Raw genomic sequence first — 48,351 nt, 5'->3', positions numbered from 1 at the left:
ATTCGGGATTGTGTCCGAGTACCGAGCATCTGTCGGGTTCGGCGTTTGATGGCCCGATGGTCCTGCTCCACGATGTTGTTCAAGTACTTGATCTGACGAACCCTGATGGGCATCTCGCGCTCGGCATTCACCGCGTGAAGCGCGGCCAGATTGGAGCCGCTTTTGTCGATGGTTACCGTCTCGGGGGAACCGTTCTGAGCGATTGCTTTTTCAAAGAAGCGCCGCGCAGCAGCCTTGTCCCGCTTGGCTCGGAACAGAAAATCGATGGTGTTGCCCGCCTTATCCACTGCCCGGATAGTGCAGTCGCTTCAGCACCTTGGCAATTCCCGGAGCAAGCGTCGTTCGTGGCGTTGGAGTCTTTTTCATCGAGTGGCCAAAGCGTTTTCCTGAGCCTCGAATTTTACCTCTCCCGCGTTAATGCGACAGAGCCGGGAAAGGTACTCCTCGGACCTCAGCTTGGCCTTTTCGATCCATGCAGCGGCCGCAACGCGAGCAGGCTCTGAAACCTCCAACTGCACGGGTCGTTTGGTCTTGCGCTGCATTATCATTTCGAGGTGGCAGTATCTGAGTGCCGTGCGTTACGTCGCGGACATGCAGATTGACAAGGTCGCACCCGCGCAGCTTACTGTCGATCGCAAGATTGAAGACATTGGGGCGGGCTGGGTTCTACGTCAGCAATGTGGCGGATTGCTGACGGTGGCGGCATCGAGCAGACGGACGCAGTTTCCTGCATCAGCGAACCTACACTCGACCTATTGCAGTCATTCAGTGTAACGGCAACAGTTGTCGACCTTATCGAGTCATCCGCATTTGCGCCGAAGGCGAGGGACAATTTTACGTTGTCAACTACGCATAGCTATCCTATGTTAGTACCGTCTACAGCGATGCAGATGATTTAGCGGCGCACCGTCAATCCTCGAGACAACTCGCTCACAAATCGACCGATCAAGCAACCGCAAATGGTGCGATAGAAAGCGCTCGTACTCCGGAGCATCAACATGGCATGCTTTTCATCTGCTTCCAGATTGCGCACGCGTGTGGTCGCAACGTCGGTCCTCACTGCGGCCGGCGCCATGCAGGCACGAGCGGAAGATGACGCGCAACTCGCAAAACAATTGAGCAACCCCGTCGCCGCGCTGATCAGTGTCCCGATCCAGGCAAACTATGATCGCGGCATGGGCAGCGATTCTGGCGGTCACAAATGGACGATCAACGTTCAACCCGTCGTGCCGATGACGCTCAACAGCGACTGGAATATCATTAGCCGAACTATCGTGCCAATTGTGTCGCAGACCGGCGTCGTGCAAGGGTCGGGAAGTCAGGCTGGTCTCGGGGATACAGTGCAAAGCCTTTTCCTTTCGCCCAAGCGCCCAACTGCAAATGGCATCATCTGGGGAGCCGGTCCGGTTTTTCTCTTCCCTACCGGAACAGATCCGTTGCTGTCGGCACGTAAATGGGCCGCCGGACCGACGGCGGTCGGCCTGGCCCAGGTCGGGCCATGGACTGTAGGCATGTTGGGCAACCATATCTGGTCATTCGCCGGTAGCGGTTCAAATAATGTGAACTCGACTTTTCTGCAACCATTCGTCAGTTACACGACGGACGACGCATGGACGTTTTCGCTCAACACGGAGTCGACATACGATTGGGAGCGACATCGCTGGTCTATTCCGTTGAATGCCGTAATGACCAAGCTGGTCAAAGTTGGCTCGCAACCAGTGAGCTTTGGGGCTGGCCTGCGATATTGGGCTGCGAGCGCACCCAGCGGGCCGAGCGGTTGGGGCGCGCGCGCAGTGGTGACATTTCTCTTTCCGCGGGGACCGTAGCTGGTTGCCGAGCCGCACTGCATGAATGTAGTCCTCGTATTCATTTGGTGCGTATTTTTTACGGCGCGGGGCTGTGCTCCCTAAGTGGACCGACAGGATTTCAATATTGTCCAGACAGCTACCCTGACGTTGCTGGCGCTGCTGATCGGATTCAGCCTTTCCATGGCAGTCAGCCACTATGACGAGCGCAAGAATCTGGAGGAAAGCGAAGCTAACGCGATAGGTACGGAATACGCGCGCGCAGATCTGACCGACGCCACCGTCGGTGCGAAGATGAAAGATGGATTGATCCGTTACACGAAGCTGAGAGTCGCTGATTTCCGGACCCGAGATTCACACGAGCGTGGACGCCTGAGACGCGATACGGCGGATGTTCAATCGGAGCTATGGCGGCTCGCTTCTCAGGTGGCGCGGGATCAGCCAACATCAGTCGGGGCCCTCGTCGTCGCGGGAATGAACGACGTGCTCAACTCCCAAGATTATTTCGAGGCCTTGCGGATCAATCACATTCCCCTTGGCGCGTGGTATCTCATGATTGTCATTGCACTACTTGGTTGTGTCGTGCAGGGCGACGGCACAAATGGGACACTGCGAAGCGGCCTCATTACAATTCTGCCCGTGACAGTCGCGCTATCGCTGGCTCTAATCGCAGTTATTGATAGCCCAGCCGGCGGAATCATCCGCGTACAGCCTCAGAATTCTCGAGGCTTCTTCAATCGCTGGAGAAATGAAGGATGTCCTCATGGCGTATGTGCCCTTGGCGCGATAACTTCAGCCGATTGCGCCGTGGAGCTCCTCCACTGAATATGAGGCCGTGGTGTAAACCCGAGCCCTTAAGTACGGCGCGTCGGACTATGCTTGTTTCAAACCCGATCGGGACGACAAGATTTTCGCCTTGTCTGCCAGCCGCGAACAAGACTGCATGTCGCTGAAGTCCCGTACCGTTTTGCCCCGAAAGATTCCACCGATCCCGGCTTCCAGCAGGAGGAGGCCGACGTCGCCCCGAACTGGATTCGCGAGGAGCATCTTCATGGACCGTGCAAAACTCCCGGTGATCGTGTCTGCCTTCATTGCTGCGGCGCCCGTGTTGTCCAATGCTCAAACGTCTCGCGACGCCTGGCAGTTCGAGGCTACACCGTACCTCTGGGCCGCCGGTTTCAGCGGGTGGGGACGCGTCGGAGCTAGAACTCCGACCGCGAACCTGGACGCGAGTTTCTCCAATGTGTGGCGAAACCTTGACTTCGGAGCGATGGGTTCCTTCGAAGCGCGCAAAGGGCGGTGGGCAATAATTTTCGATACGATCTATGTAAAGCTTTCGAAGACGTCCGATCCGCTGCTTGGTGGAGCGCTGGGCACAGCCAAACTGAAGGGAGACCAAACCATCGCGCAGTTGGCGGGCGCTTATCGTCTGGTCGACAGCCGGATAACGCCGGTAGATGCGCTGGTAGGCGTTCGATATACCAATCTCTACTCCCAGATCTCATTTTCACCGAGTCGGTTACTACCGGGAGGCGTTAGTCGGAGCGATAGCGTCGACTGGACCGACGGTTTCGTCGGTGCACGTGCCGCGTACCTCTTTACAGACCGGTGGTCGGTGGTTGGCTATGCCGACGTGGGTGCCGGTGGCTCGCGCCTGTCCTGGCAACTTCTCGCTGGCGCGGAATACAGGTTCTCAAAAACGATCAGCGCGAAAGCCGGTTACCGCGTACTTAGCATGAACTATGAGAAGCCGGACTTCCTTTACGACGTGAGGACAGCCGGCTTCTACATGGGCTTGGGAATACGGTTCTGAGCAGCCGAATCCAATGTCCGCGTGAGGCATCCGGAACACGGACAAGTCAGTGCTCCTGAGCGCGGGCGCAACCCCAGTTCGACTCTATTGCCGTCGAGAGGCCACTGCACTTCGAGCGGTAAGGCTGCGCGCACCCCGGCGTTCGCAGAGCCCGGAACCTGCAGCTTCTGTGGGCGCCGCTTCTTGGTCTCCTTTATTCGCGGTCAATGCCCGGCGCTGCCGCTTGCGTCCTCGAGTTGTCGTAACACGGCATCGAGATTGAACGAAGCTGGCTTCTGGCGCGGAGGATAAGCCTTGAACTGGCCAATTTCGCCCGCTACGATTGCCTGCATCGCGTAAAGCAGGTAGGCGTGAGAGATCATCCAGTCCCAGTATGTGTTCGAGTTCTCGTCGGCTCTCTCAAACGGGTCGCGCCTCAGATGGAACATTTTGGGGATGCGCAATGGGACAAATGGTTCCGCCCAGCATTGCAGTCTGGTTGCCCGCTGCTCCTGAAGGACCATCTTCCAGTCCTTCATGCGGATTGCGAGGATGTCGCCGTCATCGCTGATGTAGAAAAAGGACTGGCGGGGACTCTCACTGACTTCACCCCGCAGATAGGGAAGCATGTTGAAGCCGTCGAGGTGTACCTTGTAGGTTTTTGGCCCGGCCTCATATCCCTCGAGAAGCTTCTCCTTCACGTCCGGCACGCCCGCAGCGGCCAGAAATGTCGCCAGCCAGTCCTGGTGAGTGACGATCCCATTGAGCACTGTGCCAGACGGAATCTGGGCCGGCCAGCGAACGAAAGCAGGCACGCGCCAGCCGCCTTCCCAGTTGGTGTTCTTCTCGGAGCGGAACGGTGTGATGCCGGCGTCCGGCCAGCTATTGAAGTGCGGGCCGTTGTCGGTCGAATACATGACGATGGTGTCGTCGGCGATACCGAGTTCATCCAGCTTGCCGAGCATCCTGCCGACGTTTTCGTCGTGGGCGACCATTACGTCGTTGTAGTCTCCCTGTCCGCTTTTGCCCTTGTGCTTTTCGGCGCAGTGGGTCCTGAAGTGCATCGCCGTGGTGTTGTACCAGACAAAGAACGGCTTGCGTTCCTGGTGAGCCTTGTCAATGAACGCGAGGGCATGCTCGGTGGTTTCGTCGTCGACGGTCTCCATGCGTTTGCGGGTGAGCGCGCCCGTGTCATCGATCTTCTGTCCGCCCTTGCCGTCCGACCAGCAGTGAAGTACACCGCGGGGGCCGAATCGTTTCCTGAATTCGGGGTCCTTCGGATAGTCGGGATCCTCGGGTTCTTCCTCGGCATTCAGGTGATAGAGGTTTCCAAAGAATTCGTCGAAACCATGCATCGTAGGCAGGAACTCATCCTTGTCGCCCAAGTGGTTCTTGCCGAACTGCCCCGTGGTGTAACCCAAGGGTTTCAGCAGTTCGGCAATCGTCGGGTCCTCGGTCGACAGGCCAAGATCCGCCCCGGGCATGCCAACTTTGGTTAAGCCCGTGCGGATCGGGTTTTGGCCTGTAATGAACGCAGCGCGTCCGGCCGTGCAACTCTGTTGCGCATAGTAATCGGTGAACGCAACTCCCTCGTTCGCAATCCGGTCGATGTTTGGTGTCCGGTAGCCCATCTGTCCGCGACTGTTGAAGCTGATATTCCACCATCCGACATCATCGCCCCAGAGGATCAGGATATTGGGTTGCTTGGCTGCCATGATTGCTCCTTTCCGTTCAGATAGAAACAGGCCACTTGCGGAACCCCGGCTAGAGAACGTATCAGCCGTGGGGATGCACCGGAAATCCGTAATCCGCCACGTCAAGCGCTAGATGGCTGAAAAGCAGTCAACCTCAAAGGTTTGAGCTGCCCGTCACCCCGATGCGTTTTCCTTCACTGCCTCCCTCCCTCGCAAGAGGGGAGCGACGCGTTGTTGCCGTGACAGAAGCGGAATTTCCGGCCACTTCCACATGGGCAGGACGCATAGGGTCCGCGCCGTTTGTCATCGGCTGCGGTGATCGCCATCACGTCGGAGGGCGGTCGGCCATCACGAAGAAGCCGGGCCATCGTCCGCATTGCGTGGCCCGACTCGGTAAAAAACAGCTTCAGGCCGGGGCAGAGATAGTTGTGACCAGGTTCGCCATCGGATGAAAAGGCGAAGCGGTCCTTCGGGCAACCGCCGTTGCATAACGCCTTAACCTCGCAATCCCGGCACTGTGCGGTCAGCGAATCTCGTTTGGCCTGTCCGAACTGGCGCTGCTCGGGCAACGCCATCAGTTCGAGCATGTGTGTCTCGTGAATATTGCCAAGCCGATAACCAGGCTCGACGAAATGATCGCAAGAATAGAGGTCGCCGTTGTATTCGAGCGCGGGACCAAGGCCGCAGGTCGGTGCGTGAAGGCACAACAGATAGCGGCCAAAATAAGCCTCGAGCGTCACATCGAACAGCTGCACGTAGACGCGACCTACATCGTGGCGCACCCATTCTTCGAAGACGTCCATCAGGAACCGGCCGTACTGCTCCGAACCCACCGAGCGTTTAGTAACCAGATTGCCGGTTTGTGTATAAAGCACGCGCTTGCGGTCAGGCCGTTCACTCCAGCCGTGGTTCGCGACCTCGATGGTCTGTTCGGTCGCGCGCTCGATAATCGGGATGAACTGCACCCACTTTGCCCCGAGTTCGTCACGAAAGAAGCGATAGACCGAGCGGCCGTGATGTTCGTTGGCAGCGTTGACCGTACAGAGAATGTTGAACTCGACCCCGTGTCTCTGTAATTGCCTCCAGCCCTGCATGACGAGATCGAACGTTCCCCCGCCACGGCGATCCACGCGGTAAGCATCGTGGAGCCCACGCGGACCATCGACACTCAGGCCGACAAGAAAGTGATGTTTCTTGAAGAAGGCGCACCATTCATCGTCGAGAAGGATGCCGTTAGTCTGGAAGGTATGCCTCACAACCTGTCCGGGCTTGCGGTACCTTTCGACGAGTTCGACGGCGCTTCTAAAAAAGTCGACCTTCATCAGCGTGGGTTCGCCACCCTGCCACGCCACCGTGACCTCTGGTGTGCGATGTGACTCCAGCAACTGACGGATGTAGGTTTCGAGCGTCGCTTCCGACATCCGGTGTTTCCCGCTCGGGTATAGCGCTTCCTTGGACAGAAAAAAGCAGTACTTGCAGTCAATATTGCAAGTGGATCCGCTCGGCTTTGCCAGCAGATGAAAGCGCGGCGGTGCCTCTCCCGGTGGGGCTTCGGTCGTGGCAGTAGCGCTAGTGCCCGACAACGACGTCGATTCCATCGAGGTGATCTCCCGGCGTCTTTGAAGATGTCTGCCTGAAGCTGCTATTGGACGGGCCGAGCCTGAAATCGAAATGTCATTCGGCTTTCCCGGAAAAGAGGCGCCTCGGCTCTGAGGAAAATCCCAGACTGTTGCCGATCTCTCAGACACGTAAGCTGCATCGCTCTTAAATCTAGCTCTATATGCGAGGAAAGCAAACGCGATTTGATTTTATCGAGCCTGGAGTGATGAGGGGCGGCCCGTGGGGCGGGTCCGCTACGCCAAACGTGAATTGGTTTGCTCCTGTAGAAGAGACGGATCATCCGGCGTCATCAAACCGCCATTGAACTCACGATCTGCTACTCAAGCGCCCGGAAATCTGTTTCTTTGGGGCCTTCTCGTCATACAACCGGCCGTCGTGAAGCGGCTGTTCGCACAAACGCAACGGTCACAGAGCGCACCGTACGATATGCTCGCACCAAGGAACACGGCTCAAAAGACCGCTTTGCCGCGCTGCATCATGGAGGATGAGGGAATCCGACCCGCTGATCATTCAACGTGAACATCTTCATCGCCGGAACCCGACGCGCCACGCCCTCGCCCGGAGACATCGCTCTACATGTGTCCAGGCGAGTGGTGATCTTCGTATCATGGATTACACTCGGCGCCGGCGCGCTGAGCGGCTGCGCACTGCCGTCGCTCGCGAATCGCACGCAATCGGTCGCGATAACGGCTGCTGATGCGCAGACCACGAAGCTCGGAGAATCAAGTGCGCAGGAGGATGCTGGTCGTCTCGGCATGGCCGGAATCTATCCCCTCGCGAACCCGCTTGCAGCGTTCGCGGCGCGGATGGAGTTGGCCCGGGCGGCGGAACGCACGTTGGACGTACAGTACTACGTCTGGAAGGACGACCTGACGGGGACACTCCTGCTCGAAGCTCTCCATCAGGCGGCTGATCGCGGGGTGCGCGTGCGCTTGCTGCTTGACGATGACGGAATACCGTCGTCGCTTGATGACACGCTTGCCTCGCTGCAGGCCCGTCCGAACATCGAGGTCCGGCTGTTCAACCCGTTCGTCATTCGCAAGCCCAAATTCATCGGCTTTCTGACGGACTTTGCTCGACTCAACCGTCGCATGCACAACAAGTCGTTCACCGCCGACGGCGCCGTGACGATTGTGGGCGGCCGCAACATCGGCGATGAGTACTTTGGCGCCACCGACGGCATTGTTTTCGCCGACCTTGATATCCTCGCCGTGGGTCCAATCGCGACGGATGTCGCGGAAGACTTCGATCGCTATTGGGCAAGCGGGTCGTCCTATCCGGTCGACCTGATCGTGCACCGGGCTGAGGCCGGGCAACTCGATGACATCGAGCGCAAGGCACAGAAGATCGAACATGACCCCGAGGCGATCGCTTACACGCAGGCAATCCGCGATGCGCCTGTCGTGCCGCAATTGCTCGACGGCACGTTGCCGCTGGAATGGGCCACAATCCGAATGGTCAGTGACGACCCGGCAAAGGGTTTGGGTACGGCGCCTCAGCAAGCATTTGTCCTGCATCAGTTCCGGGAGATCCTGGGCGACCCGGCGCGCGAGCTGGACCTTGTTTCGCCCTATTTCGTGCCGGCCACCACCGGTACCCAGTACTTCGCCCAGCTCGCGCGAAGCGGGGTAACCGTGCGCGTGCTGACCAATGCACTCGAAGCCACCGACGTCGCGGTGGTGCACTCGGGGTACGCCAAGCGACGCGTTGAACTGTTGGACTCGGGCGTGCAACTGTACGAATTGCGACGGTTGCCTGGCGTGACGGACAAGAACGCGGAGCACGCCCGCATATTCGGTGGCTCAGGATCGAGCCTGCATGCGAAGACCTTCGCTGTGGATGGCAATCGCGTCTTTGTCGGATCGTTCAATTTCGATCCGCGATCCGCGAATGTCAACACAGAACTCGGCTTCGTCATAGACAGTGCCCCACTGGCGAGCCGGATCGAATCCATTTTCCTGTCGCTCGTACCGCAGGTCGCGTATTCGGTACACCTCGATACCAACGGGGCGCTGTACTGGCTGAAACAGAACGGCGACGCGCAGGTGCGATATGACACCGAGCCCAACACCACCTGGTGGAGTCGACTGGGCGTCTGGTTTCTGTCGATACTGCCGATCGAACATCTCCTGTAGGAAAAGCGCCGCATAGGCTTACGTCGCGCCCGGTCGCGATTTTGGCTGCTTTAAACTCGGGCGCCCGGTGGGAATGTACTGATGGTTCTCCTAAACTACTGACGACGATACTGCGATGTTCCGTGCAGTGCGGGGGATTCGGCCAGCCTTCGTCGAGATCCAATCGACACTGCTGCTTCGAGCAACGCATTGCAATCGTGAGTAGTGGCGCCGCGTGGAGCAACTGAAACGCGGGGTGCTGCGCCGAAGGGCAAGTACAAATTCTTCTGCCGGCTCTGGTGTCTGAATGATGCGACTCGGCGCATCTGGCCACGGGCGATCCCATTGGGGGAATCCATGTCGACCCACCTGTCGCAAGCGCTTGTTTCGGCTATCGCTGTCGCGACCACGTCGCGTGCACGTCCGCGTCGGGCGGTTGTAACCTGGCTCGGCGCCTTGATGCTCGCGGGGTGTGCTCAGCCATGGCAAGGCTCAGCCTGGCGAGGACCAGTCGGCGGTCGTAGCCCGGCTTGGACCAGCGCGCGAAACCTACGATCTGCCGAACGGCGGCAGGCGACTGATGTGGCCGACCCAGCCGATGGGCACCGCCACGACCGCTGCCGACGTCGATGCGTCCGGCAAGATTGTGCGCATGCGCCAAGTGCTGCAGGCGAACGAATTCTATCGGGCGGAGATCGGCGAATGGACCCGCAACGACGTGCTGATCAATTTCGGCCGCCCGTTCGAAACCTCGTATTTCTCGCGGATGCAACGTGAGGTGTGGTCGTACCGATACGTGGAGAACAATGTCACTTATCTACTCTACAACTTCTACTTCGACGACCAGGGCACCCTGCGTCAAACACAGAAATCGCCTGATCCCCTACGCGACCGGGATTTCCGCAAACTGTTCTGACGCTTTCCATGCCATGGTGCGGCTGACCGTCCAGCGTACCGGACGAAGTCGGTCCAACGCGGTGCGGGAGCGCCGGTTAACGCGATACTGCGGTGCCAGCCGCCCGCGGACCTCGCGAAAATTACCCCGACTCGCGACGCTAAACTTCAAATTTTCCACGCCTACAAAGGATGCGGGTCATCGACTGTGATGAGTTCGCGTTAAGTACAGTACGTACCTACTGGAGCGTGGCGGGTACGTGCGCCTGCTCAAATGCGGCGGGCGGTTTGCGTCGGGAGAACGCGTAAGCGGCGTGTACGTAGCGATCGTCCCTCGTTCGTGCAACCGTCTGGAAACCCGGGAGGAGAAGCGAACATTTAGCCCAAAAATTCTCGTAATCGCGCCTTCATTGCACTAGATTGATGTAGGCGCTGCACGTGCCTGACGCTGGAAAGCACGGTTTGGGCGTTTCTATCCTCGTCGTCGACCGGCCTGCCGGAGCGCGCTGGCATGAGCGCGATTTGAATCATCGTGCCGAGGATTATTCAAGAGCTTGCACTTGAACCGGGTGGCCAGGGGCGGTTATGCGGGCCCCGTACAGGCACTAGTGGTTCGATTAAAGAATGAGGGGCCTGACGTGGAGACTACAGACACGAGGTCGACAAACGAACTGGCCGTCGACCGAACGGACCTCGCGGCGAAACGCACGCTGATGGCCACTGATCGCACGTTGATGGCATGGGTACGAACCGCGCTTTCAATGATCAGTTTCGGCTTTACGATTTACAAGGTTCTTCAGAGTTTCGAGGAGGCGGGCGTCCACCTGGCTCATCCGAACACGCCGCGGCGCGTCGGGCTATTCCTCACGGGAATGGGCACTGTGTCTATGGTGATGGGCACCATCGAGTACTGGCGAACACTTCCAGAACTGCAGCAGTATCAACGCTTCAGTCCTTGGCGGCCGACTTTTATCATTGCGCTGGTCATGGCTGTTACCGGTTCATTTGCGTTCGTGAGCATAGTGATCCGGTTACTGTGAGTTGTCGCGTGGAACAGGTCCTGATAGTCGAAACAGGTGCAACAGCGTTCCTGTTTGCGGCTATCTTCGTGATAGGCGACCGCATTCGCCCGTTTCGCATTCTGGCGGTCAATCGTCGCAGCATCAATTCATTCAGTGCCGGTATGTCGGTTGCCTATGTATTCGTTCATCTGATGCCGGAATTGCACGGAGCCCGTACAAGTTTTGCCTCATCCGCATCGGCCGCACTGCGGTACGAAGGTATGGCCGTCTACTTAATGGCGCTTGTTGGCTTTCTTGTCTCGTACGGCTTCCTTCATCTGCCTGCACGCCTCGGGACCTCCACGGCAACAGGGTACGAGCGTTTGGTGTTCAGACTCCATCTCGGCGGTTTCGCCGTCTACGCGTGGCTGGTGGCCTATCTTCTGGTGCGCAACCTGGAAGAAACAGAGGTGTCGACCGCGCTCTATGCGATTGCCATGGCATGCCACTTCCTGGCGGTAAGCGACGGTCTTCGCCGTGAACACGGACCTGCTTACGAACGCGTTGGACGCTTCGTGCTCGCCGGTATGTCCATTGCCGGCTGGTCAGCGGGGATAGCGTTCCCATTACCCGTCCCGATGCTTGCCATGTTGATCGCTCTCGTTTCGGGTGCCGTCATCATGACCAGCACCATCATGGAATTGCCATCCGGGAAAGACGGACGGTTCCTTCCGTTCGTCAGTGGTGGTTTGACGTACGGCCTCATTCTGTTGCCGCTGGCGGGATAACAAAAAGGTGGTCGACGTGAGCGATTTCTGGATACGCGTCATGGAAAATATGTCGGACCGGGTCTCGGGTCCGCTCAGCTTCCGCCTTCTTCTTCAGCCGGTCATGGCATCGTTCCTCGCGATCCGGTCAGGATTAGTGGACGCCAGACTCGGCAAACCGCCGTATTTCTGGACGCTCGCGTCGGACCCCGGCCAACGTGCCGATATGCTCAGGGATGGTTGGAAAAGCATCGGCAAGGTATTCATTCTTGCGCTGGTTCTGGACGTCGTGTTTCAGATCATCGTCTTGCACACGGTGTATCCCGGCGGAGCGATCTTCGTTGCGGTTGTTCTTGCCATCGTCCCCTACCTCGTCCTTCGAGGCCTCGTCACGCGCCTCGCCCGGAAACACTGATTTGTGGTCAATCAGCTTTGGAAGCCTCCGTCGGGCCGGCCCACGAACTGCTCCCATTCCTACAAAACGAAACCCTGAGGCCACGCTGATCATGAAAACACACTCGGGGCTTCAAGATCTGTCCTTGCTTGGCGGTCCGCTTCACCGCCTGGGATGCCGCTTGCACCTCGTCCACGGGAGGAGCAACACAACGGCACTAGGGGTGGCGCTTGGCCTGCTATTGTGGGGCATCCTGATGGCGCTTGCGTTCATAGAAGGCATGGACTACTGGATGTCGTCGCCTCTCGTGGTTGGCGTCCATGTCCGCCTGCTTGTTGCCATCCCGTTGCTGTTCGTTTGTGAATCATTGTTCGATCCTTGCGTCACATCGTTTGTCCGCTCGCTGACTCGCTCGGGACTGGTCCCTACGAATTCGCTGCAGGAGTTCGAGGGCAAGATCTCGCAGCTCACCCGATGGAAGGACGCCTGGCTTCCCGAAGTGATCTGCGCACTTTTGGCGGCTATCCTTTGGTGGTATGGCACGCAGCTGACACGCTTTGGAACGACCGCAGACTACATGACAGGTCGCCCTGCAACCGGAGCGACCATGACTGGCCAATGGTACTGGACCGTGTGCCTGACGGTGTTCCGCTTCCTGATACTTCGATGGGTCTGGCGCCTGGCACTATGGTGGTACTTCCTCGCGACTCTGTCACTGCTGCCTCTTCGTCTGATACCTGTGCATCCGGACGGCGCGGCGGGACTCGGATATCTGGGCGTCGTCCATGCACATTTCGCTCCGCTGGTTCTCGCAATATCGGCGAGTCAGACAGCGTCGTTCGTGGAGGGATTTTCCGCAGGCACCATGCCGATCACAGCCATCTATCCTGCCGTGTCGGTGACGCTGCTGGTCGACGCTTTGCTGTTTGTCGTTCCGCTGCTGGTCTTCTCTCCGAAGCTCTGGGCTTGCCGGTTGAAAGGACTGGACGACTACATGCGCCTAGCAGCGCGGTACGCAAACCTATTTGATAAAAAATGGGCTGGAACGCGTGTCGCAGCTGACGACCAGCTGCTGGCAACGCCAGACTTTGGGACCTTGGTCGCACTAAGGCTTGTTGTTGCCGCTGCAGGCGACGTGCGGTGGATTCCGGCCAGCCCACGACTGCTCGCGCAACTGACACTCGCCGCGCTGCTTCCGATGGCCCCGCTGCTTCTGCTCAAGTATCCGGTCGCGGAACTGTTGCAAAAATTCATTGAAAGACTGTCCGGCATTTAAAAAACTCTCTCGGCGTTGTTTGCTCGTGTTCGATAGCTGTGCATCAGGCGTCACTTGCGATCGCGCTCATGCACCGCTCGAGCTCGCCGAAATCGGCGCAAGACGCGAGATATGCATCGCGCCGGCCGTGCTCTGCACGATTCAGGACTATCCCGACGCGCTTACTTACGGGGCGGGCTGGCCTTGAGACGCGCGTACAGCGAGCGCTTGGCCTGCGTGGCATCAGTGATTTGCTCGGTATCACTTCACCATTGCTGTAAGTCGTTCCAGCGCAGTCCGTCGTTGCCGATGGGGCTGTCATAGACGAGCACCTTATCGGCATTGGTGACGATCTCGACGTCGTTGTCCAGTGCGTCGCGGAAACGCAGGTCAGGCTTGTCGGATGAGGCGAAGATAAGATTCTTCGGCCGACCTTTGATCGCCGCGTGCAACGAGACCATAGAGAAGACCGGGTAGCCTCCCTCCGAATCCGTCTCGCGCAGCTCGACGCCCCGATTGCGCAGCGACTCGTTGACGCAAGCGACGAAGTCGCGTTGCGCTGCCTCGTCGGGTCGCACGTCAGCCGAAGCCTGCCCCTCCAGAAACAGCGCAAAGCGCCGATCGGAAGCGTCGTAGGCACGCAACTGGTCGAACAGTGTTTCAGCCGGCCAGTCCTCCGGATTTCGATGGACGTGCTGCTGAATCTCCGCGCACAATCCCCTGGGCTTGCCGCCCGGCAAGTTCATCCAGTCATCGGCGTCCAAAATCCACAGCCGCTCCAGAAGGTCATCGAAACCGCGAGCATCCCCATACAGATCTTCGCTGTTGGGTCTTCGAGCGACATGCCGCCGATACCGCTTCCGGATCGGTGGGCATCCACTGTAGCTCCAGAGAATGTCCTGAATCTGGTTGCGTGTAGTGGAATTGGGCGGGTGATGCACCAGAAGATTGCGTGCAACCGCAGGCAGGTCAGTGTCAACTACCGCCTCGATGCTGGAGGTCATGCGCTCACGCTTGGAGCCTTCAGTGGCGGGCGTGGGTAATCCCAATTCTTCGCAAAGCATCGGCAGCAAGGTATGTGTGCCGGCGTCTTTTAAACCCGTGATGAGCGGTTCCAACAGCGAGCGAAGTTGCGTAGTCCATCTGGTACGACCCAACCTCGCAGCGCCATGGCGCGCAGCAACGCGTCGATCTGACCGATCACCGACAGACCGCCCAAACTCTTAAGAGACCTGTTCATGCGCTAAACGCCCATGCATGAAAACGCGCCTCACTTTGCCCTTCACGCCCGCCGCTTCGACTTTCCCCGATGCCGACGAGCTCGCCGTGCTGCGCGCGTGTTACCTGCGCCAAGAGCCCGTGCTGGAATGGGGTACACCTCCCCGCAAACCCGCTCTTCCACCGGGTATGAGCCGCGGCACTTCAGCGGACGGCTAGCTGAGCAGTCGGGTATCCGGCGGAAATCCGCGAGGACGGCAAATCGGCCTTTGCTGCCGTTGGCGCCCCGTCCGATCGCAGCCTGTCGAATGGCTGCTCTCGACAACCCAGAGGACTGAAATCGAACTATTTCGACGGTTCAAGACTATCGTGACCGGGGCTCATTTCTCGATACCTGACATACACTCGTTCAGCGATAGGTCACGATTCGTCGCGCACCTCCACGTAAGCCGCCTCCCTGACTGTCGGCCACACGCGCTCCTCGAATTGATCAGACGGAACCGGCTCGGAATACAAAAAGCCTTGCGCAAAGTCACAACCCACGGCCGCAAGAAAATCACGTTGATCCGTCGTCTCGACCCCCTCGGCAATAACCTGCAATCCCAACTTGTGACCGAGCATGACCATTGCCTCGCAGAGCGCCTGATTGCCGCCGTCGACGCCGAGGTTCTGTACGAATGAACGGTCGATCTTGAGATAATCGATGTCGAAGCGCTTCAGATAGGCTAAGGACGAATAACCGGTCCCAAAATCGTCGATCGAAATCCCGATTCCTGCCTCGCGGAAACTCAGCAACTTCTCGTTCAATTCGGCGTCCAGTAACAGCCCTTCGGTTATTTCAATTGCCATGCTCTGTCTAGGCATGCCTTGCCGAACGAGGTATTCCGACCATTGGATACACACCAGATTGTCCTGGCGAATCTGCACCGGTGAAATGTTGACACTGATCTGAAAGGATGGATGGAATCGTCGGCGCCATTGATGCGCCTGGCGCACGGCCTGTTTGAACACCCAATCGCCAATAGGAACGATGAGTCCCGTGTCTTCGGCCAATGCAATGAAATCCAACGGGCTTATCGTGCCGCGTTCAGGGTGCAGCCAGCGAATTAGCGCTTCAGCTTTGTAAATTTCGCCAGTCGCCAGGTCGACGATAGGCTGGTAATAGACGCGGAACTGCTCGGCTTGCAGGGCGGTACGTAGATCGCTGGTGAGACGCCGGCGCTTTTCTGCCGCCACTTGCAGCTCGGGCGTAAAGTAGTGGAAACGGTTGCGCCCGGCGGCTTTCGCCGCATACATGGCCTGGTCGGCATTCTTGAAGAGAACATCCAGTTCTGTCCCGTCGTTAGGGTAACGCGTGACACCGACACTCGCAGAAATGAAAGCCTCGTCCGGACCAAGCTTGAACGGTTCGGCCAGCGTGGCGATGATCGCCTTCGCGATCCGTTCGATGCTCCCGGTGTCGTCCAACTCGGGCAGAATCACTGTGAACTCGTCACCGCCAAGTCGAGCGACCGTGTCGAATTCGCGCGCACACGAGGTAATGCGCCTCGCGGCCTCGATCAGCAGGATGTCGCCCATATCGTGTCCGAGCGAGTCGTTGACCTCCTTGAAGCGGTCGAGATCGATCAGCATCAAGGCCATCGGCCGCCCCGAGCGATGAGCAACGCCGGCTTCATACTCCAGACGGGCATGAAACTTCTGGCGGTTCGGGAGATGGGTCAGCGCATCGTAATTGGCCTGTTTCCATATCGTTGCCTCGAATGCCATCCGGTCCGACAAATCACGACCGACCGCCAACACGGAGTTCACCTCTCCCGACGCGTCGGTCTCTGGAGTGAGCCTGATATGGCTGCACTGTTCCTGTCCGTCTTTACTGAGCCATCTCAGTTCGAATTGGCGACTTTTCCCAGTCGTAATGGTTTCGCTGATCTTCTTCTCGTAAGCGAGCGCGTTAGCACCGCCCGGTATCTCTGAGGGCCGTTTGCCGAGCGATTCGTGAAGGCTGCGGCCCGCGGAGACACAGAAAGCCGGATTGGCATAGGTGCGGCGCAGTTCCCGGTCGTAGCGCGTGATCGTGTCAGGTGAATTCTCGATCAACGTGCGCGACTCCTGCTCTTTGGCGACGAGCTCTGCCGTTCGCTCGATGACCGTCTGCTCCAGGGAAGCGTTGATCTCGTTAATCTTCTGGATCTTCTGGCCGATCGCCGCACTCATTCGTTCGAACCTATGCGCCAATCTGCCCAATTCATCGCTTACGCCAATCTCACAGCCCGCGTCCACCGAACCCTCCGCCTCTGTGCCTGCATCGCTACCAGTGTCGTCCATCCTTCGCACCAGATCTTTGAGAGGTGCAGAGATGCTGTGGGAAATGAAGTTGGCGAGGAAGATCGAGAGCAGAAACCCCGAAATGCCGACCAGTATGATCTGGTTGCGTACGGACTGTGCCTCGGCCGTCAGCTTCTTCTCCGGGATCGTACTGACCACAAACCATTTCGTGCCGGCGATACCCGTGTATGCAGCAAGATATCGGCCGCCATTCTTGCCATGGAAGTCGACGAAGTCATTTGGCTCGTGCGGATCGGCGTTTGTGATCCTTGCGAGCAGACCCGGTTCAGCCTTTCCGTCAGTGCTCATTGAAGAGCCGTCGGCACGAATAATCAGCTTGTCGCTGCTGGCGTCAAGTACATAGATCTCCGTTCCACTGTCCACGGCGACGTCATTGAAAATCGCCGAAAAATACTCCGGGCGAATCACTAGAACCAGATTACCGATCTGCCGATTGTCGCTCTTGCCGATGATGGCGCGCACCATCCCGAGATCTTGCTGACCGGCCCCGTTGTCATAGCTACCCCAGTAAGGCCGGCCATTTCGATCGGGAGCCTGCTGAACCAGACGGACCACACCCCGCGTCAATTGCGCGAATGCCTGCGTGTCCGTGATCCGGTTGTCGTTGTCGAGCAAATATTTCTGGTTGATGAAATCACCCGAGCCATAGTGCTCCAGCAGGAGTCGGGTCAGATCTTGCCGAGCTTCGCTCTGCTCCTTTTCATTGCCGTGCGCGACGCGGGTCAGCGCGTCTTGAACCTGATCGGAGAGCACCAGAAGGCTGCTCTCCGCCTCGATCTGTTCCATCCGCAACGTGATGTTTTTGGATACCTGTTTGACTACCTCTTTGGAAAATATCTCCGCTTTTTGCCTGAACGCTGCTGTTGATTCCACGTAGGATATGTAGCTGGAGACCAGTATCGGTATGAGCGAAAGCAGGATGAACGCAGTTATCAGCCGGTAGCGAATTTCGACACGGCGTAGCAGATCCAACGAGAAGTAGGCGAATGCGCTTCGCAGCCAGACGATCAGTGGACTCATTTGTAATGCATCTTCGCTTCGTTCTTAACGGACTCGTCCAGCAGTTTTGCAGCCTGCTTTGGCGTGATCTTTCCGAACAGGACATCCTGCATCAATCGATGCAAGCGCTCGATGGAATTGGAGGGTAGAAATGAATAGTACGGGCTGCCGGTCACCGCATAGCGACTGACCATGTTCGTGTAGTCAACAATCTTCTGATCGCTCACCACCGTCCCCGGGACGTGCTTGAATGGGGGAATGTTCTGGCGCTTAATCTGGAGGATGGAAAACCCCGGTCCCGCGATGAACTCGAGAAAACGCATTGCGGCAGCCTTGTTGGGCGTCTCAGACACCGCAAAGCCGGTTTCACTGCCGATTACCGGCACTACCTGCTCACCTGGCGAGTTCCAGGGCGGCATGAACGCGCCAACCTCAAACGGATTGCCGTGCAGCAAGAGACCGGCTGCCCAACTACCGTGAAAAGCCATCGCTACCTTGCCCGCCTTGAATAGCCGTATGCCATCGTCGTAGCCTGTTGCCATGAACGATTCCTGTACGAAACGCCGTTCCGGGATCAGCCTGATCTTGGCAAAAACATCCGCTACCTGGGCGGTGTTCAAATCCAGCGTGCCGTCGCTGATTTTGTCCTTCCAGCCTGGCTCGCGCGCAACCACATTGTTAGCAAAGCCTGAACTGAAGGGGCCGTTGCCGAGCATATTTGGGAAGCCGCCGTTCCACATTATTGGCGTATAGCCCGCACGTTTGAGCTGTCCGCAAACCGCCAGGAATTTGTTGAAATCGGTCGGCAGTTCCCTGATCCCCGCCTTCGCGAACATGTCCTGGTTGTAATAGAGCAAAGTCGTAGCCATTCCCCCCGCTATTCCAAAGTGCCTGGATTGGCGACTGCTCCAGTCCTTTTTGAGAGGATCGAGCATGTTGTTCCAGGCGGATGTCTTGCTAACGTCGGCGAGGAGCCCTTGATCGGCCAGGTCTGCCGCGTAGGCATTCGGGTTGATGCTTACCAGATCGGGCAAGTTGCCGGAGGCGATCCGCGGCTTGATATTTTCTTCGACCGAATTGCCATCATGAACTGCACATCCACGTGCACGTCCGGATTCAGCTTGCTGAATTCGGCAGCAATCTGAAGCATTTCTTCCGGCCAGTCAGGAGCCCAGACCAGGGCGGTGATGGTGGTACTGGTCGGCCCGCTCTTGCTCGAAGAATCGTGGTCCCGCTGATGGCAACCGCACAACGAGAAAAGAATGAAACAGGCCAAAACTGACAGCAAGGAGTCAAACTCAGTTTGTCGCACGTGCGGTTCACTTTTCAGGTTCGGCATGGATCGGGCGGCCCTCGGCAGAGGCTATGGGCGCATTCGATGGCAAACCGGTGAAGCTTTCATCGCGGTCGAATCACTTGCATAACCATGGCGCGTCCCTGCAGCTGTAAATTGTGACGAAGCCCGGCATGCCGCTGCGCATTTCATCACAATCTTTCGCGCTGCCGGCCGATCTTTTGTCATCGACGACGCCTATTGATCGGCACTCATACGGCATATCGGCAACAGACGCAGATACTTTAACTGAAGGGGGCCCGAATCTCGCCGGCATGACGGGAAGTCGCCGATACGAGGGGCGCGACTCAGACGTCACCTCGTCGATGACGCGATTATTCCGGCTACCTTGCCCGGTGTTCCGCTCAGGCCGATGTCGCGACGGAATGTCTCTCATCAAGGTGCAAGGGACGTTCGGGCGTCTATTACAACGCGATGGCGAATGGCAGTAGATGGCCGACTGCTGGCAAATGCGTCTTGCACAAGACGAAGCCGAGCTTGATCTCCTCGCCGACATGCTGTTGTTAAATGAACCGAGGACGGGAATCTGGTTAACGATCGCCATCGCGGTAAGCGACGTGGTCCATACCACGTGCTACGTCGCTGCGATCGACCAATGGCTTGCGCCATTTTATTTGGCCCGGATCGGATTCCCTGTGGTTTCATTGATTCCACTTGACGCCAAGGATAAGCGAACCTGTAACAACGTTCTGTTATTCTCCGCCTATCCTTCCGGCCGCTCGGGAGAATCGCCATGCGCTGGTTAGCATCCCTTATAGTGACCGTCCTGTGTACATGTTCCGTGCAGGCTGAACCAGAGACTTTTAATGCAGGGGTCATTCGCCTGACTGTGGCGGACGAGGCTGCTACTCCGGACACTGTGGTTTTCTACCCGACGCATGAGCGTGAGACCCCGTGGCAAGCCGGGCCGTTTGTTATCGACGCGACGCGCGATGCTTCGCCTATAGCTGATAGGCGCTTCCCCGTCGTGTTGATTTCGCACGGACGAGGCCGGGGGGCCGCTCAGTCATCGTGAACTGGCTACTGCTCTGGCTCGAGCGGGATTTATCGTCGTCTTACCAACGCATGTTGGAGACGCTTCGGGCTACCCTTGCGCGCCGTCCCAAGCCCAAATCCTGAAGGATCGTACCCAGCAGGCAGAGGCCGCGCTGAATGCCGTTCTCGCAGATCCGCGGTTTTTACCGGTCGCTGATGTGCGGCGTGTTGGCATGATTGGATATTCAGCCGGCGGCTACACTGCTCTGATCTTCGCCGGAGCGAAACCGGACTTTGCCTATGCCGACACTTATTGCGCGAACCACGATGATCCAGGATCGTGTCCACGCTCTACAGGCGGGAATGGCGCACACGGCACGCGAGGTAAAGCGGCACTGTCCGCTGACCTGCTTGCGTGGCAGCCGCCCGTTGATCACTGACTGAAGGCTCTGGTGCTGATGGACCCACTGGCGATGATGTTCCAGGCATCGTGGTTGTCGGCTGTGCGTGTACCAACGTTGCTTTATCGACCGCAAGACGACAGCTATCTGGGGTCTGCCAGAAACTCTCTTTCCGTCCTCTCGGGCCTGGCTACTGCGCCTGCACTCCATATCGTGCCGGGCAATCACTTCATTTTTATTGATCCTTGTCCGCCCTCGTTGGTAACCAGTGCGGCGCTGGTCTGTATGGATGCACCGGGGGTCGACCGCGCGACGATTCATCGGCAGATCGACGATGAGGTGGTGGAGTTCCTGCAGACAAATTTATAACTCGCCCGGTCGGTCAGCTCCGCCCCAAGGGGGCACCGCAGCAGACTCGCCCAGTGGCGCTGGTTTGCGGGCCGGCGACCGTGTCTGCGAACAGTCAGGGATCGCAACCGCAGACGAGCGGCCAGTCCGCAGGCCCGAGCGCAGCAATTCTGCCGCTTCCTCGCCATGCCCGGCGTCCGCAGCAAAGGGACTGTGCTCCTTGTTAAGCCAAGGGTTGGGCGCGAATTTCGACGAGATCACTGCCTTCTCACCTTGGGCGGAATCACTGGGGGTGACATGCGGTCTAACCGGGCATATGGCCGATTAGACTATGCAAAGGACGCTCGCGAAATTCGATGGCAGCCGTTGTGCATCACAACCGCTGGTCGAGCGAATCACGACGTTCAACCAATCTTTTGCACCTGCAACTGCGTCCACAGCGTCTGCGCGACGGGTCCGTGGGCGGCGTGTCGCCGGCGCGCCGCGTAGTGCTTGAGCGCGGCGCCGCGCAGATTCCGCCCCTCCAGTGACACCAGTCGATGCTCCATCAGGTCGTCCGCAACCAGGTGAGACGGCATGTGACCCCACGCGAGCGCGGGACCCCGGAATTCCCATTGTCGGACGTGCCTATGCAGCAGACCGTGGACTTCGCGGCAATCAATCAGTATCGAGGCCGCCCCGACACGTGTATTCAGTCTGAGCGATGTACCGATGGCTCACCAACTGATGGAGCGCAATGAGGCGAAAGGCAAGTTCGTCGTAGTAATCTAGCCGGTAGACGATAACGAACCGACCGGGGGGACTTGACCCACAAGCGACCTTCGGCGCAAGGGATCGGCGACGACTTGTGCTGCGGCGACTTCGGACATTCGGCATGTAGTCCGGCAACATCAACCACGCCGTCGGGCAATAAGTCGATGCACCCGTCTGCCGGAAGAGAGGTTCACCGCTTCGTCGTCGAACAGCAATTCTGCATCGCCAAGACCTGCCATGACCGGCGCGGCGTCGAACTCCGCGTAGAGTCGGCCAGCGGCATCGCGAGTGGACGCCGTTTCTGCGACCCGCCAGCTCAGATACAGCGTTCCTGCCGGCCTGAGAATTTCGAACAGACGTGCACAGGCTGGGGTGATCTCATCCGGTGGCAAATGCATGATGACGGTTTCGCACAGGACGTTGTCATACGTTTCCCTGCCGATCGCGTCCAGCGCGGGAAGTGCCGCGCGCTTGAAAACCAGCGAGGGAAAATCGGTCGCGGCTTGCTCAAGTAGTCCTTCGGTCGCGTCGTAGCCAACGGTGGGAAAGCCGTGATCGTTTAGCCATGCAACGTCGCGGCCCGCGCCGCAACCGATGTCTGCAGTTTTTCCGCCTGGGGTGAAGTAGCGTTGCAACAGCGCGTACATGTCAGTCGGCGGGGGCTGGTTGCGCCACTCAGCCGCAAATTGACGCGCGCCTGTCGTGTAGGCTTCGATGGTCTGTTTGTCCATGACTGATGCCGCTGATCAACTGGTGACGATTTCGGCCGGACGAATGGCTACCGGCTTGCCGAGCGTCCGCGCAAAGGGTGATGTTTTCACTGCCTTACGAGCCAGCGCGTGATGCGCCGGGGACGGTGCTGTCGCGAAGTGCCGTGACACGTCAAACCCAGTTTGGCGATTTTGCCGGTCAATGGCCATTTTGCACTGTGACGGTCGCGAGTGTGGTACCCGCACGTTCGGCAGCGATGTCACTGGACATGCGTATGCATGCCGCAAGCGCGCTTTCCAGCAGTTCGTGCGGTCGCATGCCCGCGCGGGAGCACAAGACTGTGCGCGTTACTCGGTCGGACGTAATGTGGTTCGCCCATTCGCGTTGCCGTGATCATGATGGTCTCCACGTTGAGAAATACTGATAGTTTCGGCGCACCCAGTGTGCCGGGAAGGCGCGTCAATATTTCCCAGTATGGCTCTTGGGAGGCTTCGCCGCACTCAACAATCAGGGTTAGCACTGACGGCGCGTTCCTGGAGCGAAGTGGTAGGTCGGGAGTCGTCGCTGACGAAGGATAATATGGACTGCAGTAGTCCGCGGCATCTTCAAACCTCAGAATTTTCACGAATGCGGAAAACCGCTACCAGTTCCCGCAGCGTGCTCGATTGTGAAGCCATCGATTGCGTGGCAGCCGACGCTTCCTCGACCAAGGCCGCGTTCTGCTGTGTGACTTCATCCATCTGTCCGATCGCCCGGTTCACCTGTTCGATGCCCGTATGCTGTTCACCGGAAGCCGCACTTTATCTCACCCATGAGATCAGTTACGCGTCTGACGGATGCACTACGTCGTCCATCGTGCGGCCCGCTTCTTCGACCAGTCTGGAACCGCTCGACACGTGCTCTACCGAAGCGCCAATGAGATCCTTGATCTCTTTCGCCGCCGCCGCGCTGCGTTGTGCGAGCGTGCGGACTTCGCCTGCCACGACCGCAAATCCGCGGCCCTGTTCTCCTGCCCGCGCTGCTTCGACAGCCGCATTCAGAGCCAGAATGTTCGTCTGAAACGCGATCCCTTCGATCACCGTGATGATCTGCGCAACCTGTTCCGAACTACGCGAAATCTCGCCCATTGTTTGCACCACACGGTGGACCACCTGGCCACCGCGTGCTGCGACTTCCGACGCGTTTGCAGCGAGTGAATTACCTTGCATGGCGTTCTCAGCATTCTGCTTAACCGTTGCCGTAAGCTGTTCCATGCTGGCAGCGGTTTGTTCCAGCGACGCTGCCTGTTCCTCGGTTCGTTGGCTCAAATCGGTATTGCCTGCTGCGATCTGCGCGGAACCCGTTGCAATGCTTTCGCTGCTGTTGCGAACTCTGCCTACGACGTCGACGAGACGATCGTTCATTTCGCCCATCGCTCGCAGCAGTTGACTGGTTTCGTCGTTCCCCGTCACCCGAATGACTGTGCGTAAATCGCCCTCCGCGACAGTCTGGGCGAGCGTGACTGCACGCGCGATCGGCTCGGTGATGGATCGTGTGATGACGACACCAATACTCACGCCGGCGATCATCGCAATCACGATGAGGAAACTCGAAGAGAGGATTGCACTGTGGTAACTCGCAGCAGCGCGGCCGACTTCGTTCTCGCTACCTTTGCGATTCGCCTCGATATCGTCTTCGATAAGTTTTCATCAACGATGACGAATTCGGTCCTGGCTTCTCCGTTCGATAGATCGTGCGCCGCCTTGATGCCATCGTCCCCTCAGGAAGTCGAAGATTTGTATCCGTTCCGCTGTAGGCGCCCCAAGCGCTTTTGACTTGTTCGTAAATCTGCTGCTCCTTCGGCGCAGAAACCAGCTTCTGATAATCGGCCAGTTCGGCGGCAAGCTTCGTGATCGCTTCGTTATGTGCGGCGCGCTGAGCCTGAAACTCCTGCGGACCGTTCGCGAGCAGCGCCAGCAAAGTCGTCCGGCGCACGCTATTGACGTATGCCTGCATGTTGCCGGCCGCCTGCACGCTCGGCAGCCAGTTGTTCCCCAGTTCGAGCGTGCCCTCGTAGACGCGGGACATCGGCCACAACGCGGCAGCGCCCAACGCAAACAGCAAAACGAGTAGCGTGGCGAAGCCGATTGCGAGCCGGGTGCCGATCTTGATGTTGGTGAGAGTCATGCCTGCAGTCCTGAGAGTTGATCCTTCGCACATAACTACGGCAGCGAATCGCGATACTGAAATCACCTTTCAGAATCGGCCGGCTCCGTTGGCTTAGTGTAATGAGCCCAGTTCGGCCGGCAGAACCATGGGCAGCGGCCGCGCAGTTTGCCGATACATCGATAACGGTAGGTGCTGACAAGAACCACGACACGACCGGCTTCGTAGTAACCTGCCGCGCACACGGCGTGACGCCACATGTCGCGCAAAACAATGGCCGCGCGGGCGGCTCGGCCATCGACGGGCGCACAACGCGCTGGCCCGGCTATGCCGTCAGTCAGCGCAAGCGCAAATGCATTGAGTAGGCCTTTGCTGTAGCAGGACGGTTGGCGCGATTCGGCAGGTGATGTTTCGGGGGCTGCAACGAGTTGACCGGGTCTTCCTGTTGACGCGGCCTACAACCTGACTCGCATGCGCACGCTCGCCGCGAAAGCGGAAGAGGCGCAACAGGCGGCGAGGACATGGCGTTTTGTCCATCTGAATGACATAGCGTCTGTCTTGTCAATCAAATCGGTCGTTTCAGATAGCGAGTCGACTTATCGCGACACAGCCGCCAGGTCAATTACCTTGATAGATATCGCACGACAGGCCCACCACGCATGGTTGACCGTCTCGGGTTTTACCGTCAGCACTTCGTCCGCCCGGTTGGGCTCCATAGTCCCACTGACTGTCGCCGGCCATCGGCATCGCCCGCTGCGATGAATTTATTGGTTGCTGACTGGATGAGTGGCTATCAACGTCTGACGGTTGCATTTCCTGCGAGTCGGCAGCGCCGGCCGCGGTGACCAGGAACAGCAAGATGGTTACAGCCGAGGGTTGCACTTTCATTTCTTCACCTTCTCGTCATCAACGGATTGCGTTAGCGACGCCGACCCCGCGGCCGACACGTCGTTTTAGGTAAGCGGTCCCGCGAGGGCTTAGTTGACGCGAAGAAGGGTTGGTCTGGCCCGCACCAGCGTTAACGCCCTGCCAGTTGCTACTGGCGCGGCGATCTCGAATTCAAGCTTCGCGACCGCCCGGATGCTCGTTATGACGCCCCTTCCCTCGTTCCCAAGCCGTCGCGCCTCTCGCGTGTCGTGGCGCCTCCCTCTCAGGAGGCGCCACCTTAAAGAGTGACGGCGAACTCGGTAAGCCGAACCAAGAATTTCGTGCCCTTCTCGATACGGGCATCGGGCACTTTCCAGTCAGGGCTCGCGCGCCGTCAGATCTTTGCTAGCTTCCTCCGAAAAAAACGTTGCATTGTGGATCCATCCGGCACGGTCTGGCCTGTTTTGCACCGGCTTGTACCCGTGCGTCGGGCGTACCGCCATATGCTTCCATCCCCGTACTCGGGTCAGTGGCTTGTGTCGCGGCGTTTTCTTGCGGGGCGAGCTCAGAGGCTTGCGGTGCGTCTTGCGAATGCGCAACACCTGCCCCGACAAAGAGCACGACAGCGGATGCGACTATCAGTGGTGATTTCATGTTGCTTCCTTTGTCTGCGTTGAGTTTCCATTCATGCGATCCGTTATTCACGTGCCCCGACCTCGAAATCCTCGCGCATCCAGCGTGTCGCGCACGAGCCCCAATATAGGTGTTTATAGAGTGACAAGTTTTCGTGAGAGGGCTCGTTTGGAGCTAGAGCAACAGCCTGCTCGCTTCATGTCGACCTACACCAGTCCACGCACGAGCCACCACCGGTTCAGCTCATCACGATGAACCGTTCCGGGGGTTCGCTCGACGAATGCCTCCTCAGCGTTGCTGTCCTACTATTCTTGGTCAGGCGCAACGCCGTCGCAACGCACATGCGTAGGTGAAGGCCCCGCAACGCCGACGAAAGATGTATGCACTCCCGGTAGCCGATCGTGGTGATGTATCAGCCAGTCGCCTTCAATGATGGCGGACCGCCTTGCTGGACCTTCCGGTGCAACCTGGAACACGTCGCATTTGTTGATACATCTGTGGCTCATGGGAGAAACGGTGACCTGCTATCCTTCTCACATGGGTTCACATACGAAGGTGTTGCGCACCGTTGACCACCAGCGCCGCTTTCACTGGGCATGTGCTGTCGCACCCCGTACCCACGCTCGCTGGGGCTAACACACGCGGTGTGCCGATACAGCCTCCCGACGTCGTGCTGTCTCCGCATACGGCGCTTTCCTGATTAAGCGGCCTTATGAGATTCTCAGGCTTCCTGGTACGCAAGTTTGGCTCGGCGGCTGTGGAGCGTGCGTTCCGTACCGACTATGCGCGACGCTATGCGAGCCAACGCAGACTGGCTGGCGCCGGCCTCATACTGATATGGACCGCGGTTGCTAGCCGTGACTGGTTACTGCTGAACACGCTTGATTCCCGCATCCTCTTCGACATTGGCTTTGTGCGAGTTGCAGGTGCCGCGGGTATGGCCCTGCCGGTCTGGCTGCTGTGCGGAGCACGCGCCTTTGACGAACGCTGGGCCGTCAGATTGCTTTGCGTAGTGACGTTAAGCTGCTGGTTCGCTCTATTGGGGTTGGTGAACATTTACCCGCCGGCCCGGGTCGGACAGGAGATTTTCCCCGGCTTTTTCGTTGTCCTTTTCCTGATATTCACCCTGTTCCGACTTCGTACCATCACGGCAGCATGGTTAGTCGGACTATGCGTTGCAACTTACAATCTTATAGAACTATTCCAATACATCTGGGATATTCCCACCCCGTGGTCGCACTGGTTTACCACCGGGGCTATGGTGTTCATGATGTATTTCGTCGGTCTTGGCGTCTGCATTCAGTTTGAACTCGCTGCCCGGCGCGAATTTGTGTTCCGGCGGTCGTTGCATGGAGCCAAGACACGCGTTGAAGCCGCGTCCCGCGTAGTCAAGCAACAAAATGAACGCATGAGAGAAGTCGTCAGAGAGAAAGAGCGCTTCTTTTCATCGGCCTACCACGACATCCAGCAGCCCCTCGCCGCGATCAACCTCTTCATCCGTAGCGCGCGGATAAGCCTCGACGATGAACACGCCGCAAGCCATGATCTCAACGTCATTGAGGAAACGGCACGCGACATCCTCGACATGTTCAAGCACATCCAGGACTATAGCGAGCTGGGTTACTACGTCCCGCATCTAACGCCAGTCGATACTCAGACTGTGCTTACGGAGGTCTTCGAGCAATATCTTGACCCGGCGAGATCACGGGGCATCGAGTTGAGACTAACCCTGCGCCGGCGCTCCCCGCCGCCTATTGAAAGTGATCACGCTCTGCTCAAACGAGCACTGTCCAATTTGATATCGAATGCGATCAAATACACGTCCGTGGGGGGCATCGTTGTCGGCTGGGTGGAGATAGGCGAACGGCTTCGCATAGACGTGTCGGACACAGGGGTCGGCATCTCGCCCGCGCATCGGGATGCGATATTCGCCGAGTACTATCAGATTGACAACCCTGGCCGCGACCGGTCGAAAGGCCTCGGACTTGGGTTGTCTATCGTCAATCGGATTATCGCGATTCTGCCGGAGCACAGCATGCGTTTCTGGTCGGTCAAAGGGCGCGGGTCACGTTTTTCCCTGTACGCTCCGATATCGCGATTGGCACACGTCATTGAGACCAAAGATCAAGCGAACGCCGCATGCACGTCGATCCTTCGCGGCAAATACATCCTGCTTTGCGACGACGAACCGACCGTTCTTGAGGGCCTGCGCAGGTTGTTCCTCAATGCTGGCGCACTGGTGGATTGTGCCGGGTCAATGAAGGGATTCGAAGCGATTCTCGCCGACGATGGCCGCGCACCCGACGTTATAGTCACAGATATCCGGCTACGGGACGGGCCGGACGGTATCGAGGTCGCCGAACGGATCAGGCAGCATTTCGCCTGGGCAGGCGTGCTTCCCGTTGCGTTCATCACGGGCGAACTGGTGTCTCCGAACGCACTTCGCGATTTCGCCGAGCCGTTCGTGCTACTACGGAAGTCTTCCGCGCCGGAAAGCACGCTCGCTGAAGTCAGTCGGCTCGTTGCTGACCGACTGCCGACAAGCTTCGGTCACGTGCGGGATCCGTGACGAGGGGACCTGTCTAACCCGCGGTGCGCCGATAAAGCCGCTCGATGTCGCGCACTATCCGCCCACGGTGGCTTTCCGGATCCAGGCAGGCTATGAGATCGTCAGGCTTCGTAGTACGCAAGTTCAGGTCGGCGGCGATGGAGCGTGCGTTCCGTATGGACTATGCGCGTCGCTACGCGGGCCAACGCAGGCTGGCTAGCGCCAGCCTCATACTCATATGGATCGCGTTTGTCTGGCGTGACTGGTGGCTGCTGAACACGCTTGATCCCAGCATTCTCCTCCACGTTGGGTATGTGCGACTCGCAGGTGCCGTGGGTATGGCCCTGCCGTTATGGTTGATGTGGGGACAACGCGCCTTTGACGAGCGCCGGTCCGTCAGATTACTTTGCGTAGTAATACTGAGTTGCTGGTTTGCGCAATTGGCGTTGATGAACGTTTATCCGGCGAGATGGGTCTTCGAGGAAACTTTCCCCGAATATTTTCTCATCATTTTCCTGATATTCACATCGTTCCGACTCCGCACAATCACGGCAGCATGGTTGGTCGGCCTTTGCGTTGTAACCTTCCGTCTTGCTATTTACCTCTGGCTACGGAGTACTGTTTCCACGCCGAGGTTTCACTGGGTTTCCTGGATTTCCCGTGGGAATACGGTGTCTCTCATGTATCTCGCCGGCATTGTCGTCTGCATTCAGTTTGAACTCGCCGCCCGGCGCGAATTTGTGTTCCGGCGGACGTTGCGCGCAGCCAAGGCAAGAGTCGACGCCGCTTCCCGCGTGATCAAGCAACAAAATGAACGCATGCGAGACGTCGTCAGAGAAAAGGAGCGGTTCTTTTCCTCGGCCTATCACGACATCCAGCAGCCTCTCGCCGCGATCAATCTTTTTATCCGCAGCGCGAGGATAAAACTCGAAGGCGGACACGCCGCAAGCCATGATTTCGACGTCATCGAGGAAACGGCCCGTGACCTCCTCGACATGTTCAAGGACATTCAGGACTATAGCGAGCTCGGCTCATACGTCCCGCACCTGGCGCCAGTCGATACGCAGACCGTGCTTATGGAGGTCTTCGAGCAATACCTTGAACCGGCAAGGTCCCGAGGCATCGCGTTCAGAATGAGCGAGCGTCGGCGTCACGCTCCAACCATTGAAAGCGACCGCTCCCTGTTCAAGCGGGCATTGTCCAATTTCGTATCGAATGCGATCAAGAACACTTCAGCGGGGGCAGTCGTAATCGGCTGGGTGCTGATCGGGGAACGCCTACGCATAGACGTTTGGGACACAGGCGTCGGCATCTCGCCCGCGCACCGCGATGCGATATTCGCCGAGTACTATCAGATTGACAATCCTGGCCGCGACCGTTCGAAGGGCCTTGGACTTGGGTTGTCCATCGTCAATCGGATTATCGGGATTCTGCCGAAGCACAGCATGCGTTTCCGGTCGGTCGAAGGGCGCGGATCGCGTTTTTCCCTGTACGCTCCGGTATCGAAAATCGTACCTGTGCTCGAGACGGACGATCGAACGGACGGCAAGTGTATGTCCGTCCTTAAGGGTAAATACATCCTGCTTTGCGACGACGAACCGACCGTTCTGGAGGGCCTGCGCCGATTATTCGTAAGCGCGGACGCACTGGTTGATACCGCCGGGTCAATGGCGGGATTCGAAGCGATTTTCGCCGACGATGGGCGGGCACCCGACATCATCGTCACCGATATCCGGCTGTGCGACGGGCCAACCGGCATTGAGGTTGCTGAACGGATCAGGCAGCATTTCGCCTGGGTGGGCGTGCTTCCGGTCGCGTTCATCACGGGGGAACTGGTGTCGCCGCAAGCACTTCGCGATTTCGCCCAGCCGTTCGTGCTGTTGCGGAAATCTTCCACGCCGGAAAACACGCTCGCAGAAGTCAGTCGGTTCGTTGCTGCCCAACGGCCGACAGGCTTCGATCATGTGCGGGATCCGTGACTGGCGGGACGCCGAGCTTGATCCCTTTATCCGCTAGCATGACGATGAGTTCCGTACGGCGGCGCAGATTGAAATGCGCGAGCAGATGACTGACGTATTTTCGTACCGTAATGTCTTCGAGCCCCATTCTCAGCGCAATCGCTTTGGACGGAAGCCCGCGCACCAGCCACGCCAACGTTTCGAACTCTCTCGGAGTCAGTCCCAGCCCGGATGCGCTGCTCATTTCCGAATCACCGCCCGGCTGAGCATTCCCTGGTCCGCTTACCGGAGCCTCGTCCGTGCCCATGTCACACCTGAGCCTCGCGATGCTGGCGGCGGGCAGGAACACGCCCCCAGCAAGCACTGCGCTTATCGCTGCATGAAGTGCTTCAGGAGATGACGACTTGGGCACGTATCCCATGGCGCGAAGTTCGATGCACCGACTGATGGTTTCCACGCTCTCATCGGCCGATATCACGATCACAGGTAACGACGGGCGCGACTCCTTCAGCTTGGCAAGCGCGCCGTAACCGTTGTCATCGGGGAGATCGAGATCGAGAAATACGATGTTCAGGAGTTCGCCAAGCGCATGCTTCACGCCTTGAGACAACGTACTTGCGTGCAGCACCTCAATGTTCGGGAAAAACTCTCTAAGCAGCAGTGCCAATCCGGCTCTGAATAGCTCGTGATCATCGACGATCAGTATGCGCATCTCGTCGTCTCCCTGGACCGCTCTCGAAGCGAGCTGCAATTACGTAGTTGATGATGCTACGTCCGAAGCGGTCGTCCGCTGTGTTCAACACGAATAGTACACGCAGGTCCACTGTGCTGTGCCACGGATGGTGGCGGCTGAACCATGTGGCGTTGCCTCGAACTGGCGGTTTCCGCCGGCACTCGACACCCACCGCCTGACCCGGTGAGCGAACGGCCCGAGGGCCGACATTGGCACGGCTTGGGTTCTACGTCGGCAATATGGCGGACCGCTTACGGTGGCGGCATCGAGCACCGTACGGCAGCTTTCGCATCAGCGAACTCACACTCCCGACCCGATTCGGTCAGCCAAATTTCTACAAACCGGCCATTCGTTCGTCGTGGCGTGCATAAGTCCAACCAAGTACCAACGAGGACGAGCTAAAGTGGCAAATGGCGACTTCTACGCCAATCGCAGATCCCACAACACATTGAGCACATGTTGCGTGGAACGCTCGACGTACCCCGCACGATGGGCAATGCCGAGCCGCCGCCACAACGCCGGGCGCAGCGGACGCATAACAATGCGTTTGTCGTGCAATGGCGTAGTGGCCTCATGAGGCAACAGCGCTGCGCCATAACCGGCCGCTACCAGACTCTTGATCGCGTCGTTGTAGTTGAGCTGGATGCGCGCCGCAGGATGGTGTCCGCCGGCAGCGAACCACTCTGCCGTCAGGCGAGAAAGACGCGTCGTTGCGTCATTGAGAATGAGCGGCTGGGCGACGAGCCATTCCGGCGTGACGCGGGCCGGGCACCGCCAATGCGCCGGCACAAAGGCCATCACCGGGTCGCGGCGCCAAGGCTTTATCACGAGTCCCGCCACCGGAGGCTGAGGCAGCGCGACCAGCCCGACATCCAGCGTTCCATCCGCCAGCCGGGACAGCGTTTCCTGCGAAGTGAGCACGGCAATCTGGATGTCGATGCCGGGATGATGCTGGCGTAGCACCTCGAGCGCCTGCGGCAACAGGTGCGCGATCGCGCCAGTCGACGCACCGAGCCGCGCGCGTCCTTCGCGCCCCTGCACCTGGCGTTGAATATCGTCTAACGCCTGTTCCGCGTCGGCCAGCAGTCGACGTGCGCGCTCCACCAGCACCTCTCCGATCGCCGACGGCCTGACGTGCCCGCGCTTGCGTGACAGAAGCGGCGCTCCAATACGGTCTTCGAGTTCGGCGATGTGGAGGCTGACCGTGGGCGGCGCCAGGTGCAATGTACGCGCCGCATCGGCAAACGAACCACGGTCGGCAATGGCGACCAAGGTGCGCAAACGGTCCAGGCTGATCTCTCGCATGTCGGCGTCCAGATTCAGAGAAACTGAATATTCACGTTGTGAAATTCAACTTTCTCTATTCTAACTGTCCGAGGAACATAGGGGCTCGTTCCACTGGGGTACCACCCACAGTCACAGGAGTATTCCCGCGTATGAGCTCCCCCATTGTTTTCATCGACGGCGACCAAGGCACGACCGGCTTGCAAATCCACGAACGGCTGCGCGACCGGACCGACATCAGGCTGTTCACGCTTGCCGATACCGACCGCAAAGATCCGCGGCGTCGCGCGGAAGCCATCAACGCCTGCGACATCGCCATCCTCTGTTTGCCCGATGCCGCCGCGCTCGAGGCAGTCGGTGCCATTGTTAATCCAGCCGTCCGAGTGATCGACGCAAGCTCCGCGCACCGCACCAATCCGGACTGGACATACGGCTTTCCGGAAATGACGCCGGGACAGGCGGAGCGCATTGCGAGGGCACGCCGGGTCACCAATCCCGGTTGCTATCCGACCGGCGCGATCGGCTTGCTGCATCCGCTGGTGCAGGCTGGGCTCATACCAGGTCACTACCCGATCAGCATTCACGCGGTATCCGGCTATTCGGGCCGCGGGCGGGCCGGCGTGGAGGAACATGAGGGGCCGGGAGCCGCCAACGCGCCTTCGTACCGGGTCTATGGCCTGGAACTCGTGCACAAGCACACGCCGGAGATCCAGCAGCACGCCGGGCTCGCGCAGCGTCCCATTTTCGTTCCTGCGTATGGAGCGTTCCGCCAGGGCATCGTGCTGACGGTGCCTCTGGCGTCGCGGCTGCTGGCACAAGGCGTGGATGGCGCCATGTTGCACACATGCCTCGCACGCCACTATGCCGAGACGACTCACGTACGAGTCCTGCCGCCGCACGAATCGAGCGCCCTGAAACATCTGGATCCGCAAGTGCTGAACGACACGAACGACATGCACTTAAGCGTTTTTCATAACGTGGAGCACGGCCAGGTCTTGCTGTCCGCGGTTTTCGACAATCTTGGCAAAGGCGCATCCGGCGCCGCGGTCCAAAACCTGAACCTAATGCTCACGCGGCAATAGTGGCCGATGGCTTCAGCTAACGTTCGGCCGTCCCATATGCCGACAATTGTTGCCAATCTGGTCGTGGCCGTCGAACGTCTCATAGAAGGTTTTTCAAGTCCGAACACGTACAAGCATGCTTGTCAGAAACAAGAGCGCATTTGCCAGCAATTCGGCGGGCTCTGGGAGGTATTTTCGCCCGGTATGTGATGAAGCGCGTCGCGACAAACACACGAGCACAAAAGTGGATTCTTGCGACGCTACGCGACAAGTGCTGCGGTCCAGCAAAGATGCGTGTGGGTCGACCCCTTATATTTGTTTTGTGACTCTCTGCGCGACAATTTTTGGTGTTAGCGCGACTCTACACGACAAAAATCGACGAGGGCCGACGGTATAACGTGACCCTACGCGACAAATCGGGGCATCCATGACTGCGACACTCGAGCCGTCAACCAAGGGCGTTATCTTCAGCCCCGGCGTTTCGATGGCCGAGCGGCCGCGTGTGTAGCGCCTGGCTGCACCGGGCACTCTCACCAACGTTTTTAAAGGGGGTGTACGTGAAAAGCGAAGGCGGACAGGCCGAGGTGGAGTGACGGATGCGAACGCACTGGATGGACAGGCGTGCTCGAGCCTGGCGGCGTAGTCTCGCATGTAATTGCCGTGAGGGGCATGGCTCAGGAAACGTCTGGACCGTGTCGCATCCAACGGCCCGTCCGTGGGAAGATTGAATTGTTAGGTTCGCTTTCCAAGTCGTGGAAGGGCTTGGACCGTTATCGTGCCGTACGCATGGCCGCGCGTCAGACTTGGGCGCGGTAGGCTACTGCCTAGAGACCAGATTTCGTTTGCAAACTGGTGTCGCAACCAGGCGAAACCCAGTTCATATTTCATTACAAGCCAAGAATTATTTCGCTTAACTAATTTCAACAAAATCATCCAATTAGAGCGATCTTCCAGACCACATTTGTTTTGCAAACTACCAGCGTGGTGCAGCGTGACTTGCGTGGCTATACTGGACGACGTCCAACGAGTAAATGACGATGAACGAAACCACCCAGCAGGCCATTGTTCAGACCTTACGCGAGAAAATCCTGGCGGGCGAACTGTCACCTGGCCAACGTCTCGTCGAAGCGCAACTCGCGCAATGGCTGGGCGTATCGCGCACACCGCTACGCTATGCACTGAGCGTGCTGTCTTCCGAAGGACTGCTCGATCGCTCCGGTGCGCGTGGCTACGTGGTGCGGCGCTTCAGCGTGCGCGACGTGCTCAACGCAATCGACGTACGGGGCGTGCTCGAAGGTCTCGCCGCGCGCTCGGTTGCGGAGAGCGGCGCGAGCACAATGCTCGCCGCCGCGCTCGACAACTGCCTGCGCGAAGGCGACGATATCTTCGAGAACGGCCACCTTAACCCCGGCGACGACGTGCGTTATGCGGCAATGAATGGGCGCTTTCACTCGCTGATCATCGAGGCGGCGCAGAACACGGCAGTGAGCGCCGCGTTGAGTCTGAACGACAAGATTCCGTTCGTCTCGCCCTTCACGATCGCATTCGACGAAGCCGCGCGCGAACGTCAGTTCATGATGTTGATGTACGCGCACCGCCAGCATCACGCGATTGCGGACGCGTTGAAAAAAGGCGAAGGCGCGCGCGTGGAAGCCTTGATGAAAGAGCACACGCATATATCGAAGGAAAGCCTGAACCTGTCGCTGCCGGCTTTGCATCTGATCGCGGGCGCGGCATGACGCGTGACGCATCGCTCGTTGCAGTTAGAAACCAGGTGCCCGGGCAAGCGCCCGCGAAGGTCATCACCTCCGCGAGCAGCAAGGATCTGCTCAATCTGGCGCAATTGCGCGCATTCCGGCTCGTCGCGGATATGGGCAGTGCAACGCGAGCAGCCGCTGCGCTCTTTCGCGCGCAATCGGCGGTCACGCGCTCGGTTCAGGAACTGGAGTCGGCACTCGGAGAACCGCTGTTCGATCGCGGTCCTTCGGGCATGCTGCCCACACCCGTTGGCCGCGCGGTACTACTACGCTGCGAACGAATATTCGCGGAGCTCGAAGAACTCGCACAATGGTGTTCCGCGCGGCAGGCACGCCGCCGCCCCACTGCTGAAGGCGCATTGCCCGCCTATCTGCTGAACACACGGCGGCTGCAAATCCTCGTTGCGCTCGCACGCCATCGTCATATGCCGAGCGCGGCCAGGGCCTTCGGCATCAGTCAGCCCGCTGTGAGCACAGCGATCCGCGTGCTCGAAAGCGGCTCCGGCTTGGGCCTTTTTCACCGAAGCCCGCGCGGCGTTCTGCTCACCGCCGAAGGCGAAACGTTCCTGCTGCACGTGCGGCGCGCTTTGAACGAATTGCGCCATGTGCCCGACGATATGGCCGCACTGCGCGGCAACATTCAGGGCGCGGTAACCGTCGGCGCGTTGCCGCTCGGGCGCACGCTGATCCTGCCCAAAGCCATCGCGAAGATGAGCGCGGACAATCCGGGCGTGCGGGTCGTCACCGATGAAAGCGCGTATGAAGCGCTCGTGGCGGGGTTGCGAGCGGGCGACATCGACTTCATTCTCGGCGCGCTGCGCGAGAACGACTCGACCAGCGGACTGAGGAACGAACGCCTGATGTCGGAAGACATGGTGCTTCTCGTGCGGCGCGACCATCCGCTTGCGCGCGCTCACGAGCCGAGCATCGTGGATCTGCGCGATGTGCAATGGATTCTGCCGCGCAGCCAGGCGCCAGCGCGCGCGCTATTCGAAGCCCAGTTCAAACGGATGAAGATCAAGCCGCCCATGCCCACGGTCGAGACCGCCGACCTCGCGGTAATTCGCGGCCTGCTGCTAGGCTCCGACATGGTCGCGGCCTTATCCGCGCAGCAGTTGCACTACGAGGTTCAAGCGGGGCAACTCGCGGTGCTCAATGTGCCGCTGCACAACACGCGCCGCGATATCGGCCTGACCATGCGCGCAGCGGGTACGCCGTCGCCCGCGGCTCGCGCGCTGATCGACGCCATTCGTCTGTCGGTGGTGGACGTCACGCGCACGATCAGTGTCGCCGCAAATTAACGGCGGCTTGCGGTGAGGCCGTGGCTAGACGCGCGGCTCCCATACCGAAGAAGGAATGCCGACCACGCCGTCGAACAGCCAGCGCGCGGTGCGCAACAATGCGGCGCTCAGCACCTCGGGACGATGGGGCTCGCCGCCGAGCGTCAGTTCGACGGTGAACTCGCCGGTCGGATGCTCGACTGACACGCGCTTGTGCACGCCCTCGGGATCGACCTTTGCAATGCCGTCGCACACCGTGCCGGGCAACACCGCCGCCGTCGCCACGCTGACCGCGCCAAGCACGCCGATGGAGGCGTGGCAGCGGTGCGGAATAAAGCTGCGCGTGGAAATCGTGCCGCCGTCGCGCGGTTCCGCGACGAGGCACATCTTCGGCACCGTGCGCGCGCTGACGTCGCCGAGGTTCATCATCGGACCCACGGCGAGCCGGATTTTTTCGATGCGCGCCTTCAGTTCGTCGTCCGCGTCGAGTTCCTCGCGCGTTTCGTAACCGCTGCGTTGCAGGTCGCGCGCGCGCATCAGCACGAGCGGCATGCCGTTGTCGATGCACGTGACCTCGACGCCTTCTACGGTGTCTTTAAGTTGCCCCGTCGGCAGCAGCGCGCCGCATGTCGAGCCGGCCGTGTCCCTGAACTCGAGGGGAATCGGCGCGGCGCCGCCCGGCACGCCGTCGATGCGCGCGTCGCCTTCATACGTCACGCGAAAGCCCGGCGTGCTGACGGTCGCAACAGCAATCTGCCCGGTGTTGACCATGTGAATGGCCACGCGTGTGCTGCCGTCTTCCGCCTTGACGAGTCCGCGTTCGATCGCGTACGGTCCGACGCCTGCGAGAATATTGCCGCAGTTCTGGCCGAAATCGACACGCGCCTCGTTCACGACCACTTGCGCGAAAAGATAATCAACATCGGCGCCCTCGCGCGACGACGGGGAAACGATCGCGACTTTGCTGGTCAGCGGATCGGCCCCGCCGATACCGTCGATCTGCCGGGGGTCCGGCGAACCCATCACGGCGAGCAGGACACGGTCGCGGACGGCGGGATCGGCGGGCAGGTCGGACGCCATGAAGAACGCGCCTTTCGACGTGCCGCCACGAATCATCATGCAGGGAATACGGGTCTGGGTGCGACTCGACATCGCGGGTCTCCATCGCTAATGTGCGGCTCTCATTGTAGTTTTCGATAGCGCCGATCAAGCAACTAAAGCAGCCTGCAAACCTATCTAATCTGTTTATCGGCCGATGCCGCGAAGGAGTCCGATTATGTTGCAAGCGGCGCGTAATCGACGGCAATCCGGCGAGCGGCAATGCATTCGTACATAGCATCTACTAGCGTGCTTTCTTCTGAGGAAAACGCGCGCGCTTCGTCAATCCCCGCGGATTGACTTCAAAACCGCCTTCTATTCGACCAATTGAAGTTCGCTCGCCCGGCGCAGACTGACGTCGTGCCAATTGCGCCAGGAGCTTCAGATGTCTTTCCGTCATCGCCCGAATCGCCAGTTCGACAAAACCCTGCCTGAAATGGGAACAGACGAATGGAGCAACCCCGCGCCCGGCGCCGACGCGCAAGCGATGCACGGCCTGCACGTCGCTTCGCAGAATGTGTTGCGCCTCGCGACGCAGACGTACAATGCAGCCGCGCGCGGCGACGAGGCAGCCGTACACGCAGCGCGCGCGTCGCTCGAACAGCAATTGGGTCTGACCACGCGTCTGATCGACGAACTGCTCTCCGGCGACACCGACCCACGCACGATGCACTGACCGCGCTGCAAGACCAGCACGGCCAACAAGAATCACAGTTTTCAATCTTCGAGACACGAAATGAGCGCTTTGACGGTAATTCTCTGCATCTGGGCAACGGTTGCGTTGTGCGCGGTGCTGTTCATTCGCGGCGCCACTGCGCGGGTCGAGCGCCCCAAAATGTCGACGCAACGCCGTCCGGCGCGCTTTTCAATCGCGGAATAAGGGCTCGGATGCGGACTCGCGCTAACCAATGGCGCGATTACGCCGGACCTGCGCGAAAGCGAGCGCAACCGCGCCTTTTCCGGAGACACTCCGTGCTTCGAAGTCCCTCGGGCTCAATGCCGAGCGGCTCAACATCCCATACAGATCCGGCCGACGGGCGTTAAGCCATTGACGGCCTGGGCTGGTCCTGGTCAGTCGGGCGTCGAGGTCGGCGGAGATCAGACAGCCTGTCGCCATGCAACTCGACGTCTCCTCCAACGTGCGGCCGAACGGATCGACGATCATTGCCGTTCCAGTCGTTCTCGGTTGCCCGGCGATCTCCGCACCATCGCTCACGACGATAAACATGCCATTGTCGACAGCCCGCGCAGCCAGCCAGCGGCGCAGCCACTTTCCCGCGTCGGGATCAGCTTGCGAACGCGGGGCATTCTCGCCGGTCGGACGACGAAGCGCCTCTTCAATCGAAACCGGCTGCGCCCACTCGCTCCCGTCACTGTCCATCCCATACGTTCGATGCGGCGCGATCAGCACGTCGGCGCCCATTAACGCAGTCATACGCATGTTCTCGACCAGATAGTTATCCGCACCGATCAGGACGCCGATGCGAACACCCGTCGGCGTATCGAAGACGGTGAAACGATCGCCGCTGCCGATCCGCGGATGCTCGAACGCATGCAGCTTTCTGTGGCAATGGCGGACGCCGCCAGGCAAGCACACTACATAGCTATTGAACAACTGCCCATCCGCGGCACGCTCGATCATTCCTACACCAGCGGACACGCCAGTTCGCTCCACTGCATCCGCAACTGCGCGGATCGAAGCACCGTCGAGTGTTTCAGCCAGCGCATTCAGTTCAGCGCGGCCGAGTTTCATCATGCTCGCGTAGCCGGCGATACAAGCCTCTGGAAACACGACCAGGTCAGTGTCGCGACGCGCCGCCAGCGCCAGCCAGTCCGCAATGCGCGCGACGTTTTGCGCGGCCTCACCGCGACGCGACACGAGCGGGACCGATGCAACGCGAAACGATGAAGCAGACGAAGACGGCATTTGCGCGGTCCAATGAAATGAGAACAGCTTCATTGGACCGCTCCATCATCGATACGTAAAATGAAACTTTTGGCGTGTTCGATTACTTCCGAGAATGGAACTCAAACTTCTACGGGCATTTCTGACGATCGCTGAACTGCGCCATTTCGGCCAGGCAGCGGACCTGCTGTGCGTAAGCCAACCAGCGCTCAGCAAACAGATCGCTGCATTGGAGGCGAGCCTCGGCGCGCGCCTTTTCGAACGCGGCCGGCATGGCGCGGAGCTCACCACTTTCGGCGCAGGCTTTCTCCCGGACGCTGAAGCGCTGATCCGCGATGCCGACGACATCCTCACGCGAGCACGCGAGGCGAGCAGCGGCACGCGTGGATTTCTGCGCGTCGGGCTGGGACTCTCCACGCTGACAGAAGTCCCGCAACTCGTCGCCGACTTCCGCAAGCGCTATCCGAACATCGGCGTCACGCTCAACGACCTGTCGTCAGCGGAGCAAACGCGGCGGCTTCTTTCGGGCAAGCTCGAGGTGGGCTTTCTGCGCTTGCCGGCCGAGGCAGGTCTTTCGAGCTTCCCCATGCTCGATGAAGCCCTCGGGCTCGCAATTCCACAGCATGCGCGGTGGAAACGCATTCCGTCGAACCTCGACGAACTGAACGAGGCGGGTTTCATCGCACTCGCGCGCGGACGTGGCCCGGGACTCGCCGCACAGATCGATCGGTGGTGCGCAGCGCATGGCTTTGTGCCCAACGTGATCCAGCATACCGACGACATCCAGACAGTGCTCGCCGGCGTCGCGGCGGGCGTCGGCGCGGCGTTTCTGCCTTCCCGCGTGCAATACCTGCTGCGCGACGCGAGAGTGCTGTCTTTGCGCGGACCAGGCGCTCGCTGGCGCGTCGGTCTCGCATGGCAAACCGCGCGCGACGACGCGGTTGTGAAATGCTTCGTCGCATTCGTTCAGGCGACGAGGAAGAACAAGCGGCTCGCCGGCGCGAAGCGAAGCTGAGATCACCGCAACGAATCGCCGGACTATCGCCAGTGCTCGCAGCTTGACACTTATATACTCAGTGAAGTATATAAGCAGTATGGACTCAACATTCGCCATCATTGCCGAGCCGAGCCGCCGCGCCATCCTCAGTCTGCTTGCATCTTCGGAGCAGTCGGTGGGGGATATCGAGGAGCAGCTCAAGCTCTCGCAGCCCTCCGTTTCAAAGCATTTGCGAGTGCTTCGAGACGCGGGCTTCGTAGAGTCACGCGTCGACGCGCAGCGGCGTGTGTATCGGATCAAACCGGAGCCGCTGATGGAAATCGACGCGTGGCTTGCTCCGTTTCGCCGTTTCTGGTCGGTTCATCTCGACGCTCTCGAACGTCATCTCGATCAGACCCATCCCCCAACACGCCGCAAGGAGAAAAAACGATGAGCAATCGTGATTCGTACAGGCCCGGCCTCGCCACCGGGGCCGAAGTTCAGAAAGACGGAGACAGGTGGACACTCGTCCTCGTGCGCGAGTTGCGCCATTCGCCGGATAAGGTGTGGCAAGCGCTCACGGACCCGGCCAGCTTGCGCGAATGGGCCCCATTCGATGCAGACCACAGCCTCGCCTCGGTCGGCCCAGTGAAGCTGTCCACGGTCGGCACGCCCGCGCCGCAAGTGTCCGAGACCCAGGTGACGCGCGCCGACGCGCCGAATCTGCTCGAGTATCGCTGGGGCGAGAACGACCTTCGCTGGCAACTGGAGGCCCTCGCCGACGGCACGCGGCTTACGCTGTGGCACAACATCGATCGCAACTTTATATCGATGGGCGCAGCCGGCTGGCATATCTGCTTCGACGTGCTCGACCGTTTCCTTGCCGACGACCCGATCGGACGTATCGTCGCCGGCGACGCAATGAAGTTCGAGTGGCCGCGTCTGAATACCGAATACGCGAAGCAGTTCGGCCTTTGAACCGGAAAGCTCAGGAGAACAATATGAACAGGTCCGCTTCGACGCAAAGCCAACCGGCCTCTGAGCTGATCGACAAAAGAATCTCGGATCTCGCGGACTGGCGTGGAACAACCCTGAGCGCAATGCGCAAGCTTATCAAGGAGGCCGATCCAGAGGTCGTCGAAGAATGGAAGTGGATGGGCACGCCTGTCTGGTCGCATGATGGGATCATCTGCACAGGCGAGTCGTACAAGTCGGTCGTGAAGCTGACCTTCGCGAAGGGTGCATCATTGGAAGATCCGGCGAAGCTCTTCAACTCGAGTCTCGACGGCAACGTGAGGCGCGCAATCGACATCCATGAGGGAGAAGAGATTGACGCGAATGCGTTCAAGGCTCTCATCCACGCCGCAATCGCGCTGAACACTTCCAGCAAGAAGCCGAGGACCAAGCGTGCGAAGTAGCTCCCAGCATTGAGGAGAAACGATGGATCAGAATCACTGGACCACGATCGACGATTATCTGACGAGCAGCCTCTTATCAGCCGACGCCTCGCTCGACGCCGCATTGCATGCGAGCACCGAGGCCGGCCTGCCGTCCATCAACGTCGCGCCCAATCAGGGCAAGCTGCTGTATCTGCTCGCGAAATTGCGCGGCGCGCGGCGCATTCTCGAAGTAAGCACGCTGGGCGGCTACAGCACGATCTGGCTCGCGCGGGCGTTGCCGCCCGGCGGTCAGATCATTTCTCTCGAAGCGAACAGAGATTACGCACAAGTGGCGCGAGAGAACCTGGAACGCGCGGGTGTGTCGGGCGTTGCGTCGATTGTGGTGGGCGCGGCCGCGCAAACGCTCGAAAAGTTCGTCGCCGATAGCGTCGAGCCATTCGACATGATTTTTCTCGATGCCGACAAGAAGAGCTATCCCGAGTACCTTCGCCTGTCGTTGCAGTTGAGCCGTGTCGGCACGCTTATCGTCGGCGACAACGTGATTCGCCGTGGCCGCATCGCGGAACATGCGAGCACCGATCCGGACGTGGCCGGCCTGCATGAATTTTTCAGGCTGCTCGGCACGAATCCCCGGCTCGACTCCACGGCGGTTCAAACGGTCGGGATGAAAGGATGGGATGGCTTTTCGATGACCCTCGTGACGGCCTAGCGGTTAATCGCGCGCACCGAATCGCGCAACGCACGCCTGTGTCACTCTCTCAACAGCCACCGCCCAGTCCTCGCCTCGCTCGCGGCGAAATAGCCGCAGCGTGTGCGGATACCACGGCGAATCGCTGCGCTCGTGCATCCAGCGCCAGTCGACATCTTTTTCCGGCAGCATCACCCAGCACGGTTTGCCTAGTGACGCAGCGAGATGCGCGGTCGACGTATCGACGCAAATCACCAGATCGAGTTGCCCGATGATCGCGGCGCTGTCGGCCAGATCGCTTACCATCGATCCTACGTGAAGCAACGGCTGAGCGGCAGGCGGGTTATGCGCTTCGTCCTCGCCCTGCCCTTTCTGCAGACTCACGAAGCTCACGCCGGCCACCCTCCACAGCGGCGCAAGCGTCGCGAGCGAGGGTATGGAACGGTTAGCGTCGTTATGATGCTTCGCGTTGCCCTTCCATACGAGCCCGATCTTGCGACCCGGCGGCAGCGCGTCGAGCAACGGCCGCCATCGTTCGGCGGGCGACGGATTCGCCGTGAGCCGAACAGGTCGCGGAATCGTGTCGACAGTCGTGCGCAAATGCAGCGGCGCGCTCAGCAGGCTCGTCCAGCAGTCGTAATTGGACGAGCCTGCCGCGGCCGTGTCGTGATCGAGCACGGCATCGATGCCGTCGACGCCAGCCATCAACCTGTGCAGCGCAGGCGCGCATGCAAACGCGATAAGCGCGGCGCCCTGCGCCTTGAGCAACGCGAAATAGCGGCTGAACTGAAGCATATCGCCGAGACCGTCTTCCTGCCAGACGAGCAACGATCGCCCCGATAGCGCATCGCCCTGCCACTGCGAACAACTCAGTCTCTGCGCAGTCTGCCGATGCACAAAGCCGGTTTGCCGGTAGCGGCATTCGTAAAGCCGCCAGCCTTCTTCGAAGCGCCCCATGCCGAGCAGCAGCACCGCCAGCCCGAAGCGGGCATCGCCGTAATCGGCCCGCAGCGCAAGCGCGCGACGATATGCGCTCTCCGCTTCGGGTAAGCGCTTGAGTTGCGCGAGGGCTGCGCCGAGGTTGTAATGCGCTTCGGCCAGATCGGGACAAACGCCGAGCGCCTGTTCGAAGGCTTCGACAGCTTCGGGCAAACGGTCTAGCAAGCGCAGCGCGCAGCCGAGGTTGTTATGCGCGGGCGCAATGGCGGGACTCAGGCGAACCGCTTCGCGGTAGGCGGCAACGGCCTCGTCCAGACGTTCGAGTTTGAAGAGCGCGATGCCGAGGTTGTAATAGGCCTCGGCGTAATCGGCGCGAACGGCGATTGCCTTGCGGTACGCCGCCTCGGCTTCGGCCAGACGCTCCAGATCGGCCAGTGTCGCGCCGAGGTTCACGTGCGCTTCTGCGTAATCCGGGCGCATGGCCAATGCGAGCCGGCACGCGAGTTCGGCTTCGGTCAGGCGCCGCGCCGCTCTCAACGCCCCCGCGAGGTTGTTCAATGCTTCCGGATATTGCGGCCTGATCGTGAGCGCCTCGCGATAAGCGGCATCCGCTTGCTCGATGCGTCCGAGATCCATCAGCACGTTGCCGAGATTGTTGTGCGCTTGCGCATGCGCCGGCAATCTGACGAGCGTCTGACGATAAGCCGCTTCGGCATCATGCAGACGCCGCAGCGCGTGCAGGACCACGCCGTGGTTATAGTGCACCTCGGCGTGCTCGGGGCGAAGTGTGAGCGCCCTGCGGTACGAGGCTTCCGCATCTTCATGATAGCCCTGCGCATAGAGCACCGCGCCCAGCTGATTGTGAGCGTCCGCGTGCTCGGGCCGCAGTGCGATCAGTTGCCGATAGATCGCCTTCGCCGCGGATAAACGTCCCTGCGCTTTCAACAGTGCACCGAAACTCTCATACACCTCGGCGCAGCCGGGCATCATGCGCAAACATCGGCGCCAGTAACGCTCCGCATCGTCGGGCTTGCCGAGACGGCATGAAGAGGCTCCCGCGATGTTGAGCGCGTCGGCCATTGCCTGAATCGTTGCATCGTCCAGCGCGCTTTCGTCGCGCTCGATCACCGGCATTACCGTCGATAAAGCCGCGGCAAAGTCATCCGCTGAATAGAACGCTATCGCCTGCAGGTTCAGTTGGGTAATCGAAGAAGCGAGCGTCTGCGTGAGAGTCATGAGTCGGGTACGGTTGCAGGTCTGGCGTCCGTGCAACGGACCGCCCGTGTTGCACGAAAGCCAACATGTACCACGCAGATTAAGCGATCCGGCGCGATTGTAACGGCGGGAAATGAGCCGATTTACACCGTCAATCCGCCGTCATAGCCGGGATCAGGCAGAAAAAACCGGTGAGCAGTGCTAGAATCGCCCGCGTTTCCATGCTCATCGCCATGACTCCACGTTCCCGCAACCGCCTGACCGCCTGGCTTGGCCTCGTCGCCATGTGGCTCGTCGTGTTCGCGCCGGTCGTGAGTCAGATGCTGGTGTCCAACCGCGCGGACGAGCCGATCGCCGCGCTGTGTTCGGCGTTGCAATCGGTGCAGCCCGGCGCGGCAAATCATGCCGGCCATGCTGATGCAACGGCCGTCCATCTCAGCCACGACGACGCATTCGGTGCTTGCGGTTACTGCCATCTGCTCCAGCATCACGTGGCAATGCCCGCCGTTGCGGCAACGCCAGCGCCGCTTGCCGTCGCGATCGCAGGCACTGCACCGCCTACTCTCTCCACCCGCTTCACACCACTCGGCGCGTTTCCTTCAGGACGCCCCAGAGCACCGCCCGTCGTTTCCTGATCGCCGTTGTTCCTGATCGCGCATTGGCTGCATTCGTCGCATCCGTCGACGGCGCGCGCGATCGACCGTTCAATGCATCAAGGAAACTGTCATGTTCATCTTCGCATTGCGAAGGCTGTCCGCTCGCGCCCGCTTAGACCGTGGCGCCGATACGCATCATGCCGTCCGCGCCTATCGCCGTTTTATATTTTCACGGTTGCCTCAGGCTTCCTTTCTGTCGTATTTGCCCGCATTGTTCCCGGCCGCTGTGACCGGGTTGACGACGTTGGCAGCGTCGCCCGTTCACGCCGAAACGGTCAGCGCCGATACGACGCTGCCCGCTGTGAGGGTGAGCGCGAATGGCACTGCAAACGAGACTGCTGCCACGCGTGCCGTCGATCCAAATTTGCCCGCCACGGTCGAGACGGTCACGCGCTATCAATTCTCCAACTGGAACGTCGTCAATACAGAAGATGTTTTGAAGTACATGCCGAACCTCGCGGTTCGCAAGCGTTTTATCGGTGACCTCAATTCGATCATCGCTGTGCGCGGCACCAGCAACACGCAAAGCGCGCGCGGTCTCGTCTATGCGGACGGCCTGCTGCTGAGCAATCTGCTCGGCAATAGCTATTCTTTTCCGCCGCGCTGGTCGATGGTGTTTCCCGACGAGATCCAGCAAGTCGATGTGATTTACGGCCCATATTCCGCGCTATACCCGGGCAATTCGCTTGGCGCAACGGTGCTGATCAGCACGCGCATGCCGAAGAAGTTCGAAGCCGAAGCCGACGTGAAAGCATTCACGCAGCATTTCAGTCTGTACGGCGTGAACCGTAACTTCAACGGCAGCGAAGCGAGCGCTTCGATCGGCGACCGAATCGGCAAATTCTCGTATTTGCTGGGTGTGAACCATCTGGAGAACACGAGCCAGCCGTTGCAGTTTGCAACGCTTGCGAAGTCGAGCACGCCGGCGAAAGCCGGCGATACACCCGTGACGGGCGCCTACTTCTACAACAACCAGACCAATACGCCGACTGCCATACTCGGCATCAACGGTGAAGGCATCGAGCACACGGTGCAAGACCAGTTCAAGCTGAAGATGCAGTACGACTTCACGCCGACACTGCAAGGCGGTTTCACGCTGGGCTATTGGCATCAAACGTATAACAGCCAGACGTCGAGCTTTTTGCGCGACGCGAACGGCAACCCGGTGTATGGCGGCAAGATAGCCATAGACGGCTACGAGTACACCGTTCCGGCAGCTGCGTTCGCGCCGAGCCTCGGGCATAGCGAGAACTGGTTGTACGGCGTGTCGTTGAAAACGCGCAACGCGACGGGCTGGAATGGCGAGGCGATCGTTTCCTATTACGACGTCGGCAATAGTGTCGCGCGTCTCGCGAATTCCGGCGCGCCCGGCAATGGCGCGGGCACCGTCACTTTCGGCGACGGCACCGGCTGGAAAACGCTCGACCTGCGAACCACGTACACACCCGCGTCGATGCAGGCTGGACTCGCGAATCACGCGCTGAGTTTCGGCTATCACTACGACAATTACTTTCTCGACAACGAAAGCTATTCGACGCTCAACTGGCGCGATGGCGCAGCCGCTTCGTTCGCCAATGCATTCGCCGGCAAGACCCAGACTCAGGCGCTCTACGCGCAAGATGCGTGGCGCTTCCTGCCGCGCTGGAAGTTCGTGTACGGCGTGCGTTACGAAGACTGGCGTGCGTACGACGGCTCGCAGGCCACGCCCGGCACCACCATTGGGCTGAGCGACGCCAGTCAGCGGCACTTCTCCCCGAAAGCTTCGCTTTCATTCGACGTCAGCGACGAATTAACGTTGCGCGCTTCACTTGGCCGCGCGTATCGCTTCCCGACCGTCAGCGAATTGTTCCAGGGACAAATCAATGGCTCGTCAATCGTCAATAACAACCCCAATCTGCAACCGGAGGACGATCTCTCCAAAGAACTGACTGCCGAATGGGCGCACTGGAACGGCATCTTCCGCTTCTCGCTCTTTCAGGACGACGTGAAGAACACGATCTTCAGTCAGACCGATACGACCGTGATTCCAAGCGTGACGAACTTCCAGAACATCGGCAAGGTGCGCTCGCGAGGCGTCGAAACAAGTTATGCGGGCGAGAACGTATTCGTGCGTGGACTCGATCTGCTTGCGAGCGTCGCTTATACGCAGTCGAAGATCATTGCCAACGCACAAAACCCCGCGAGCGTCGGTAAGTACTTTTATCGCATTCCATTGTGGCGCGCGAATATTGCAGCGACCTATCGCTTCGACGAGCGTGCGGCACTGACGCTTGCTGCGCGCTATTCCGGTCGCCAATACAACACGCTCACCAACACGGACACGAATCCGGACGTATTCGGCGGCACGAGCTCGTACACCGTGGCGGACGCGAAGTTCACGTTCAAGCCGACCAGGCTGAGCGAAGTGGGCATTGGCGTCGATAACATTTTCGATGCGCGCTACTTCGTCTATCACCCCTATCCGGGCCGGACCTTCTACGTGGAAGCGAAGCTGCGCATGTAATGCGCGGCTCCATGCAAAGCCGGAAGAACCAGATCATTTTTGCTTCAGGAGGATTTGATGTCCACCATCGTCCAACATAACGCCGCATCGGGCTCGACGGCCAACAGTAGCGGCTATCGCACCCTGTGGCGATGGCATTTCTATGCCGGACTGTTCGTGATGCCGTTTCTCATCGTACTAGCGATAACCGGCACGCTGTACTGCTTTCAACCGCAGATCGAACCGCTGCTCTATCCGCAGCTTCTCGTCGTTGAATCCAAAGG

At 59.4% G+C, this 48,351-nt stretch carries 40 protein-coding genes and 5 pseudogenes (1 of these 45 only partly in view); 28 read left to right on the top strand and 17 right to left on the bottom strand.

Annotated features, from left to right (window positions below):
- Positions 1 to 293: pseudogene (locus F759_RS38085) on the bottom strand (DDE-type integrase/transposase/recombinase); the annotation flags it as partial.
- 705 nt (positions 294 to 998) lie between these two features.
- On the opposite strand from F759_RS38085, the gene F759_RS0120270 reads away from it, so the two are divergent.
- The 3 genes and pseudogenes from F759_RS0120270 to F759_RS38075 all read left to right on the top strand — a co-directional run bounded on the left by F759_RS0120270 (position 999) and on the right by F759_RS38075 (position 3,618).
- Positions 999 to 1,826 (top strand): hypothetical protein, encoded by an 828-nt coding sequence (locus tag F759_RS0120270; RefSeq protein WP_051377363.1) that lies wholly within the window; start codon positions 999 to 1,001, stop codon positions 1,824 to 1,826.
- 40 nt (positions 1,827 to 1,866) lie between these two features.
- A pseudogene (locus tag F759_RS38080) lies at positions 1,867 to 2,557 on the top strand (bestrophin-like domain); the annotation flags it as partial.
- Positions 2,558 to 2,856: 299 nt separating this feature from the next.
- Positions 2,857 to 3,618 (top strand): outer membrane protein, encoded by a 762-nt coding sequence (locus F759_RS38075; RefSeq protein WP_051377361.1) that lies wholly within the window; start codon positions 2,857 to 2,859, stop codon positions 3,616 to 3,618.
- 203 nt (positions 3,619 to 3,821) lie between these two features.
- On the opposite strand, the gene F759_RS0120250 is transcribed toward F759_RS38075, so the two are convergent.
- Together F759_RS0120250 and F759_RS38070 are read right to left on the bottom strand one after the other, a co-directional pair.
- Positions 3,822 to 5,312, bottom strand: a complete 1,491-nt coding sequence (locus tag F759_RS0120250; protein WP_027801485.1) for an arylsulfatase — start codon at positions 5,310 to 5,312, stop codon at positions 3,822 to 3,824.
- Between the two features lie 173 nt (positions 5,313 to 5,485).
- Positions 5,486 to 6,889: an anaerobic sulfatase maturase gene (locus F759_RS38070; protein ID WP_084534299.1), complete on the bottom strand. Its 1,404-nt coding sequence runs from the start codon at positions 6,887 to 6,889 to the stop codon at positions 5,486 to 5,488.
- 600 nt (positions 6,890 to 7,489) lie between these two features.
- Here F759_RS38070 and F759_RS0120240 point away from each other — a divergent pair.
- From F759_RS0120240 to F759_RS0120215, 6 genes and pseudogenes are all read left to right on the top strand, one after another.
- On the top strand, positions 7,490 to 9,046 hold the full coding sequence (locus F759_RS0120240) for a phospholipase D family protein (protein WP_051377368.1): 1,557 nt from the start codon (positions 7,490 to 7,492) through the stop codon (positions 9,044 to 9,046).
- 336 nt (positions 9,047 to 9,382) lie between these two features.
- Positions 9,383 to 9,941 (top strand): annotated as a pseudogene (locus F759_RS38065) (hypothetical protein).
- 691 nt (positions 9,942 to 10,632) lie between these two features.
- The gene (locus tag F759_RS0120230; RefSeq protein WP_051377366.1) at positions 10,633 to 10,959 is read left to right on the top strand and encodes a YidH family protein; all 327 of its coding nucleotides are present in this window, start codon (positions 10,633 to 10,635) and stop codon (positions 10,957 to 10,959) included.
- A gap of 8 nt (positions 10,960 to 10,967) precedes the next feature.
- On the top strand, positions 10,968 to 11,708 hold the full coding sequence (locus F759_RS0120225; RefSeq protein ID WP_027801482.1) for a hypothetical protein: 741 nt from the start codon (positions 10,968 to 10,970) through the stop codon (positions 11,706 to 11,708).
- Positions 11,709 to 11,724: 16 nt separating this feature from the next.
- Positions 11,725 to 12,102 carry a hypothetical protein gene (locus tag F759_RS0120220; protein WP_027801481.1) on the top strand — a complete coding sequence of 126 codons (378 nt, stop codon included), beginning with the start codon at positions 11,725 to 11,727 and terminating at the stop codon, positions 12,100 to 12,102.
- 91 nt (positions 12,103 to 12,193) lie between these two features.
- Positions 12,194 to 13,357 carry a hypothetical protein gene (locus F759_RS0120215; protein ID WP_036024808.1) on the top strand — a complete coding sequence of 388 codons (1,164 nt, stop codon included), beginning with the start codon at positions 12,194 to 12,196 and terminating at the stop codon, positions 13,355 to 13,357.
- Positions 13,358 to 13,602: 245 nt separating this feature from the next.
- Here the strand turns inward: F759_RS0120215 and F759_RS38060 are convergent, their stop codons facing one another.
- From F759_RS38060 to F759_RS38055, 3 genes and pseudogenes are all read right to left on the bottom strand, one after another.
- Positions 13,603 to 14,454, bottom strand: coding sequence for an AbiJ-related protein (locus F759_RS38060; protein ID WP_244438866.1), 852 nt, complete (start codon positions 14,452 to 14,454; stop codon positions 13,603 to 13,605).
- 520 nt (positions 14,455 to 14,974) lie between these two features.
- The gene (locus F759_RS0120200) at positions 14,975 to 17,920 is read right to left on the bottom strand and encodes a bifunctional diguanylate cyclase/phosphodiesterase (RefSeq protein WP_027801479.1); all 2,946 of its coding nucleotides are present in this window, start codon (positions 17,918 to 17,920) and stop codon (positions 14,975 to 14,977) included.
- Positions 17,917 to 19,151, bottom strand: a pseudogene (locus F759_RS38055) (ABC transporter substrate-binding protein). Before F759_RS38055 ends, F759_RS0120200 begins: the two are co-directional and overlap by 4 nt.
- Before the next feature lie 533 nt (positions 19,152 to 19,684).
- Between F759_RS38055 and F759_RS38050 the strand changes: the two are divergent.
- From F759_RS38050 to F759_RS44160, 3 genes are all read left to right on the top strand, one after another.
- Positions 19,685 to 19,999: a hypothetical protein gene (locus tag F759_RS38050; protein ID WP_036024806.1), complete on the top strand. Its 315-nt coding sequence runs from the start codon at positions 19,685 to 19,687 to the stop codon at positions 19,997 to 19,999.
- A gap of 270 nt (positions 20,000 to 20,269) precedes the next feature.
- On the top strand, positions 20,270 to 20,668 hold the full coding sequence (locus tag F759_RS44165) for a dienelactone hydrolase family protein (protein ID WP_322787102.1): 399 nt from the start codon (positions 20,270 to 20,272) through the stop codon (positions 20,666 to 20,668).
- An 18-nt stretch (positions 20,669 to 20,686) separates the two neighbouring features.
- Positions 20,687 to 20,998, top strand: coding sequence for an alpha/beta hydrolase (locus tag F759_RS44160; protein ID WP_027801478.1), 312 nt, complete (start codon positions 20,687 to 20,689; stop codon positions 20,996 to 20,998).
- Positions 20,999 to 21,381: 383 nt separating this feature from the next.
- On the opposite strand, the gene F759_RS41000 is transcribed toward F759_RS44160, so the two are convergent.
- The 5 genes from F759_RS41000 to F759_RS45015 form a co-directional block, all read right to left on the bottom strand.
- Positions 21,382 to 21,555, bottom strand: coding sequence for a hypothetical protein (locus F759_RS41000; protein WP_244438865.1), 174 nt, complete (start codon positions 21,553 to 21,555; stop codon positions 21,382 to 21,384).
- Positions 21,556 to 21,867: 312 nt separating this feature from the next.
- A complete protein-coding gene (locus tag F759_RS0120170) occupies positions 21,868 to 22,461 on the bottom strand; it encodes a class I SAM-dependent methyltransferase (protein WP_027801477.1) in 594 nt (197 codons plus the stop codon).
- A 585-nt stretch (positions 22,462 to 23,046) separates the two neighbouring features.
- The gene (locus tag F759_RS45025) at positions 23,047 to 23,181 is read right to left on the bottom strand and encodes a hypothetical protein (protein WP_322787099.1); all 135 of its coding nucleotides are present in this window, start codon (positions 23,179 to 23,181) and stop codon (positions 23,047 to 23,049) included.
- A gap of 81 nt (positions 23,182 to 23,262) precedes the next feature.
- Positions 23,263 to 24,009, bottom strand: coding sequence for a methyl-accepting chemotaxis protein (locus F759_RS45020; RefSeq protein WP_322787101.1), 747 nt, complete (start codon positions 24,007 to 24,009; stop codon positions 23,263 to 23,265).
- Positions 24,010 to 24,085: 76 nt separating this feature from the next.
- Positions 24,086 to 24,607 carry an MCP four helix bundle domain-containing protein gene (locus F759_RS45015; RefSeq protein WP_209440501.1) on the bottom strand — a complete coding sequence of 174 codons (522 nt, stop codon included), beginning with the start codon at positions 24,605 to 24,607 and terminating at the stop codon, positions 24,086 to 24,088.
- A gap of 119 nt (positions 24,608 to 24,726) precedes the next feature.
- Here F759_RS45015 and F759_RS40990 point away from each other — a divergent pair.
- A pseudogene (locus F759_RS40990) lies at positions 24,727 to 25,081 on the top strand (IS5/IS1182 family transposase); the annotation flags it as partial.
- 123 nt (positions 25,082 to 25,204) lie between these two features.
- Here F759_RS40990 and F759_RS43365 read toward each other — a convergent pair.
- The gene (locus F759_RS43365) at positions 25,205 to 25,474 is read right to left on the bottom strand and encodes a hypothetical protein (RefSeq protein ID WP_167334030.1); all 270 of its coding nucleotides are present in this window, start codon (positions 25,472 to 25,474) and stop codon (positions 25,205 to 25,207) included.
- 1,324 nt (positions 25,475 to 26,798) lie between these two features.
- Here F759_RS43365 and F759_RS0120150 point away from each other — a divergent pair.
- Together F759_RS0120150 and F759_RS0120145 are read left to right on the top strand one after the other, a co-directional pair.
- Positions 26,799 to 28,655, top strand: coding sequence for a hybrid sensor histidine kinase/response regulator (locus tag F759_RS0120150; RefSeq protein ID WP_027801475.1), 1,857 nt, complete (start codon positions 26,799 to 26,801; stop codon positions 28,653 to 28,655).
- Between the two features lie 659 nt (positions 28,656 to 29,314).
- Positions 29,315 to 30,613, top strand: a complete 1,299-nt coding sequence (locus F759_RS0120145; RefSeq protein WP_161633324.1) for a hybrid sensor histidine kinase/response regulator — start codon at positions 29,315 to 29,317, stop codon at positions 30,611 to 30,613.
- Here the strand turns inward: F759_RS0120145 and F759_RS0120140 are convergent.
- Both F759_RS0120140 and F759_RS0120135 read right to left on the bottom strand, forming a co-directional pair.
- Positions 30,555 to 31,304, bottom strand: a complete 750-nt coding sequence (locus tag F759_RS0120140; protein WP_027801473.1) for a response regulator transcription factor — start codon at positions 31,302 to 31,304, stop codon at positions 30,555 to 30,557. The two genes, F759_RS0120145 and F759_RS0120140, sit on opposite strands and share 59 nt — an antisense overlap.
- 441 nt (positions 31,305 to 31,745) lie before the next feature.
- The gene (locus F759_RS0120135) at positions 31,746 to 32,630 is read right to left on the bottom strand and encodes a LysR family transcriptional regulator (protein ID WP_027801472.1); all 885 of its coding nucleotides are present in this window, start codon (positions 32,628 to 32,630) and stop codon (positions 31,746 to 31,748) included.
- 131 nt (positions 32,631 to 32,761) lie between these two features.
- Between F759_RS0120135 and argC the strand changes: the two genes are divergently transcribed.
- The 3 genes from argC to F759_RS0120120 all read left to right on the top strand — a co-directional run bounded on the left by argC (position 32,762) and on the right by F759_RS0120120 (position 36,728).
- Positions 32,762 to 33,691, top strand: coding sequence for an N-acetyl-gamma-glutamyl-phosphate reductase (argC, locus tag F759_RS0120130; RefSeq protein ID WP_027801471.1), 930 nt, complete (start codon positions 32,762 to 32,764; stop codon positions 33,689 to 33,691).
- Between the two features lie 1,016 nt (positions 33,692 to 34,707).
- Complete coding sequence (locus F759_RS0120125; protein ID WP_027801470.1) at positions 34,708 to 35,409, top strand: GntR family transcriptional regulator; 702 nt, start codon at positions 34,708 to 34,710, stop codon at positions 35,407 to 35,409.
- Positions 35,406 to 36,728: a LysR family transcriptional regulator gene (locus F759_RS0120120; protein WP_027801469.1), complete on the top strand. Its 1,323-nt coding sequence runs from the start codon at positions 35,406 to 35,408 to the stop codon at positions 36,726 to 36,728. The genes F759_RS0120125 and F759_RS0120120 overlap by 4 nt, the downstream gene beginning before the upstream one ends.
- Positions 36,729 to 36,752: 24 nt before the next feature.
- On the opposite strand, the gene F759_RS0120115 is transcribed toward F759_RS0120120, so the two are convergent.
- Entirely contained in the window at positions 36,753 to 37,859 is a 1,107-nt protein-coding gene (locus F759_RS0120115) for a 4-oxalomesaconate tautomerase (protein ID WP_027801468.1), read from the bottom strand.
- A gap of 331 nt (positions 37,860 to 38,190) precedes the next feature.
- Here F759_RS0120115 and F759_RS0120110 point away from each other — a divergent pair, with 331 nt between their 5' ends.
- Positions 38,191 to 38,481 carry a hypothetical protein gene (locus tag F759_RS0120110; RefSeq protein WP_027801467.1) on the top strand — a complete coding sequence of 97 codons (291 nt, stop codon included), beginning with the start codon at positions 38,191 to 38,193 and terminating at the stop codon, positions 38,479 to 38,481.
- Positions 38,482 to 38,541: 60 nt separating this feature from the next.
- Positions 38,542 to 38,685, top strand: coding sequence for a hypothetical protein (locus tag F759_RS43360; RefSeq protein ID WP_167334031.1), 144 nt, complete (start codon positions 38,542 to 38,544; stop codon positions 38,683 to 38,685).
- A 21-nt stretch (positions 38,686 to 38,706) separates the two neighbouring features.
- Here F759_RS43360 and F759_RS0120100 read toward each other — a convergent pair whose 3' ends face one another.
- The gene (locus F759_RS0120100) at positions 38,707 to 39,765 is read right to left on the bottom strand and encodes a nitrilase-related carbon-nitrogen hydrolase (RefSeq protein WP_027801466.1); all 1,059 of its coding nucleotides are present in this window, start codon (positions 39,763 to 39,765) and stop codon (positions 38,707 to 38,709) included.
- A 61-nt stretch (positions 39,766 to 39,826) separates the two neighbouring features.
- On the opposite strand from F759_RS0120100, the gene F759_RS0120095 reads away from it, so the two are divergent.
- From F759_RS0120095 to F759_RS0120075, 5 genes are all read left to right on the top strand, one after another.
- A complete protein-coding gene (locus F759_RS0120095; protein ID WP_027801465.1) occupies positions 39,827 to 40,726 on the top strand; it encodes a LysR family transcriptional regulator in 900 nt (299 codons plus the stop codon).
- 79 nt (positions 40,727 to 40,805) lie between these two features.
- Positions 40,806 to 41,141, top strand: coding sequence for an ArsR/SmtB family transcription factor (locus F759_RS0120090; RefSeq protein WP_027801464.1), 336 nt, complete (start codon positions 40,806 to 40,808; stop codon positions 41,139 to 41,141).
- Complete coding sequence (locus tag F759_RS0120085; RefSeq protein WP_027801463.1) at positions 41,138 to 41,665, top strand: SRPBCC family protein; 528 nt, start codon at positions 41,138 to 41,140, stop codon at positions 41,663 to 41,665. The genes F759_RS0120090 and F759_RS0120085 overlap by 4 nt, the downstream gene beginning before the upstream one ends.
- Positions 41,666 to 41,688: 23 nt before the next feature.
- Positions 41,689 to 42,105, top strand: coding sequence for a DUF1801 domain-containing protein (locus F759_RS0120080; RefSeq protein ID WP_027801462.1), 417 nt, complete (start codon positions 41,689 to 41,691; stop codon positions 42,103 to 42,105).
- Positions 42,106 to 42,127: 22 nt separating this feature from the next.
- Entirely contained in the window at positions 42,128 to 42,796 is a 669-nt protein-coding gene (locus F759_RS0120075; protein ID WP_027801461.1) for an O-methyltransferase, read from the top strand.
- Between the two features lie 3 nt (positions 42,797 to 42,799).
- Here the strand turns inward: F759_RS0120075 and F759_RS0120070 are convergent, their stop codons facing one another.
- Positions 42,800 to 44,950, bottom strand: a complete 2,151-nt coding sequence (locus tag F759_RS0120070; RefSeq protein WP_027801460.1) for a tetratricopeptide repeat protein — start codon at positions 44,948 to 44,950, stop codon at positions 42,800 to 42,802.
- Positions 44,951 to 45,162: 212 nt separating this feature from the next.
- On the opposite strand from F759_RS0120070, the gene F759_RS0120065 reads away from it, so the two are divergent.
- The 3 genes from F759_RS0120065 to F759_RS0120055 all read left to right on the top strand — a co-directional run.
- Positions 45,163 to 45,564: a DUF2946 domain-containing protein gene (locus F759_RS0120065; RefSeq protein WP_027801459.1), complete on the top strand. Its 402-nt coding sequence runs from the start codon at positions 45,163 to 45,165 to the stop codon at positions 45,562 to 45,564.
- Between the two features lie 91 nt (positions 45,565 to 45,655).
- Entirely contained in the window at positions 45,656 to 48,088 is a 2,433-nt protein-coding gene (locus tag F759_RS0120060; RefSeq protein ID WP_027801458.1) for a TonB-dependent receptor, read from the top strand.
- Between the two features lie 57 nt (positions 48,089 to 48,145).
- Positions 48,146 to 48,351 carry the start of a PepSY-associated TM helix domain-containing protein gene (locus F759_RS0120055; protein WP_027801457.1) on the top strand. Its footprint extends 1,312 nt past the window's final position, so only the first 206 of its 1,518 coding nucleotides appear in the window; its start codon is at positions 48,146 to 48,148; its stop codon lies beyond the right edge, outside the window.

Source organism: Paraburkholderia dilworthii (assembly GCF_000472525.1).
Classification (GTDB): Bacteria; Pseudomonadota; Gammaproteobacteria; order Burkholderiales; family Burkholderiaceae; genus Paraburkholderia; species Paraburkholderia dilworthii.
This window is presented reverse-complemented; position numbering and strand designations above follow the sequence as displayed.

Coding starts and splice junctions, on each gene's coding strand:
- F759_RS0120075 (WP_027801461.1), top strand. CDS start 42,128: ATGGATCAGAATCACTGGACCACGATCGACGATTATCTGACGAGCAGC.
- F759_RS0120135 (WP_027801472.1), bottom strand. CDS start 32,630: ATGCGAGAGATCAGCCTGGACCGTTTGCGCACCTTGGTCGCCATTGCC.
- F759_RS38070 (WP_084534299.1), bottom strand. CDS start 6,889: ATGGAATCGACGTCGTTGTCGGGCACTAGCGCTACTGCCACGACCGAA.
- F759_RS0120060 (WP_027801458.1), top strand. CDS start 45,656: ATGTTCATCTTCGCATTGCGAAGGCTGTCCGCTCGCGCCCGCTTAGAC.
- F759_RS0120080 (WP_027801462.1), top strand. CDS start 41,689: ATGAACAGGTCCGCTTCGACGCAAAGCCAACCGGCCTCTGAGCTGATC.
- F759_RS45025 (WP_322787099.1), bottom strand. CDS start 23,181: ATGGATGAAGTCACACAGCAGAACGCGGCCTTGGTCGAGGAAGCGTCG.
- argC (WP_027801471.1), top strand. CDS start 32,762: ATGAGCTCCCCCATTGTTTTCATCGACGGCGACCAAGGCACGACCGGC.
- F759_RS0120070 (WP_027801460.1), bottom strand. CDS start 44,950: ATGACTCTCACGCAGACGCTCGCTTCTTCGATTACCCAACTGAACCTG.
- F759_RS0120100 (WP_027801466.1), bottom strand. CDS start 39,765: ATGAAGCTGTTCTCATTTCATTGGACCGCGCAAATGCCGTCTTCGTCT.
- F759_RS0120200 (WP_027801479.1), bottom strand. CDS start 17,920: ATGAGTCCACTGATCGTCTGGCTGCGAAGCGCATTCGCCTACTTCTCG.
- F759_RS0120145 (WP_161633324.1), top strand. CDS start 29,315: ATGTATCTCGCCGGCATTGTCGTCTGCATTCAGTTTGAACTCGCCGCC.
- F759_RS0120140 (WP_027801473.1), bottom strand. CDS start 31,304: ATGCGCATACTGATCGTCGATGATCACGAGCTATTCAGAGCCGGATTG.
- F759_RS0120250 (WP_027801485.1), bottom strand. CDS start 5,312: ATGGCAGCCAAGCAACCCAATATCCTGATCCTCTGGGGCGATGATGTC.
- F759_RS0120085 (WP_027801463.1), top strand. CDS start 41,138: ATGAGCAATCGTGATTCGTACAGGCCCGGCCTCGCCACCGGGGCCGAA.
- F759_RS45015 (WP_209440501.1), bottom strand. CDS start 24,607: ATGACTCTCACCAACATCAAGATCGGCACCCGGCTCGCAATCGGCTTC.
- F759_RS38075 (WP_051377361.1), top strand. CDS start 2,857: ATGGACCGTGCAAAACTCCCGGTGATCGTGTCTGCCTTCATTGCTGCG.
- F759_RS0120090 (WP_027801464.1), top strand. CDS start 40,806: ATGGACTCAACATTCGCCATCATTGCCGAGCCGAGCCGCCGCGCCATC.
- F759_RS43360 (WP_167334031.1), top strand. CDS start 38,542: ATGAGCGCTTTGACGGTAATTCTCTGCATCTGGGCAACGGTTGCGTTG.
- F759_RS0120150 (WP_027801475.1), top strand. CDS start 26,799: ATGAGATTCTCAGGCTTCCTGGTACGCAAGTTTGGCTCGGCGGCTGTG.
- F759_RS45020 (WP_322787101.1), bottom strand. CDS start 24,009: ATGATCGCCGGCGTGAGTATTGGTGTCGTCATCACACGATCCATCACC.
- F759_RS43365 (WP_167334030.1), bottom strand. CDS start 25,474: ATGAAAGTGCAACCCTCGGCTGTAACCATCTTGCTGTTCCTGGTCACC.
- F759_RS0120125 (WP_027801470.1), top strand. CDS start 34,708: ATGAACGAAACCACCCAGCAGGCCATTGTTCAGACCTTACGCGAGAAA.
- F759_RS0120120 (WP_027801469.1), top strand. CDS start 35,406: ATGACGCGTGACGCATCGCTCGTTGCAGTTAGAAACCAGGTGCCCGGG.
- F759_RS0120215 (WP_036024808.1), top strand. CDS start 12,194: ATGAAAACACACTCGGGGCTTCAAGATCTGTCCTTGCTTGGCGGTCCG.
- F759_RS0120115 (WP_027801468.1), bottom strand. CDS start 37,859: ATGTCGAGTCGCACCCAGACCCGTATTCCCTGCATGATGATTCGTGGC.
- F759_RS0120110 (WP_027801467.1), top strand. CDS start 38,191: ATGTCTTTCCGTCATCGCCCGAATCGCCAGTTCGACAAAACCCTGCCT.
- F759_RS0120270 (WP_051377363.1), top strand. CDS start 999: ATGGCATGCTTTTCATCTGCTTCCAGATTGCGCACGCGTGTGGTCGCA.
- F759_RS0120170 (WP_027801477.1), bottom strand. CDS start 22,461: ATGGACAAACAGACCATCGAAGCCTACACGACAGGCGCGCGTCAATTT.
- F759_RS38050 (WP_036024806.1), top strand. CDS start 19,685: ATGGCCGACTGCTGGCAAATGCGTCTTGCACAAGACGAAGCCGAGCTT.
- F759_RS0120230 (WP_051377366.1), top strand. CDS start 10,633: ATGGCCACTGATCGCACGTTGATGGCATGGGTACGAACCGCGCTTTCA.
- F759_RS44160 (WP_027801478.1), top strand. CDS start 20,687: ATGGACCCACTGGCGATGATGTTCCAGGCATCGTGGTTGTCGGCTGTG.
- F759_RS41000 (WP_244438865.1), bottom strand. CDS start 21,555: ATGCCGTCTCACCTGGTTGCGGACGACCTGATGGAGCATCGACTGGTG.
- F759_RS0120095 (WP_027801465.1), top strand. CDS start 39,827: ATGGAACTCAAACTTCTACGGGCATTTCTGACGATCGCTGAACTGCGC.
- F759_RS0120065 (WP_027801459.1), top strand. CDS start 45,163: ATGACTCCACGTTCCCGCAACCGCCTGACCGCCTGGCTTGGCCTCGTC.